Genomic DNA, 54,464 nt, shown 5'->3' with positions numbered 1-54,464 from the left:
TGTTTGGCAGGAACACGGTGAGCAATCCAAGAAACGGCAAATACGAGCAGATCTGGAAGACGAAATCGATGCCCTTCATATCGGCGACGATACCGAGCACGGCCGCCGCGATGCCGCCCATGCCGAAGGCGAAGCCGAAGAAGATGCCGGCGATCATGCCGACGCGGCCCGGCACGAGTTCCTGCGCAAAGACGACGATGTTCGAGAAGGCAGAGGACAGGATCAGGCCGATCAGCACCGTCAGCACCATCGTCCATTCCAGATTGGCGTAGGGCAAGGCGAGCGTGAAGGGCAGCACGCCGACGATGGAGAACCAGATCATCGCCTTCTGCCCGTAGCGGTCGCCGAACGGGCCGCCGAGCAGGATGCCCAACGCCGAGGCTCCGAGGAACAGGAACAGCATGACTTGGCTCATCTGCACCGAAACGCCGAACTTATGCATGGAATAGAAGGTGTAGTAGCTGGCGAGGCTGGCGATGTAGGCATTCTTGCTCAGCACCAGCAGGGTCAGCACGATCAATGCGTTCATCACCTTGCGGCGCGGGAAGGGCGAAACGAAGCTCGCCGCCTTGCGGGTGCCCTGTGCGGCACGCAGCCGGCTGTACCAGCCGCCGACCTGCCACAAAACGATGATGCCGATCAGCGAGCCGACGGCGAACCAGGAAATGCTGGTCTGGCCGAACGGCACGACGATGAAGGCTGCCAGCAGCGGCCCCATGGACTGTCCGAAATTGCCGCCAACCTGGAACAGCGACTGCGCCAGGCCGAAGCGGCCGCCGGAGGCGAAGCGGGCGATGCGCGAGGATTCCGGATGGAAGATCGCCGAGCCGATGCCGATCAGCGAGGCGCCGATCAGGAGCAGCGAATAGTGCCCGGCATAGGCGAGCACAATCAGGCCGATCAGCGATGACGCCATGCCGTAGGGCAGCGAATAGGGCATCGGCCGTTTGTCGGTGATCATGCCGATCACAGGCTGCAGCAGCGACGCGGTCACCTGGAAGGTGAAGGTCAACAAGCCGATCTGCCAGAAATCGAGGCCATAATTCTCTTTCAGGAGCGGGTAAATGGCCGACAGCAGCGACTGCATGATGTCGTTGATGCAGTGGCAGAAGCTCACCGCCAGGATCACGGTGAAGGCCGTCGCCTGGGCTGAAGCGTGACTGGTGGTCGCCGGTGGGGCGACGCTGGCGGCTGTCGTATCGGTCAAGGTAGGCTCCGTGGTCTTTTTGGCGGGCAGGCCCGCAGGCAGTTGACGGACGCACCTGCGGCCGCCTTGTCGGACGCTCCTGTGGAGCGCTTGGGACCGGTGCCTTATAAGCTGCTTGCGGGATGACTTCTTTCGTGGTTTGGTCCAATAGTTTCGCAAGTGGGCCATATCGGATGCCGCACGGCAAAGAAGTCTTTCACGCTGGCAACGCCAATCTCGGCCAGTTGCACGAGAGCCGCTGGGAGTGGCTTGAGCAAGTGGCCGGGCCGGCGGTGGCATTGCCGACCGAATATCCCGATGGCTACCGTGTGCCGCAGCACCGCCACAGCCGCAGCCAGCTCTTGCATGCGCTTGTCGGCGTGGTGCTGGTGACGACGCGCTACGGACGCTGGATGGTGCCGCCCGACCACGCGATGTGGATTCCAGCCGGCACCGAGCATTCCGTCGAGATGCTGGGCGATGTCTCGATGCGTTCGGTCTATGTCATGCCACAGGCGATCCCCGGGCTGCCCGAAGGCTTGCGCGTCGTCGGCGTCACCGACCTGATGCACAGCCTGATCGTGGAATCGGAAAAGCTGCCGCAAGGCGGCGTTCTGGAAGGACGTGGTGGGCTGATCATGAACCTTTTGCTGCACGAAATCCCGACCTTGCCGGAACGGCCGCTCGGCCTGCCATTCCCGTCCGATCCAAGGCTGTCGGCGCTGTGCCGGCGCTTCGTCGCGGCACCGTCGCCGCATGCGACGATCGATGAATGGGCGGATGCCGCCGGCATGAGCCGCCGCTCCTTCACCCGCGCCTTCCAGCGCCAGACTGGCTTGTCGCTGTCGACATGGCGCCAGCAGGCCTGCCTGTTCGCTGCGCTGCCCAGGCTGGCGGACGGCGAGCCGATCACCAGGGTGGCGCTCGATCTCGGCTATGACAGCGTGCCGGCCTTCATCACCATGTTCAAGCGCATGCTAGGAACCTCGCCGCGCGGCTATATGCGCGGCGCACGCGAGAGCGTCGAAGTCGCTCGTCGCCTGATCGGGCCGGTTCGGTTGGAAAGCCCTGCGCCTTAGGGAGCGGGTGCCGATCCTAAATTAGTCGAACAGGCTCGACACCGATTCCTCGGTCGCGGTGCGCGAAATGGCTTCGCCCATGAGGTCGGCGATCGAGATGACGCGGATGTTGGGCGCGTCGAGCACGCCCTGGGTGGGCTGGATGGAATCGGTGATCACCAGTTCCTGCAGCTTCGAGCCGCTGATGCGGGCAACCGCACCGCCCGACAGCACACCGTGGGTGATATAGGCGGTGACACTGGTGGCGCCGTTGGCCAGCAGTGCATCGGCGGCGTTGCACAGCGTGCCGCCGGAATCGACGATGTCGTCGATCAGCAGGCAATCCTTGCCGGCGACCGCGCCGATGATGTTCATGACTTCCGATTCACCGGGCCGTTCGCGGCGCTTGTCGACGATGGCCAGTTGCGCATCGAAGCGCTTGGCCAGCGCACGGGCGCGAACCACGCCGCCAATGTCGGGCGAGACCACCACGACGTTGCCGAGTTGCTTGTATTTGGCCTTCACGTCGCGGGCCATCACCGGCACGGAAAACAGATTGTCGGTCGGAATATCGAAGAAGCCTTGGATCTGGCCGGCATGCAGGTCAAGCGTCAGAACGCGGTCGACACCGGCGCGGGTGATCATGTTGGCGACCAGCTTGGCCGAGATCGGCGTGCGGCCGGAGGCGCGGCGGTCCTGCCTGGCGTAGCCGAAATAGGGGATGACCGCCGTGATGCGCTTGGCCGAGGAACGCATGAAGGCATCGATCATGATGAGCAATTCCATCAAATGATCGTTGGTCGGGAACGAGGTCGATTGCAGGATGAAGACATCCTCGCCGCGCACGTTTTCCTGGATTTCGACGAAGATTTCCTGGTCGGCGAAGCGCCTGACCGTGGCTTTGCCCAGCGGGACGTTGAGGTACCGGGCGACCGCTTCGGCCAGCACCCTGTTGGAATTGCCCGCGAAGAGTTTCATGCACGGTTCCTGGTGGAGGATGATGAGACCTGACGGACTCGCTTGCGCCCTTTAACCGGGCTTTTAGCGGCCCGCGCCGGTATTGCAAGCGCCGAGATCGGGAATCCGCCGGCTAAACTCAAGAAAGCTCCGCGCCATCGCCGGGCTGCAACAGGGAGCAGCGGACTTGCGCTGCTCCTTCTTCTCGTTGGGCATTGGATTTTCCCAAAACCGTCTCCACTTTTTGGGTCCGATGCCTCTAGCCCGCCTTGCCGCCGAGCCAGGCCGCGAATTGGTCGATGGTCTGGTCGGCGATCGTCTGCATGGTGACCGGCGAGACCCCCTTCCAGCTGTCGCCGCCCGCGCTGGCGCCGGAATTGACCGACGGGGCCTTCTGCTGACCATTGATGCGGTGCAGCCGGTTGCCGGCGGGGTCATAGACATCCCAGACATAGATGACGGTGGTGTCGGCGCCTTCCGACATCGTCGAGAAATAGCCCTTCAGCACATGTGTCACGGTCTGGTCGGCGCTGCCGGCGAGCGTGATACCGCGCTGCCTGGCGCGGGTCTGCAACTCCGCCGTCAGAGGTGTCGCGGCTTCCACCGAAGCGCCGACGATCGGCGCGATCTGCAGGCGGGTCTTCGACAGGATGGCAGCGCTTTGGGCTGATGTGACCGGTGCGGCGGTGGTTGCGGGAGCGCCCGCCGTGCTGGTGGCGGGCAGCGTCTGGGTCGACGTCGCCGGCGGAGTGATCGCCGACGGTTCGAGCACGTCCTTTGCGTTGGTGCAGGCGGCAAGAGCCAATGCCACAAGCAATGACACGGTCGTCACATGCGATCGTCTCATTTGCCTTCTAACTCCTTGGCGAAGAACGCCTCCCATTGTGGATTCACTGTACGATCAAGTCGAGATCATGGCGGGACAGCGGCTTGGGCTGGGATTCGGTGGTCAGGTAGGTGCGGCCAAGCGTCATCGCCGTCTCGGTATCGGAGTCCATGATGATCATATGGGCGAACAGCGTCATACTGGGCGCGATCGGTTCGGGATTGCCCTGGTAGAACATCGGCATGTCCATCCAGGACGGAGTGAAGCGGGCGCCGACCGAATAGCCGCAGGCGTTCAGCCGGTGCTTGGTCAGGCCGTGCGCCTCCATGGTGCGGGCATGCGCATCGAAGACGTCGCCGAAGCTGTTGCCCGGCGTCATCGCCTTTTCGACAGCCAGGAGTGCCGCGCGGGCGGCGTCGAACAGTTCCTGATGGCGCTTCGACACCTTGCCGGTCAGCACCGTGCGCATCATCGGTGCGTGGTAGTGGTTGAAGACGCCGGCCCATTCGAGCGTCAGCTGGTCATTTTTGGTGAGCTTGCGGCGGCCGGCCTTGTAGCGGCACAGCAGCGCATCGACGCCGGAGCCGATGATGAATTCGTTGGCCGGATAGTCGCCGCCGCCGGCAAAGATCGCACCCTGCATGGCGGCCAGGATCAGGGCTTCGTCGCCACCTTGCTTGATCCGCGGCAGCGCCGCGTCGAGCGCATCATCGGAAAGTTTGGCGGCCTTCTCGGCCTTGGCGATTTCGGCCGGGCTCTTGAACAGGCGCAGGCGGCCGACAATGCCGGACGCATCGGCGATCTGGCCGAAGGTCTGCAACTGTTCGTCGAGCCGTCGGCCATTGAACGCGGTCAGGCCATGGGTGTCGTATTCGACACCGATGCGGGCTCCGAGCAGGTCGAGTTCGTTGAGCAGATTGCGCAGGTCTACCGCCGGATTGGCGCCATTACGGTCCGTCCACAAGACGATGTTGTCGATAATCGAGGTCTGACGCGCCTGGCGCAGGTCGGCCGAGCGGGTCAGCAGCACCATCGAACCGTCGGCCTTCACCACCAGGCACTGGAAGAAGCAGAAGCCGAACGTGTCGTAGCCGGTCAGCCAGTACATGCTTTCCTGCGCGAACAGCAGGATGGCATCAAGCTTTTTTTCGGCCATCTCGATGATCAGCCGGTCGCGCCGCGCGTCAAATTCAGATCGTTCAAAATGCAGCGCCATTATTCCCTCTCCAAGACGATTGCCGAAACCTGCCGGCCGTAATCGGGCTCCTTGCGATGCGTGGTGCGCCGGTAGGAGTAGAACAGGCCTTCCTCGGCGTAAGTGCAGCGGTCGAGGCCTTCAGCCGTCACGCCGGCCTCGGCCAGCCGGTCAACCGTGTAGCGGTTGAGGTCGAACATGGCATGGCCGGCATTGGCGGACGGCGCGAAATAGAGGATATTTTCGGCATCGGCTTCGACAAAGCGGGCGACGAATTCCGGGCCGACCTCGTAGTTATCAGGGCCGATGGAGGGGCCTAGCACGGCGATGATGTTTTGGCGCCGGGCGCCGAGGCTTTCCATCGCCAGGATGGTGTTTTCGAGCACGCCGGTGAACGCGCCTTTCCAGCCGGCATGCGCGGCGCCGATGATGCGCGCCTCAGCATCCGCGAACAGCACGGGACCGCAATCGGCGGTCGAGGCGCCGATGGCGATGCCCGGCCGGTCGGTGACGATGGCGTCTGCCTTGGGCCGCTCGCCGGCAAAGGGCTCCCTGGCGATGATGACGTCGGGCGAATGGATTTGCCAGGCGGTCAACAGATGGTTCGCCGGCACGCCCATCCAGGCGGCGACGCGGCCGCGGTTCTCTGCGACCAGCGCCTGGTCGTCATTCGATCCGGTGCCGATGTTGAGGCCCTGGTAGATGCCGCCGGAGACACCGCCGATGCGGGTGAAATAGCCGTGGCGGATGCCTTGTGCCTGCGCCTTGTCCAGCAGCGGCGACCGAACGGGATCCGGTTTGGTCTGATTCAGCATGCGGGCGTTGTTGTCCGTGTGGGCGGTTTCGTCAAGAAGAAGGTGCTTGGTCGAGAACAGGCGCTGCAAAGCGCGGACGAGAGATTGGGAGGGGCGGCGGTAAAAAGTCAATCCGCCCCGGCGAAGGGCCGAACCGCCACGCCGCGAGGCAGTACCGCAAGCACCTTGAACAGCTCGCCCATGGCTTGCGGCCCTGCGAGGCGCTCGACGTCGCCGGCGATCCTTTCGCGCGCCGCCTGGCCGGCATCGGCGCCAAGCCGGCCGGCGCGCTCGAGGATGCCCATGCCGAGCAGGAAGTCGCCCTGTGTCGTCAGATGGGCTTCGAGGCGATGTGCACGCACGATCGCGGCCAGGGCGGCGAAATCGACATGGGAGGTGAGGTCGGCCTCACCGGGATTGGCCAGCACATCTTCGTGATCGTGGCTGCGCAAGGCCTGCAGCGTGTCCCCGACACCCGGCTGGAGATGGCCATAGTCGAGAAACAGGCCAGCGCCGCCATGCCTGGATATGCGCTCGGCGATCGTTGCCATGAGCGCGGTGCGGGCAGGCGCCACTTCGGCGATCGAACCTTGCGGCGCTTGGGTGGCATCGGCGGGCAGCAGCGTCGGGTCGACCGAGCCGGCGCCGGCGAAGAAGCAAAGGTCGTTGGTCTCGTCGAGGCCGACCACGCGCTCGCGCCAGCCGGCGCCGGCGCGGAGGAACTGGCGGATGGGCACGGCGTCGAACAGTTCGTTGCCGACGATGAACAGCGGTTGCTGCGGCAAGGTCTCGATGGTTTCATGCCAGCCAACCGCGAAGGGTGTGGCGCCAAGCGTCTGCTTTTGCACCTCGGTCAGGCGCGGGCTGGTCTCGATCATGGCGAAGGTGGCGCCGCTGGCCAGATCAGGATCGAGCCGCGACAGCGTACGCAGCATGTCCTTCATCAGCGTGCCGCGGCCGGGGCCGATCTCGGCGATGGTGGCCGGCAGCGGCCGGCCGCTCGCCTGCCACGCCTGGTACATCCACACGGCGACCAATTCGCCGAACATTTGGCTGATCTCCGGCGCGGTGATGAAGTCACCGGCCGCACCAAAAGGCTCGCGCGTCGTGTAGTAGCCGTCCGCCGGGTCGAACAGGCACATCGCCATGTATTCGTTGATCGGTATCGGCCCCAGGGCCTCGATCAGGTCGACGATGCGGGTCTTCAGCCGTGTCATGCCGGCTACGGCTGCGTCACCGGCTTGGCGGTCAGCATCGCCCAGATGCCGGCCAGCACCATCGGCGTCGACAGGATCATGCCCATGGTCAGCCAGTTGGTGCCGAGGAGATAGCCGAGCTGCTGGTCGGGCTCGCGGAAGAACTCGACAAAAATGCGCGACAGGCCGTAGCCGCAGATGAAGGCGCCGCCGACGAAGCGCGGCGTCTTCAGCTTGAGGCGCGAATGGGTGAGAATGCGCAGCACGAGGAACAGCACCACGCCTTCGAGAAGCGCCTCGTAGAGCTGGCTCGGGTGACGGGCAAACGGCCCGCCATTGGGGAATTCGAAAGCCCAGGGCACGTCGGTTGGGCGCCCCCACAGCTCGGAGTTGATGAAGTTGGCGACGCGCACCAGGCCAAGGCCGACCGGCACGCCGGCCGCCACGACGTCAAACAGCGACCAGGTGCGGATGCCGCGCTTGATGGAAAACAGCGTCATGGCGAGGATGACGCCAAGCAGGCCGCCATGGAACGACATACCGCCTTGCCAGACCGCCAAGATATCGAGCGGGTGGGCGATGTAGCGTGGCAGATCATAGAACAGCACATAGCCGGTGCGGCCGCCGAGCACGACGCCGATGGCCGCCCAGACGATGAAGTCGTCGAGATCCTCCGGCTTCATCGGCAGGACGCCGTTCGGCCACAGCCTGGCATTGGCGGCGAGCCGCTTGGCGTACCACCAGGCAAACAGGATGCCGACGATATAGCCGACGCCATACCAGTGCACCGCCAGCGGCCCGATCTGGATGAGGATCGGGTTGATGTTGGGGAAGGGCAAGGAGGCCAGCGGCAGCAGGAAATATTCGTTCAACGGGGAACTCTCATTGCGAAACGCGTTTGCGCGCGGACCATGCGGCAGGGTTTTGGCAGGGTCAAGGCAAGGTGGGCGCCCTCGACTTGATGCCGCAGCGCGGCGCAACATGCTTGCATTCGACGCGCAGCGCCACTACGTCAATTTGTGCAAGCGCGAGGATTTGCCATGTCGACCGGACCGAACCGCATTCTCGATGAATTCGCCAAGCTGATGACCGACGCCGCCGGCGCCGCCCAGGGCGTGCGCCGGGAGGTGGAGACGGCCTTCAAGGGGCAGGCCGAACGCATTCTCAACACCATGGACGTGGTGCAGCGCGAAGAGTTCGAAGCCGCGCGCGAGATGGCCGCCAAGGCGCGGGAAGAAAACACTCGCCTTGCCGCCCGCATCGAGGCGCTCGAGGCGAAGCTTGCCGAACTAGCCGGCGACGCCACACCAGCGACGGCGGCCAAGCCGCGCACAAAAAAATAATCGTTAAACTTTTCCACATAGCCCGATCCTGAAAAGCGCTTTGCCGTGAATCGCTTAACGGCATTGCATGAATCTTTGTGACAGCGGCTTTCCACATGCGAATGACGCAGTGCGAAAAATTGGGCTGTTCACGCGACTCCCGATCAATAGACTGAATTTGTTGCATGATTCGGAGCAGGGTCATGCGACCGGGCGGTGGGGTCCGGTCTGGGGTCTTTGCGTCGAGAAGGTAGTCTTTTGCGCGAAGAAAGTCCTGGCCGTCCGAGTTCTAGACAAGATTGTTCGTTGTGTGTGCCCTCCCGCGGAGCGTGTGGCGGCGCTCGTACAGAACGACAGGAAGCATTCCATGGAACTTCTCGAACTCGAATTCTCCCGCGAAATCCATCCGGTGGATGTTATCGAGCAGGTGGCCCACAACAACGACTGGTCCTTTGAGCGGGCCGGCGACGACGAGATTTCGATCTCGGTTGCCGGAAGCTGGACCGACTATCACGTCTCCTTCTCGTGGATGGAGGATTTCGAGGCGCTGCACCTGGCCTGCGCCTTCGACATCAAGGTGCCGGAGACCCGCGCGCTGGAAGTGATGCGGCTCTTGTCGCTGATCAACGAGCAGATGCTGTTTGGCCATTTCGACCTCTGGGAGCAGGAGGGCGCGATCATGTTCCGCCAGTCGCTGCTGCTGGCCGGCGGGGTCGAGCCGTCGAGCCAGCAGGTCGAAGTGTTGCTGTCGTCGGCGCTGGAAGCCTGCGAATGCTATTTCCAGGCGTTCCAGTTCGTTGTCTGGTCGGGAACCTCGGCCAAGGACGCCCTGGCCGGCGTGCTGTTCGAGACCTACGGCAACGCCTGAGTCCCCGCAAGGCAGACAAGAACCAAGATGAGTTCGAACAGCGAGCGCAAGCCCGAGATCAGTTTTGCCGATTTCGATCGTGTCGACATCCGCGCCGGCACGATCGTCGAGGCCGAGCCGTTTCCCGAGGCGCGCAAGCCCGCATTCAAGCTGAAGATCGATTTCGGCGCCGGCATCGGCATCAAGAAATCGTCGGCGCAGATCACCAAATATTATACACCGGAGACGCTGATCGGCCGGCAGGTGTTCGCGGTGGTCAATTTCCCGCCGCGCCAGATCGGTCCATTCATGTCGGAAGTGCTGACGCTCGGCTTTCCCGACGAAGAGGGCGCGGTGGTGCTCGGCGCGATCGAGCGCAAGGTGCCGGATGGCGGCAGGTTGTTTTAGGCCGCCAGCTTGCGCGTCGTTCCCAGCGCTTCCTCGACCGTGTCGAGGAACATCTCTGCACAAGCCTTCCAGCTGTAGCGCATGGCGCGTTCGCGTGCTTCGGCACGGTCTACATTGAGCGCGGCAAGCGAGGCCTCGCGCAGATCGTTGGAGACCGCGCCGCCAAAGCCGTCGCCGACAATGTCGATCGGCCCGGTCACCGGATAGGCGGCAACCGGCGTGCCGCTGGCCAATGCCTCGATGATGACGTTGCCGAACGTGTCGGTGCGGCTCGGGAAGACGAAGACATCGGCCGAGGCATAGATCTCGGCCAGTTCGTCGTTGGGGCGATGGCCGAGGAAATGCGCTTGCGGATATTTTGCCTTCAGCCTGGCAAGCTCGGGGCCTTCGCCGACGATCACCTTGCTGCCCGGCAGGTCGAGGTCGAGGAAGGCGGAGAGGTTCTTTTCGATGGCGACGCGGCCGACGCAGAGGAAGACCGGGCCCGGGAAGCCGAGATCCTTCTTCTTGTCGGGCCGGAAATGATCGGTATCGACGCCGCGCGTCCACGGCCGCAGCTTGGTGAAGCCGCGCGCCGAGAGGTCGTCTGCGAGCGACTGGGTGGCGACCAGCGTGCCTTGGCCGGAATTGTGGAAATCGCGCAGCCAGCGATAGGCCCAGCTTTCCGGCACCGGCAGCCGTGCGCTGAGATATTCGGGGAAGCGCGTGTGATAGCTGGTGGTGAACGGCCGGCCGGCATTGCGGCAATAGCGCCGCGCCATGATGCCGAGCGGCCCTTCGGTGACGATGTGGATGTGGTCGGCCTTGCCTGCGTCGATCAGGCGCGCGACATGGCCGGGCGTGGTCAGCGCCAGCCTGATGTCGGGATAGGTCGGCAAGGGCAGGGTGCGAAAGATGTTCGGCGTCAGGAAATCCACGGCGACATCGAAAGATTTCAGCGTCTCGGTGAGTCGCTCCAGCGTGTGGACAACGCCGTTAACCTGCGGCCGCCAGGCATCGGTGACCATCAATATGCGCATGGCGGCCCTTTGCAGGAAAGGTCGACGGTTGCCTTGAGACGATGCCGGAACGGCGACCAGACCGCTGCTCTCGCTTCGCTCCAGCGCACCCGGACGGGCACGGGGTCGAAGTGAGGCGGCAAGGTCGAATCAATTGAGGTCGCGCGCTTCATGCGCGTTCTTGATCATGGTTTCATGACGGGCGGATGAAGCCTGTTTCCACTTTCGGTATCGTGCCGGTTATGCGGGAACCTTGATGATAGCGCGCAGTCCGCCGAGCGGGCTGTCTTCAAGGGTGATGTCGCCGCCATGGGAACGGGCGATGTCGCGGGCGATCGACAGGCCGAGCCCGGTGCCGCTGGCATCGAGGTTGCGGGCTTCGTCGAGCCGCACGAAGGGTTTGAAGACGTCTTCGCGCCGGTCGGCGGGAATGCCCGGACCATCGTCGTCGATGGTGACCAGCAGCGAGCCGCGGCCATGGGTGGCGTTGACTTCCACCGTCTTGGCATAGCGGAAGGCGTTGCCGATGACGTTGGACATCAATCGGGCAAAGGCGTTCGGCCGCACATGCACATCGGGGTCTCCGGCAAGCGTCGTCGACAGCTTGCGCTTGCGCAGCCTGGCTTCCTCGCCGAGCTTTTCGAAATAGGCCTCGAGATCGAACCGTCCGGCGTCTTCCGAAGCCTCGCCACGGGCAAAGGCGAGATAGCCTTCGAGCATCGACTGCATGTCGTCGATGTCCTGGTCGAGCGCGGCCTTGGTCTCGGCCTTGCCGCCGGAAAGCGCCAACTGCAGCTTGAAGCGGGTGAGGATGGTTCGCAGGTCATGACTGACGCCGGTCAGCATGGCGGTGCGCTGCTCGATCTGGCGCTCGATGCGTTCGCGCATCTGCATGAAGGCAAAGCCGGCGCGGCGAACCTCCTCGGCGCCGCGCGGCCGGAAGTCACGCGGCATCGGCCGGCCCTTGCCGAAACTTTCGGCGGCTTCGGCAAGCATCAGGATCGGCCGGATCTGGTTGCGCAGGAAGGGAATGGCGATCATCAGGAGCACCAGCGAGGTGCCGACCATCCAGATCAGGAAGATGTGGGTGTTGGAGGCATAGGCCTGGCTGCGGCGCACGAAGACGCGCAGCACCTTGCCCTCGAGCTGCACGCGCACCTCGACGATGTTGGAGTTGCCGACCGTGTCGATCCAGAACGGGCGGTTAATCTGGCGGGTGATCTCCGACGAGAGAACATCATCCAAAATCGAGAAAAACGGTTTTGGGCCAGGCGCGGGCAGCGGGTCGGGCGGCAAGAGGTCGACCTTCAACTGCATGCGGTCCTGGGCGATGCGTATGATGTTGGTGTAGTCGGCATCGCGCGGATAGGTTTCGATCAGGTCGATGATGGCGGCGATGTCGCGCACGGTGGCCTGCGACAGGCGCTGCGTCACGGTTGCCCAATGACGTTCCATGAAGACGAAGGCGACGACCGATTGCAGCAGGATCATCGGCGCGATGACGATGATCAGCGAGCGGGCATAGAGCCGCTTGGGCATATACAGCGAGACGAGGCGCCAGAAGCGGTTCCAGGCGCGCGGCACCGCCTTCAGCGTCCGCGCGGCGCGTACGCTCAAGCCGCCATTGCCCGGCTGTTCCAGTTCCGTGGTTGCCATTCGCTCATTTCGCTTGCCCGCAGCCGCTCAGCAGGCCGCAGGCGGCATTCTATTCCACGCTGAGCCGATACCCAATACCGCGCACGGTCTGCAGCCAGACCGGGTTGGACGGATCGCGCTCGATCTTGCGGCGCAGCCGGTTGATCTGGACGTCGATGGTGCGCTCGCCGACCTCCGAATCGTCACCGACAAGCTCGTGGCGGGGTATCGTCTCGCCGGCCCTTGCCGCGAAGATCGCCAGGATCTCCTGCTCGCGGTCGGTCAGCTTCAGCGCCTCGCCGCCACGCTTCAACTCGCGCCGGGCGATCTGGAAGGTGTAGGGGCCGAAGACCAACTGCTCGACCTTGGGCGTGGTCGCCGGGCCACCACGGCGAAGGATGTTGTTGATGCGCAGGATCAGCTCGCGCGGATCGAACGGCTTCGGCAGGTAGTCGTCGGCGCCGGCCTCAAGCCCTGAGATGCGGCTGTCGGTCTCCGACAAGGCCGTCAGCATCAGGATCGGTACGTTCTTTTCGGCTCGCAGCGACTTGGTCAGGTCGACGCCCGTTTCACCCGGCATCATGACGTCCAGCACCAGAAGGTCGAAGTCGAGGCCGGCAAGCTTGCGCCTGGCTTCGCCGGCATTGCCGGCGACGGTGACGCGAAAGCCGTTTTCGGTCAGATACTGCTTGAGAAGATTGCGGATGCGGGTGTCGTCGTCGACGACAAGCAGATGCGGCGCGTCGTCGTCCGGCGCGGCCGCGTGATCGACCCGTTCAGTGCTCTCCATGGCTTTTCCCTGACATTTTTGCGGACCCAACGTCGATCTGCGCCCTCAGTTCCGGATTGACCATCGCTTCGAGGAACCGTTCCACCAAGGTCCGTTCGGTTACTCCGGAATCCCCCAATGCAGCATGGATGCGGCGCGACTGTGGCCGCGCCAGCGCCAGCGCCAGCGCACGGCCCTTGGCGGTCGGATAAAGTTCGCGCTGTCGGCGGTCGCGCGGACCTTGCAACTGCACGACATGGTCGGTGTCGATCAACTGCTTGAGCACACGGGCCAGGCTCTGCTTGGTGATCTTCAGCACGTCGAGCAGTTCGGCGACCGTCAGGCCCGGCCTGCGGTTGACGAAATGCAGCACCCGGTGGTGGGCCCGGCCGAAGCCGTAATCGGCCAGGATCTGGTCCGGATCGGAGGTGAAGTCGCGATAGGCAAAGAAGAGCAGCTCAATGATGGCGAAGTCGATGCCGTCCTCGACCGACATCGCGGTCCTGATCGGTTTTCCGGCGGCTGGGCTTCGATCCGTCATTATTTCTCCGTGGGAAAGAGAGATTATGTCAGTACTATTGACGTAATTTCCCTGCAATGGTAATTTTTGACAAGCTTTTGGGCGGATTGCGAACGAAAAGGCAAGGGAAGCCGGTTTTTCCGGAACTTCCTGAGTTTGCCAGAGCGCAATTATCCGCCTACGCTCCACCACAAAAGCCGCTTTGGGCGGCCGACACGAAACACACAACGATAAAACTATCCGGGCTGCCGCCCGTGGGAGGTTAACATGGCATCCGTTCCCTTCGATCAACTCGATGGCTTCATCTGGATGAACGGCGAATTCGTCCAATGGGGTGACGCCAAGATCCATGTGCTGACGCACGGGCTGCATTACGCCAGCGCTGTTTTCGAGGGAGAGCGCGCCTATGGCGGCGAGATATTCAAGCTCAACGAACACACCGAGCGCCTGCATGAATCGGCACGCCTGCTCGGTTTCAAGATCCCCTATTCGGTAGCCGAACTCAACGACGCCTCTTCCACGCTTCTCAAGAAGCAGGGTTTCCAGGACGCCTATGTCCGGCCGATCGCCTGGCGCGGCAGTGAGCAGATGGGCGTCTCGGCGCAGAACAACCGCATCAACTGTGCCATCGCAATTTGGCAATGGCCGAGCTATTTCGATCCTGCGCAGAAGCTGAAAGGCATCCGTCTCGATGTGGCGGAATGGCGCCGGCCCGACCCGCGCACGGCGCCTTCCAAATCGAAGGCCGCCGGGCTCTATATGATCTGCACCATGTCCAAGCATGCCGCCGAGGCCAAGGGCTATGCCGACGCCATGATGCTCGATTGGCGTGGCCAGGTCGCCGAAGCGACCGGAGCCAACATCTTCTTCGTCAAGGAGGGCAAGATCCACACACCCAAGCCCGACTGCTTCCTCGACGGGATCACCCGCCGCACGGTCATTGGGCTGGCCAAGGATCGCGGCCTGGAGGTGATCGAACGCGCCATCCTGCCGGAAGAGCTGGAAAGCTTCGAGCAGTGCTTCCTGACCGGGACGGCAGCGGAAGTGACTCCGGTTTCGGAGATCGGACCTTACCGATTCGAGGTCGGCGAAATAGCCAAGAATCTTATGAATGACTATTCTGCGGCCGTTCAGCCCAAGCACGCGATCGCCGCAGAATAACGAAAGTCACAGCTTTTTTAGGAAGTAGGGGCGGTTTTCGGGCCGCCCCTTTTATTTCAGCGTTTCTGCATTTGACTTTCGTCCAATTCGGCGTCTCATGATGGTGTCGGCCCGGGAGGCTGACAGCTATGGAGGGACTAATCATATGGACATGAACACGCTTCTTCCGATCATCATACAGGTGATTACTGGCGTCATCGGTGGTCAGGCGGTCGGTGCGGCGCTCAAGACGGCGGCGATGGGTCAGCTTCCCAAAATCCTGGGCGGCGCCATTGGCGGCGTCGGCGGTGCGGCGATCCTCGGCAGCCTGCTGGGTGGCGGTGCGGTCGATCCGGCGGCTGCGGCAGCAGCAACGAGCGGTCTCGGCAGCGCGCTGAACCTGCAGAACATCGTCGGCGGCGCCGGCGGCGGCGCGATCCTGACCGCCATTCTCGGCGCGGTCATGGGCGCCATGAAGAAGTAGGCGGGCCGTTTCGGTCTTTTCAAATGGGCGGCTTCGGCCGCCCATTTCCGTTTTCGGAGCTACCGATGTTCGCCTTTCGAGGGTGGACGCCCTTTATCCGCGCCTCTACATCACCCGTGAACATCGAAAGGACGATCATGGGTCAGCTCAATGCCGGCATCGTGCCGGTCACACCGTTCCAGCAGAATTGCACCATCCTGTTCGACATGGATGACAAGCATGGCGTCGTCGTCGATCCTGGCGGCGATATCGACAAGGTGCTGGCGGTGCTGAAGGACAATGCGATCTCAGCCGGGGCGATCTGGATAACGCATGGCCACATCGACCATGCCGGCGGCGCAATGGAGTTGAAGGAGGCGCTCGGCGTCGAGATCATCGGTCCGCATGAGGCCGACAAGTCGCTGCTCGACAATCTGGAAAACCAGGGCAAGCGCTACGGCATCGCCGGAGCGCGCAACTGCGTGCCCGACCGGTTCCTGTCCGAAGGCGAGACCGTGTCGTTCGGCGGCCATGTGTTCGAGGTGCTGCACTGCCCCGGCCATGCACCAGGTCACGTCGTCTACTACAACCGCGCGGCCAAGTTCGCCCATGTCGGCGACGTGCTGTTCCGCGGCTCGGTCGGCCGCACCGACCTGCCGGGTGGCGACCATGCTGCACTGATCGCTTCGATCAAGGACAAGCTCCTGCCGCTCGGCGACGACATCGGCTTCATCTGCGGCCACGGTCCCGGCGGACGTTTTGGCGAGGAGAGGCGGACCAATCCGTTTCTCGTTTAGGGCAATTCACTATTTCACGGAAAGGGCGGGGCCGCTCTAACCCTTTGTTCTGACTCAATTCCCAAGGGAAAACGCTTCGCGCTTTTCCCGGGAAACCGTTTCACACTTTTCCTGGAATTGCTGTAGGGCGTGCCGATATTCGCCTGCCCCAATCCTGTGATGCTCCAAACAGAAAAGCGCTGGCCTTGCGGTCAGCGCTTTTCTGTTGGGGCAGGGAGGCCCTGGTTTAGTTCGCCGTGCAGAAATGCTGTTCGCCGTCATTGCCGGTGAACGTGCCGGTGCGGGAATTGAAGGTGCGGTAGCGGTCCGAGCAGTATTCGTACCAATCACGCGTCCACGGCTCGGCATAACGATCAGCGTAGACCACCCGCGGCTCCGCATAGTAGCGGCGGACCGGGGCCGGGCGCACCACCACGTCACGATCGTAGTAACCGTCATCGTAGTAGCGGTCAGCGTCGGGCGGCGGGCGGTCATTGGCCAATGCGCCGCCGATCAGCGCACCGGCCGCGAGGCCGAGCACGCCGGCGGCAATGGCATCGCCGTTGCCATGATGGCCATGATGACGGCGCCAATCACGTGCGTTGGCGGCGGGCAAGGCCGAAAGCGTGGTGGCGACCACGGCAGCGGCCAGGACGGCGGTCTTGAAAATTCGGTTCATCTCGGTCTCCTTCGTGCCGGCCCGTGTAGTTTCGGGGATGCGGTCCGGCTTTACCAAAGACTAATATGCAACCGTGGCTGAACGGGGGCTGAACGGATTTCGACGAATTTATTCAAAACAGGCGTCAAAGGTCACACGCCCTCCAGGGAGCGAAAACCATCGCCGGTCCAGGCCGGCTCAGCCGACCGACAGGTTGACGGCCTTGGGTCCCTTGCCGCGCTTGTCCGGCTCGGTGTCGAACGACACTTTCTGGCCATCCTCCAGGCCGGGAAGGCCGGACGCCTGCACGGCTGAAATATGGACGAAAACATCCTTCGCGCCATCATCGGGCGTGATGAAGCCGAAGCCCTTGGCATGGTTGAAGAATTTGACGGTGCCGGTCTGCGGCATGGGAAGCTCCTTTGTCCCATAAACTCCAGTCTCGGGCCGGCAAATGCCCGAGTGGAAATTTGTCCTTTATTTTAGCGTCATCGGCAAGAGAAAGTTTTGCGGGCGTCTAAAGCACGTTGCGGCACGCTTTGGGTCTTTGTTTTTATGCAAGTCGTTGCCCAGAACCTGGCGGCTTGGGCGACATCACCGGCCCGCGCCTTCGATAAGGAAAAGGCGCGACGAAGATCGCCGCGCCTTTCAAAAATTCAGATCCCTCTCCAGGCCAGGTGCAGGCATGGAGCCTCCGTCGCACGTCCGAGTGACATGCGGCGCGCCGATGGCTCAGGCTGCGCGGAGGTTGACGGCCTTGGGGCCCTTGCCCATGCGGTCCGGCTCGACGTCGAAGGTGACCTTCTGGCCGTCGACGAGCGTGCGCAAGCCGGAGGCTTCGATCGCGGAGATATGGACGAACACATCCTTGGCGCCACCATCGGGCGTGATGAAACCGAAGCCTTTGGTCGCGTTGAAGAATTTAACGGTGCCGGTCTGGGCCATTGGGGAAACTCCTTCACCCGTTCAGTCTTTGGTGGTCCCGCCCGCCGCCTGGCGCAAAGGGCAGTTCCCGGTGGTTGCTTCGGCAGTCATGCATTGGCGCATGGTCAAACCCCCCGCCGAAAACGGGGCCGTCAGAGATTCACAGTATCGGGGAAAGGTCGTCCAAAACGTTCCGCTCTCCGGGTCGCAAATGCCCGAACACGGAATTTATCGCACGGAAACGTGATGGTTGCAAGATACCGCCGCGGGCCGCCGTACTGGCGCATCCCGACGCATCAATCGACTGACCTGAGCATCGATGGGCTCGGCATAGGCTTGCTTGCCGGCCGGGTCATCGGCCAGAGCCGGGCCACGAATGGGCCAGACATCGCGGCGCGCTGACCTCCCTTGCGGTCCAGGCGCCGTTGTCGGTTGCCGAGCTCAAACGGGGGTTGCATTTGGCAAGGGAATGGCGAGGATCGGTAACCGGGGACCGATCGTGGGAGATCATCATGAAATTTCTGGCGGCAATCTTTTCGCGGCAGGGTTTTGTCATCTTGTTGCTGTCGGCAATTCTTGCCGCCTGCACCGTTGTCGTCGATGAGGGACCAGGGCCACGCCCGCGTCCGCCACGGCCCGAGCCGCAATATTGCAGCAAGCAGTACGAGCCGGTCTGTGCCCGGCGCGGCGGCGACCGCCAGACCTTCGCCAATTCCTGTCTTGCCGACCGGGCTGGCTACCGCATCGTGCGCGACGGTCCGTGCCGCGATAGCGGCGGTGGCGGGGGCGGTGGCGGTGGCGGTGGCGGTGGCGGTGAAGAGCAGACGTTCTGCACCCGCGAATATGCTCCGGTCTGCGGCCGCCGGCATGGCGAGATGCGCACCTTCCCCAATTCCTGCGAAGCCCGCGCCGCGGACTATCGCGTCGTTGGCGACGGGCCGTGCTGAGAACGCTGCGCCTTGTTGAGGACGACAGGCGTCAAGCCGTCGGCTCCACCTGGCGACAGTAGGCGATGAACTCGGACGCAGGCATGGGTCTGGCGAAAAGCCAGCCCTGGCCGTAGTCGACGTCGCGCTCGGCGAGATAGTCGGCCTGCGCCTGCGTTTCCACGCCCTCGGCAACGATCTTCAGCTTCAGTGTCTTGGCCATGTCGATGATATGCGGGGTGACGGAACTGGTGGCGGAATTCGTGCTGATCGTATCGATGAACGATTTGTCGATCTTGAGCGCATCGAGCGGCAGCCCCTCGAGATAGGACAGGCTGGAATAACCGGTGCCGAAGTCGTCGATTGCCACTGCGTGCCCCAGTTCGCGGGCACGAATGAGCGTCGAACGCGCCGAGTTGATATCGACGAAGCCGCGTTCGGTCGCCTCAAGCCAGATTTGCTGCGGCTGGATCCCGGTGTGCTGCAATGCTTTCTCGATAATAGGCAGGACCCGCGCGGTGCCGACATCGGTTGCGCTGAGATTGATGGCGATGTGAAGCGAGCGATCGGCGACCAGGAGCCTGTTCAGGTCGAACACAACCATCGCAATGACCTGATCGGTGATCGCCGTGATCAGGCCGCTCTCTTCCGCCAGCGGAATGAAAAGATCGGGCCGGACCAGGGAGCCATTCGGCCGCTTCCAGCGCACCAGCGCTTCCGCGCCGATGCAATTGCCGGTCCTGAGTTCGACGATCGGCTGATAGTGGACGATGAATTCGTGCTTGCGCACGGCGATCTGCAATTCTCCCAAGGGCGAAAGCCGCCTTCGTGACAGCCACACAACCACGCCGATGATGAAGGCAGCCATGAAGGCGCCGAGCGGGAGCAGCATGAATTGCTGCTTGCGAACGCTGCCCAGGATCTGGCTTGTCGGTTCGGTGGCGACAGCAATCCAGTCCGTCCCGCGCGCCGTGGCAAACAAGAGATCGTCATCGATGCCTTCGCCGGGACCGGCGATGATCTTCTCGATACGAGCAGGATTCGGGCCGTTCAATGCGCCAAGCAGGATGCCCGTTTGCGTCGTCAAGGCGAGCTGGACACCAGGATCGACGATGACGTCGACAAAGCGTACCGGATCGACAAGGACGTTGTGATCCCTGTATCGCAGCGCCATCAGAAAATGGTCATCGCTCATCACCGGCTGCATGCGGGCGGTGACGGCAATGCTGTCCCTGGTGGTGAAGTCAGGGGTGGATTGCGCAACGCGCCCTTCGGTTGGTCCCCAGGAAGAGCATTTGAGCAGGCCGTTTTCGAAATAGCCCATTTCTTCGATCGGGCGCGTGTTGATGGTGAGTTGCCGCATACGGGCTATATGGTCCGCCGAACAGCGGATGCCGGTGAACTGGTCGATCTGCCGCAAGGCGGCGGTCGCATCGTTGAGCGAGATGTCGGCCCTGGCGATGGCGCGGCTGGCGAACAGCTGCAGCCGCCCATGTTCCTTTTGGACGGCCTGAATCCAAGCGAGATGAAACATAGCTGCGATTGGCAAGATGGCGCCCAGCATGGCCAACACCACCGCCGTCACGATGATGCGCGACCTGTCCATGCGCCTCCTGCTTTCGGGTATGAGCGGCGATCGTGGGTGGTCGCCCGCAACGTCTCGGCCACCAATCGCGGCAGCGGTCCGGTTCAGGCGGATATTAGGGCCTCGATCTTACGTGAACTTTAATGGAGTCGTGGGGCAGCACCGCTGCTCTAAACCGGATAGGCGCCGTCGGCCGGGCCGGCATAGAGCTCGCTGCCACTGTCGTCGCAGATGCGCAGGCGATCGGGGATTTGCGGCATCGCCAGCGTGTGGAACAGCGCGGTGGCGTCCTGCAGCGCGGCGCGCAGGTTCGGCGCCTCCAGCGATACCTTGTCGAGAGTGGCTTCGTCGGCGTCGCGCAACCGGTAGAACTCGATGACGAAATTCAAGCGCGCCTCCGTGGTAGAGCATTGCGCAGGCCTGTCCAGTCAATTCGCCACCTCACAGAGGACGACGGAAAGGGCGCACGAGGCGCGCCCTCCAGTTTGTCAGCCTTTCGACTTCGGCTTCAAGCTGCTCTCCGCCTGCTTGACCGACGAACCGAACGGGGAGGCGGGCTTTGCCACGACCTTGTCCTTCTTCGGCTTGCGTGTCTCGCGGTTGCTACGCTGTTGACCTTTGGACATGTCGTGCTCCTGCTTCAGTGTTGGCTTGGCGGTGGGGTCTCAGACGAGCGGGTTGCTGGCAACAACGGGGTTGTCGGCAACAACCGGATCTGCCGGTTCGAGATTGTCTTCGGTGGTGACCCGCTCATAGGTCTCCTGCTCGCTGCGGATGCGGTATTGCGGCGAACCATCCTTGACCGGCAGCCTGCTCTTGATCTGGAACAGTTCGGCGGTCTTCTGGACGAGGCCGGTGCGGCTCTTCATGCGCACGGTCTGACCGATTGCAAACTGGTGCGCGGGCGTGTCGGTGCGCGGGCGCGCATTCTGCTGGAAACGGATCATGCTGCATTCTCCCTGTCGCGCTTCAGCGCTGTTTCGAGTTCGAGGTAATCGATGGCGACAAGCTGGCTGGTGGGCGGGCTTTTCGCTGCCCTTGCCGGCAGATGGATGAAAGTGGCGACGCGGCGCCAGGCAAGCCGCGACATGCCCTCGATCAGCTCTTCGTCGTGGTCGATGTCGTAGTCGCCGGCAGGCAGCTGCCCTTCCAGTCCGCCGAGCACGAAAGGTGCGGTGAAGTGCGCGATGGAGTGGGTGGTGCGGTCCGGCATTGTCTTACCTATGCAAAGCAGCGGTCCTGAAAACAAAAAAGCGGGGACGAGCCCCGCTTTCCTATTTCCGGCAGTCGCTGGAAATAAGCCTCTTTCGAGAGCTGCCAGTACATCCGTGGTCAGCGTTCATCGAATTCGGCCGGATCAGATCAATTGCAAATTGGCGGCCGACTCGCGGCCCTTGGTGTCACGCTCCAACTCGAACTGCAGCTTCTGGCCTTCGGCGAGGCCGGGGAAGCCGGCGCGCTCCAGTGCGCTGACATGGACAAAGACGTCCTTGCCGCCATCGGTCGGCTGAATGAAGCCGGTCTGACCATTGTAGAACTTCACGGTTCCGGTGTTCATGTCGGTCTTTCGAAGAAAGAGAATGGTCGCGCGGAGCGAATATGCCGCGCGCCCGGTATCGATGATTTGGAATGAGATTGGCGGGCCGAGAACCTCTGACGCCGCGAGATGCCAATTCTGGCCCAAAGCGATCCTGCACAGATAGGTCTTTGTTGTAATTTAATCAAGGCGTTTTAAAATAAAAATGGGCTTCATTCAAAAAATTGCGCGCTGTAACTATCAGAAAAATGATGATACAAATTCGTACAATTCAAAAACTGTTTGAAGCTTAGCGGGAATAATTCTCCCGGTATTTTCATTTTTCTTGTGAGTTGAAGAAGGAGACCTCGAGATGTCCGTAAAGACGCCAACAGGCACCCCCGCAACGATCACGCCGGTCGCAAAGCCGGTAATGGCAAAGCCGATGGTTGTCCTGTCGCCGCGGCTGACTGTCAGAAGTGACGAGGCGGCAAAGCGAAGGATCGCCGACACCGATGGAACGGTTCGGCGTGCCAGGCAGGTTGCCGAGACCAATCGCCTGATTTGATCTTTCCGCACCGACGAAAGGACGAGACAGCAAGCGAAGCCTTGAACCTGGCGCGCCAATGGCCTAGATCGCCACAGGCGGATAAAACACGGCAGGTTTCCCATCAACAGAGATCAAAGACGAGCGGCGGGTGCGGGAGCCAGGTCTGGCGCAGGCGGACAGCCGCCGCTGGGCCTCGACCAGTATGTGCAGCAGGCGTTGCAACTGCATCAGGCGGGGCGCCGGCAAGAGGCTGAGACGATCTACCGGCAGGTGCTGGCGCGTCAGCCCAAGCATGCGGCCGCGGCGCATTTCCTGGGACTGCTGCTGCACCAGACCGGGCGCAGCGAAGAAGGGCTGGATCTCATCGAACGGTCGGTGAGCCTGCAGCCGACGAATCCCGATTTCCTCAACAATTTCGGTACGGTGATGCGCGACCTCGGCCGCCCTGCTGCGGCCATCGATTTCTTCCGCGGTGCGGTGGATCTGCGGCCGGACCAGCTCGCGGCGCGCGACAATCTCGGCTCATCGCTGAAGCAGGTCGGCCAGTTCGAAGAGGCCGAAGAGATTTATCGCGGCACGGTTGCACGCAACCCATTTCACGTGCGCGCCCGCATCGGGCTTGCCGAAACCCTGCAGGAAGCCGGGCGGCTGGATGAGGCGCTCGCCGTCTTCCGCGAAGCGCTGGCGATACGTCCCAAGGATGCCGACCTGCTGCACGGGCTCGGCGTCGGGCTGATGGAAAAGGGCAAGCTCGACGAGGCGGCCGACCTGTTCCGGCAGGCGTTGGCGATCAACCCCGCCATGGCCACAGCCTGGCTGATGCTGACGCAGGTCAAGCGCCAGAAGGAGCGCGACAGCGAGCTTGGGGGCATGGAAGCCCAGCATGCCAAAGCGCCGCAGGACAGCCTGGCACGCATGCAGCTGTCCTTCGGACTCGGCAAGGCGAATGACGATCTCAGGGATTATGGCCGGGCCTTCGACTATTTCGCCGAAGGCAATGCGATCCGCCGCAAAGGCATCAACTACGACCAGGCCAGGACGCGGGCCGAATTCGAGGCGATGAAGGCCACCTTCGATGCCGGCTTCTTCGAGAAGCACAGGCCCAGCTCAATCAGCGACGATACGCCGATCTTCATCGTCGGCATGCCGCGTTCGGGCACGACGCTGGTCGAGCAGATCATTGCCAGCCATCCGCAGGTCTATGGCGCAGGCGAGCTCAGCATCTTGAAGAAGGCGGTCGGCAAGCAGTTCCCGGCGACCATGCCGGGTGGCTTCCCATGGGGCGTATCGGATATGGGCGATGCGGATTTTGCCGAGGCAGGGCAAGCCTATCTCGACATGCTGCATGCCCGCTATCCGAACATGCGTCACGTCACCGACAAAATGCCAGGCAACTTCCTGCTTGTCGGCTTCATCCACATGATGATGCCGAAGGCCAGGATCATCCACTGCGCGCGCGATGCAGCGGCCACCTGCCTGTCGATCTACAAAGTGCATTTCCGCGGCGACAGCCATCGCTATGGCTACGATCTCGGCGAGCTCGCCGACTTCCACAATCTCTACACCGACATCATGAAACATTGGCACACGGTGCTGCCGGGCGTCGTGCATGATGTACGCTACGAGGATTTTGTCGCCGACCAGGAAGGACAGACGCGGGCATTGATCGCTCATCTCGGCCTGCCCTGGGACGACGCGGCTCTATCGTTCCACGAGACCGACCGACCGGTTCGCACGGCTTCAGCCGCACAGGTGCGCCAGCCGATGTATCAAGGGTCGGTCGATCTGTGGAAGCGCTATGGAGACCGGCTGAAGCCGCTGCTCGACAAGCTGGATTAGCGCAACGCTATCTAGCTGATCGTGGCCTTAGCGATGGCCTAAGCACCCGCGTCGTCATCCTAGGGTCTTCGCGACGGAGCTTCGCTCCTGCTTCGCCTAGGATGACGAAGCTGAGAGGCTTCTTCTAATCTGCTACCGGCTGCTCAAAGCTCAATGAATGGCTTGAAGCCACCGAAGATCATGCGCTTGCCGTCGAACGGCATGTCCGCCCAATCGGCCTTCAAGCGGGGATCTGCCATCACCTTGGCCATGACGGCATCGCGGCTCTCCCGCGACTCATAGACGGCCCAGGCGAAGACGACGATCTCGTCGTCCTTGGCCTGCACGGCACGCGGGAAGGACGTGACCTCGCCATAGGGCACGTCGTCGCCGATGCATTCGACATAGGCGAGCGCGCCATGTTCCCTCCAGATAGGCCCTGCGAGGTTGGCCAGCTTCTTGTAGTCATCGAGTTTTGCCTTGGATACGGCAAGTACGAAACCATCGACATAGGACATTTTGGATCTCCTCCTGGAAGTTCACAGGGCCTCACCGGCGCCGGCCGGTGAGGGGCTCGGGCCATCGGCGGCAGATCAGGCTTTCTTCACCGGCGCGTTCATCGCCCATTCGACCCCGAACGGGTCGCGCATATTGCCCCACTGATCGCCCCAGAACATGACTTGGAGCGGCACGGCGACTTCGCAGCCGGCATCGACGGCGCGCTTCCACCAGGCTTCGATGTCGTCGCTGCCGAGGTGAAGCTGCATGGTGTAACCCTGCGGCTTGATGGCGGGCATTCCGTTTTCCGGATAGAAATCGGAGAGCATGAGGGTCGAGCCATTGATGTGGAGGTGAATGTGCATGGTGCGGCCTTTTTCGTCCGCCGGGTAGGCAAAGACCTGCTCCGCGCCGAAGGCCTTCTTGTAGAATTCGGCAGCCTTTAAGGCGCCATCCAGCTGCAGATAAGGGGTCAATCCGCCGAGCACTTTGGCCGCGGGCTGAACGGGGGTCTGATCAGTCATTTGTTGTTCCTCTTTGCGTTTGGCCTTGCGAGCCATAGGACGGATCGGACGGCGGCGATCCTACATGGCGGCGAAATTTTTTTGGCGGTCGGCCCTTGATAATCCCGGACAGCCGCGGGCTCGAGCGAGAGGCGTGAAACGAACTTGCGTCGGCGGCGCCCAATCAGAGCGCAATTCTCTCGGCTCGCAGGCTAGAACAGATGGATCACGCGAACGCCTCTTCAACCCCGGGACGACAATGATCCTCTACTATCAGACCCACTCACCCTTCGCGCGCAAGGCGCTTGTCTTCGCCCATGAGGTTGGCATTGCCGATCGGCTGGAGGTCATCCATCATGAGACCAGTCCCACCTTGCGCAACGCCGATGTCTACGCCGAAAATCCGCTTGGCAAGGTGCCGGTGCTGTTGCGGCCAAATGCGTCGCCGATCTTCGATTCCGATGTCATCTGCGCCTATCTCGACACACTGCATGACGGCCGCAAGCTGCTGCCGCAGGACGGCGAGGCGCGCTGGCAGGCGTTGCGGCTTCAGTCGGTCGCCCAGGGCCTCGCGCAGACAGGCATCGCTTTGCGCTGGGAGACAGAAAGGAGACCCGAAAAGCTGCGCTATGGTGCTCTCGCCGACGGATACCGGGAAAAGATCGAGGCGAGCTACGACTGGATCGAAAGCGCGCTGGACGACGAGGCACCGCTCCATGTCGGCCACATCGCCTTGGCCACCACGCTGTCCTGGATGGCGTTCCGCCACCTGCCGCCTTTTCGCTCGCGGGCGCGGCTGACGCACTGGTTCGAGGCTTTCGAAAAACGCGTATCGATGCAGGCGACACCGCTTTCAGGTGATACGCATGACTGACTGGCGCCTCGCGAGGTCAGGGGCGGCGGCCGTTCTGCGCGTCGAAGACGTCCGGAAAGCCGATATCCTTGCGCAGCGAGGCCGGCAGCGAAAGCAGGATGCGCTCGCTGCGGTGACGAGCGCGCGCTGCCGCATACCGGGTTGCGACGCGACCGATGGATGAAAGAACCGACATGATAATTCTCCCTGGGTTGGCGCCGGCATCATCGTGTCGGCATCCCAAGGACGCGATGGGCTGAGGCTATCCGACAGACCGTCGAGATTTTTTATCGCGGCGTCTGATGGTCTGTCCGAATGCTGCCGTGCGGACCTACGCAACCCTGAGCGTAGGGATCGCTGAAACATCAACTTCACGCTCTGCGTGCCAGGCATCGAAAGCCGCCTGCATTCGAAGCCAGATCGCGGCTCCGTCGCCGAACAACTTGCCAAGACGAGCGGCCACAGCCGGCGAAACCGGCTTCTTTTCGCGGATGATGTCATAGAGCTGCTGCCGGGAGATCCCGAGCAGATTTGCAATTTCCACCTTGGTCTTTCCAGTTGCCGGGATAATGTCCTCAAGCAGCGCTCCCGGGTGGGAGGGACAACGCTCAATAGGACGCGTCGGCTCGTGCACGGTCATAAGTCGAACTTCTCCAGTCTGGCCGCCTCAGTGATATTGCTCGAAATCGACGCGGGCAGCGTCCTTGCCGTCGAACTCGAATGTGATGCACCACGGACCGTTGACGTGGACCATGTAGCGGATTGGATCGAAGCCTTTCAGCGGGTGGAAATCGAAGCCGGGAAGGTTCATTTCCTCCGGCTTCTCCGAAGCTTCCAGGCGGTCAAGCCGGACAAGAATGCGCTTGTGCATCTTGGCGTCGATCTTGCCGGTCTTTCCAGTTTGAAAGAGGTCCGACAGCGCCTTGTTCTTGAAGGACTTGATCATCGATATATGTAAACAGATTGCTTACAAAAAACAAGGTCTGTAAGCAAATAATTTACATGCCAGTCGACCTCCGTTGGCCTCATCCTGCCGTTTCGGCCACTGAGCGGAAGAACTCCTCGGGGTCCTCGACTTCGGTCAGCTTTCGTTTGTCGATCAGCCAAAAGCGGTTGCCGATGGCGCGGATGAAGGAGCGGTCGTGCGAGGCGAGCACGCAGCTTGCCTGATGTGCCAGCAGTTCCGCTTCCAGCGCTTCCTGGCCGTCGATGTCGAGATGGTTGGTCGGCTCGTCGAGCAGATAGAAGTTGGGATCGGCGAGCCTCAGCGCCAGCATCATCAGCCGTGCCTTCTGGCCGCCGGACAGCACGCCGATCTTTTTCTCCTGCATCTCGATGACAACGCCGGCGCCGGCCAGCAACGACCGTGCGCGCTGCTCGCCGACATCGTAACGGCGTGAGACCAGCGCCAGCGGCGTGTCGTCGCCGCTGATGCCGGATAGCGCCTGATCGCTGTAGCCGAGCACGGTCGACGGCGTCACCTTCACATTCCGCACCGTGTCCGGTTCGACAATGGCATTGCGGATCAAGGTGACGAAGCGCGACTTGCCGACGCCATTGCGGCCGAGCAGCACGATGCGGTCGCCTTGGCAGATATGGCGCTTGCCGGTTCGAAACAGCAGCGTGCCGTCGGGTGTTTCGACAGCCGCGTCGTCGAGCGTGATCAGCACTTTGGCATGGGTGCCGCGATTGGCCAGTTTGATGGCGCCGGCCGACTTCTCGCGATGCGCCGGGTTCGCCGCTTCCTCCAGTTTTTCGGCCCGCTGGCTGAGTTGCTTGGTCTTGACCGTCAGCAGGTCGCTGCCTGAATTGATGCCGATATTGTTGAGCTTGGCCGCCTGCCGGCGCAATTGCTGCGCCACCTTCATGTCGCGCTGGAACTTGCGCTCGGTCGAGGCGTCGACCTCGTCGAGCGCCCGCCTTGCGCGGGAATAGGGCAAGGCAAACACGGGCGACTGTTCCGGTCGCAGGAACAGCGTCCGGTTGGTGGCGGCGTCGAGAAAGGCGCGGTCGTGGCTGGCAATGACGACCGGCACCTCACGCGGCAATGCGTTGAGCCAGGTTTCCAACTGGCTGATGCGAGCAAGGTCGAGATGGTTGGTCGGCTCGTCGAGCAGCAGCACGTCCGGATCTGTCACCCAGGCGCGGGCGATCAGCGCCAGTCTCTGCCAACCGCCGCTCAGCGCCTGCATTGGCCGCTCGCGCATCGGCTCCGGCACGTCGAGTGAATCGAGAACCACGTCGACGCGCCACAACTCGCTTTCAGCCTGCTCGGGCGGCAAGGCGTCGGCCACGACCTGATGGAAGCTGCGGCTGAGAAGGGCCGGGGCAATGGATTGCTCGACATGACCGACGCGCAGGCCGCGCGTGCGGGTGATGTCACCGGAGGTCGGCTCCATCTCGCCGGTCAGGCATTTCAGCAAGGTCGACTTGCCGCGGCCATTGGCGGCGACAATGCCGAGCCGGTCGCCGGAGCCGATGGTGAGGTCGAGATTGGCAAACAGCGGCGCACTCATGGTGACGCCGAGGGATTTGAGGCTGATCAGGGCCATTTTGATTTCTCTGGTCTTGCCGGAGACATCTCCGGTCCACTTTGACGGTGCGCGTGCTGGCCATCAGGCTCGGCGTTGCAACACCACGAAGGGCAGACCAAAAAATCGAAGCGGGAAAAACCCGGACCGTCCCTGGTCAGCCCTGCAAGCAAGCTCGCAGGGCAGAAATCGGGCCACGCTGACGATGGTGACGATGAAACGTAAACACGTGAGCCCTCCTTTCGAGACGTTCGAGTGTGCGGAGCGATTACACCAAAGGCGAGGCTGGTGGCAAGGGGGCGGCCCAGGAGGGAGCGATGCGGTGAAGCTGCCAATCTCCCCCCCTCGTGGGGGAGATGTCCGGCAGGACAGAGGGGGGCGCTGTCCCGCCGGCATTTCGAATAATTTGAACCTACTTCCCCGGCCGTCCCGTCTTCCCCGGCCGGCGTTTGTCGCGGCGTGCGTCGCCTGGATCCTCGTATGAGCCGATGCCGGCGCGCTGGCGAACGATTGGCTTAGCGGAATCGTCGCGTTCCTTCGCGCGCCCCTCTGCCCTGCCGGGCATCTCCCCCACTTGGGGGGAGATTGGCTGCGGCTTGGCTGGCACTTTTCCTTCGACTGGCTTTTCCGTCCGCCGTACAGTCATTTCATCGAGCGAGTTCTTCTTGAACAGTGGCTTGGTGACGTCGCCGGGAATGCCGAAGTCGGAGCCGTGCGCCTCTTCGGCCGACTGTTTCTTGAACAGCGAGCGTGACACCGCGCCGGCCGGCGTCGGCATGTCGGTGCCCGGACCCATGTCGTCGATCGAGGGTTTTGAAAACAGCGGTTTTTTCACTGGTACGGCGCCATCGGCGCCCATCTCGTCGAGATCAGGCTTGCGGAAGAGGTTGGGCCGCGCAGCCTTGGCCGCCTCTTCGGCAGCACGGGCTTCGTCGAACTTGCGGAAACGCTCCTGTTCTTCTGCTGTCCGATGTTTGGCCACGCCCTTGTTGTGCTTGCCCTTTTCGCGACCTGAGGCGGGGCTTTCCATATCGGCGTATTTGGCCAACGGATCTTCGGAGATGGACAATTCCATCTCGCGCAGCCGCTTGATCTCGTCGCGGATGCGGGCTGCCTTCTCGAAGTCGAGATTGGCGGCGGCATCGCGCATCTGTTTCTCCATCGCGTCGAGATGGGCCTTCAGATTGTTGCCCATCATGGCGCCGGCGCTGTCGGTGAACTGCGAGATGTCGGCGCGGACGTGGTCCTTCTCGTAGACCGAATCCAGAATATCGGAGATGCGCGATTTGACCGATTCCGGGGTGATGCCGTTGGCCTCGTTCCACTCCACCTGCTTTTCGCGGCGGCGGTTGGTTTCGGCCATCGCCCGCTCCATCGAGCCGGTCACCTGGTCGGCATAGAGGATGACCTTGCCGTCGACGTTTCTGGCGGCGCGGCCGATGGTCTGGATCAGCGAGGTTTCCGAGCGCAGGAAACCTTCCTTGTCGGCGTCGAGAATGGCGACGAAGCCGCATTCGGGAATGTCGAGGCCTTCGCGCAGCAGGTTGATGCCGACCAGCACGTCGAAGGCGCCGAGGCGCAGATCGCGCAGGATCTCGATGCGCTCCAGCGTGTCGATGTCGGAGTGCATGTAGCGCACGCGGATGCCTTGTTCATGCAGATATTCAGTCAAATCCTCGGCCATGCGCTTGGTCAGCACCGTCACCAGCGTGCGGTAGCCGGCCTTGGTGGTGTCACGGATTTCGCCGACGACATCGTCGACCTGGGTCTTGGCCGGGCGGACCTCGACCGGCGGATCGATCAGGCCGGTCGGGCGGATGACCTGCTCGGCGAAGACGCCGCCGGCCTGCTCCATTTCCCAGCCGCCGGGGGTCGCCGAGACGGCGACCGAAAGCGGACGCATGGCATCCCATTCTTCGAAGCGCAGCGGCCGGTTGTCCATGCAGGACGGCAGACGGAAGCCGTATTCGGCCAGTGTCGCCTTGCGGCGAAAGTCGCCGCGATACATGCCGCCGATCTGCGGCACGGTGACATGGCTTTCATCGATGAAGACCAGCGCGTTGTCGGGAATGTACTCGAACAGCGTCGGCGGCGGATCACCCGGCTGGCGGCCGGTGAGATAGCGCGAATAGTTCTCGATGCCGGCGCAGGAGCCGGTGGCTTCCAGCATCTCGAGGTCGAAGCGGCAGCGCTGTTCCAGCCGCTGCGCCTCAAGCAGGCGGCCGGCCCGCTCGAGTTCGACCAGCCGGTGCTTGAGCTCTTCCTTGATCGACTTGATCGCCTGGTTCAGCGTCGGGCGCGGCGTCACATAGTGCGAATTGGCGTAGATCTTGACGCTTTTCAGCTCGCCGGTCTTCTGGCCGGTGAGCGGGTCGAACTCGGTGATCTGCTCGATCTCGTCGCCGAACATCGAGATGCGCCAGGCGCGGTCTTCCAGGTGGGCCGGGAAGATCTCGATCGTGTCGCCGCGCACGCGGAACGAGCCGCGAACGAAATTGATGTCCTGGCGCTTGTACTGCTGGGCGACGAGATCGGCGAGCAGCGCGCGCTGGTCGAGCCGGTCGCCGATCTGCATCTGGAAGGTCATCGCCGTATAGGTTTCGACCGAGCCGATACCGTAGATGCAGGACACCGAGGCGACGATGATGACGTCGTCGCGCTCGAGCAGCGAACGCGTCGCCGAATGGCGCATGCGGTCGATCTGCTCGTTGATCGAAGATTCCTTCTCGATGAAGGTGTCGGTGCGCGGGACGTAGGCTTCCGGCTGGTAATAGTCGTAGTAGGAGACGAAATACTCGACGGCGTTTTCCGGGAAGAATTTCTTGAACTCGGAATAGAGCTGCGCCGCCAGCGTCTTGTTCGGCGCCAGGATCAAGGCAGGGCGCTGCGTCTCCTCGATCACCTTGGCCATGGTGAAGGTTTTTCCGGAGCCGGTGACGCCGAGCAGCACCTGGGTCCGGTCGTTGTTGTCGACGCCTTCGACCAGATCCTTGATCGCGGTCGGCTGATCGCCGGCCGGCTCGAAGTCCGACACCATCTTGATGGCAATGCCGCCTTCGGACTTTTCCGGGCGGGCAGGGCGGTGCGGCGTCCACAGCACACCGTCCTTGTGCAGCGGATTGCCGGATTCGATCAGCGCCGACAGTGCCGCCACCGTCGCGGTGACGCTGCCCGAAGCCATCGTCTCGGCGTCTTCCAGCGAAATGTCGAGACCCGCGACCGGGTTGAGGCCCGCTGCCGTGCGCTCCCTCGCCGTCGCCGCCCCACCCATCGAGGTGCCGCGCGAACTGCGTCCCGGCGAGCTTGAACGCTCGGGTATCTTCTTCGACGGCTTCGGCGATTTGCCGCCGTCGCCCTTGCCGGCAAGACGCCCTTCCTTCTCGGCCTCCTGCTCGATCTGCTCGGCCCAATCCGCGATCGAACCGGTCAGCGGCGTGCCAGAGAGCTCCGGCTGCGGCATCTCGGCAAAGCCGCCTCTGTGCAGCGGCTCCGAAGCGTCGAGGAAATCGGTCAGCGGACTGCGCCGCTTCGGCGCGGCGCGGTCGTCATTCGCCGTCGGCGGCGTTTTTTTGTCGGGAGATTTGGCCATGTCCCGAATATGGGATTTCCTGGCCAAAATGGAAAGAGCGCGGTGGGGAGAGGCGTGCCGGACAGCGCTGCTCCTGACAGCAGGCTGTCAGGAGCAGGCGGGAAGGTACGCCCGAAAGCCTCTTGTCGCTACACGCCCCTGGCGGCTGATGCGACCTGCGTAGCCGACCCGTTCAGGCGCGGCACCACGACGAGGCGTTTGATCTTGCCCTTCTTGAAGGCGGCGAGGAAACGCGCATAATCCTTGAAGGCGACGCAGCCGCTCGACTGGGCGTAGCGGCCCCGAAGCAGATACGTATGGGCCAGAAACCCGTCGCGATTGTATTTGTTGCGGCCATCGACCGGCGTCAGGCGCAAGGCCTCCACACCATGAAAGCGCGACTCGCGCAGCGACAGATTGTAGGTGTTGGGCGGTGTCGGTCCGCGGTTCTTCTGGTCGGCATAGCGCGGCTGGTCCGTCATCGCGCCGATGCCAGAATGCGCCTCGAGCCTTGAGCCGTCAGGCATGTAGACGGTGGCGGCGCTGATATCGTAGACGGCGACGCCATTGCCGGCGCCGCTTCTGGATCCCGGCGAGTTGAACAGATTTCTGAACGCCTTGCCAAGGCCGCCCGAAGGCGTGTCCGGCTTGGCGTAGGCCAGCACATCGCCGCCATCGGCCGGCCGGCCTTGCCGCGCCGGTTTTGCCGGCTGGGCCTGCTGGACCGTCTCACGCGCCGGCTTCGATTGCTGGGCGGGCTTGGGCTGCTGAACAGATTTGGGCTGCTGGACGGGCTTAGGCTGCTGCTGGACGATTTTGGGCTGCGGCGGGTCGAATTGCGGGCGGCGGGTCGGCAACGGCACGTCGTCGGTCAGCGCGTCCGGCAGCGAGGCGGCATCGCCGGGTTGGTCCTGCCGGGTTTCGACGGGTGACACCGCGACATCGGCTGACGATTCCTCGATCGGCAGCGGTGAGGCAAACGCCTCGGCGTCGACCGGCAGCGACTGCACGAGGGCAAGCGCCAACTGCGAATTGTCTGGCGTATCGGATTGGGCAAAGGCCATCGGCTGCGGTGCGGTCTGCACGACCACCGAGCCGGTATCCAGCCGGGCGAAACGTTCGGCTGCCGGAACTGGCATGTTATCGGACAGGCTGGCCGTCACCTGGACGGACGGCACTAGCGACGCCTCGGCAATTCGCGGTGCGACGGTGGAGATCACCGGGCGCGTGTTGGCAGTGGCGGCAGGTTTTCCGGCGTCGGCAAAGGCAGCGGCCAGCTTCATCGGCGAAAGCGACGCTTCCATGCGTTCGAAGCGCTCCTGCGCCTTCGACTTCACGGCGGCGGGCGTCGGCTTTGCCTGCGCCACAAGGCGTTCGGATTTTTCCGCCTGCGAGCTTACCCTGGCCAGCTTGAAACAGCTGGCGCCGCACTGCACCGAATGATCATGCAGGGCCTGAGTGCCGCCATTGGCATTGGCCAGCACGAAGGGGGCTTTCAAGAAGTGCTGTTTCAGCGGATCGGTAAGTGCGAGCGATCCCGGCATGGACAGCGTCTGGGGCAGGCCAACCGAAGTCGCCGACAGCGAGGCGCCGACGGAACTGAGGCCGGCCATGGTGCCGATCAACCAAAGGCCGATGGCGGTGCTGACGCAAGGCAGCGCGACCCAGCGGGCCACCCGACCAGCGTTGAAGGAAGAGGAACGCGGAGCATCGACGAACTCGCCGCCCTCACGCTGTCCCCGGTTTTTTTTGTGTGTATTCAACAACGCCATGCAACCAATCTCGCTTCAACCGGTTTCCCCGTACGTGGCCTTGAGAGCCGCGACGACCATTCTGTGAGTGATCCCAGGTGGTCCCCGACGCGTTTGCCGCGTCTGTAGTTGGTTGCCGATTGCTTCAAAATATGGACAAAGTTGGTTAATCAATTCCTCTCAAAACCAACGACGAGATGTGGATTTGGGCCAAATTTGGCTTCGTCCACGGCCAGGAAAGTGGTGTTGTCGCCCTTCCGACCTGGTTTTGCTGCCTGTTTTTGGCGGCCGAGTCAAGCAAAACAGCCGCTGCTAATTTTTGCGAAGCGCCTTCGCGCGGCATCTGCAGTGAGGTGACTGCCAGCAGACATCGCCTGGGAAAGGCGCCTGCTTCCAGTAAAAATGTTGCCGGTCTTGCCAAGATTTCCCCTGCGGAAGGGCCTGAAGCAGCCCGTCCTCAGTTGAACCAGAGCGCAAAGGTCAAAAACCCGCCGCCGCCGAACTGGCGCTGGATCTGGTCGAAATCGTCGCTGGTCACGAGTTCGCCGCTTTCGAGGTAGGGCGCGATGGCCGGGCCGGTGATCGACAGCACCAGATCGAAGTTTTTCGGGTCATCGAAGAAGCGCTTCATGTTGATTCCTAGGCCTGTGCCGGCGGTGACGCGGAAATGCGGCAGCAGCTTGCGGCCTTCCAGGAGATCCTCGGCCATGGTCAGGGCGGCGAGCCAGGCCTGAACCTGCTCCTCGCCGACTTCGAGGCCGGTGAGTGGGTTCTCGCCCTTCTGCTGCGGGCCAGGCAGCCATTCGCGGTCATTGTCGGTCTCGGCGCGGATCGCCTTCCAGTCCTCGCGCGACAGCCGGATCATTTCCAGCAAATGGCGGCGCGCTGCTTGACGGCGCTCCGGCTCGATCACCGGCCAGTTGATGAGATGCACCATCGAGATGAAATCGGCGATGCGCCATTCCGAGGAGAAGATGCTCGAGCCCATGTCGCCGGCCGGCGGCACCAGAATATCCTGCAACGGCAGCTTGGCGCGCGGGAACAGCATGTGGAACGAGCCGTCGAAGGTGCTCCTGAAATCATGCGCAAGCCAGAAATCGGCCTGCGCCATCAGGAACTCGGCATAGCCCTGCAGCCAGTATCCATCGGCGCGGTCGAAACGGAAGGTGAGCGTGGGAACGGCGTCGTCCGATGTAATGCCGCCGCGTGACAACCCGGCAATGATCGCCGCCATGCTCTCGTCCGGCGCGATGGTGCCGTCCTCGTTGAGGTCGATGCCCGCACGGGTGAGATCGATCACCATGCCGATATCGGCATCGGGCGGCACCGACGCAAACGTTGCCGCGGATTTCTCCAGCCGGTCGCGGAAGCCGACCAGGATGGCGCGGAACTGCTCGTAAGTCAGCGGCTCGGGATTGGGATTATCGGGCACCGGCAACCGCATCAGCGGCAGCATGAAGGATTGCGGGCTTTCGAAACCATGACGGTGCAGGCCGGTAGCCAGGATCTCCAGTGCGGTGAAGAACTCGCCCGCCCCGGCCGCATAGGCGGATGCCGGGTCTTTTGGCGCGGCGGTCTCCAGCATAGACAGGGCAGCGTCGCGCGCGGCCACGCTCTTCGCCTCGAACAGTCGGGTGGCCGCTTCGGGCATTGCCGCCGACGCGGAAGACAGCGGCAGGAGCAAAATGAAAGCGGATGTCAGCAGGCCTGCCAGTCGTGTCATCTTTTCCCCCCAATATTTGTCGCGCCGCGCAAATATACACCATTTGCAACGCTGCGCTTCAACCCGCCGCGAGGACGGTTTACACAGGGCAAACAATTGGGCATCGCGTGTCGAACTATCCGCTTTCCTACAAGCTGTCCTGGCTGCCGCGTTTCCTCAAGCCATCGCTGGCCGGCGACGCGCAAGACTTTTCGCCCATGGCGGAAACGCTGATCGATTCAGCGCCAAGGCAGACAATGCGGCTGGCGTTCGTCGGCGACATCTCGGCGGTGGCCAATCGCGGTGCGCCGGACTGCGATCCGGCGATCAAGGCACTGCTTGGCGGCGCCGATCTGGTGATCGGCAATTGCGAAAGCCCTGTGGTGGATAGACCAAGCGCGGCGCTGGGCACAAGGCTCGGCACGCATCATGCGATGAGCGAGTTGTTTCTGGCCGAGGCGCTGGCGGCGGTTGGTATTGCGCGAGAAAGGCTCGTGCTGTCGCTGGCCAACAACCATGTGCTCGATCAGGGCGTCGCCGGTTTCGACGAGACGGTCGCGGCGTTGCTGCGGCTCGGCATCCGCACGATCGGCCTGGCCGCCGACGGTCCGGTTGTGCCGGTGCAGGTTGGATCGCTCAATGTAGGCTTTGCCGCCTTCACGCTGTGGCGCAACGCCGATGAAAAACTGTTTGCGGGGCGCGTTTCGATGGACAGCGATTCGGCGGGCTGGCCGCGCGCTGGCTTGGATCTTCTCTGCGCCGTGCCGCATTGGGACTGGGAGTTCCGGCATTTTCCGCGTGCCGAGACGCGAGTTCTGGCCAGGCGGCTGGCCGGGCAGGGCGTCGGACTGATCGCCGGCCATCACGCCCATGTCGTGCAGCCGGTGGAAAGGATCCACAAGACGGTGGTCGCTTATGGGCTCGGCGATTTCCTCGGCACCGCCTTCGCCCGCCAGCCATGGCCCGGTCGCATCGGTTCTATCCTCATTGTCGAAGTCAGTGCCGATGCCGGTACGCGCGGGACGATCGCGTCTTACCGTCTGCATCCCTTCATGCGCCTGCGCGCCGGCGACCGTGAGCGGCTGGTGGTGGTGGAGGCATTGGAGGGCCGAGTGCGTGACAAGGTCGAGGGGCGACTGAAAGCGGTCTTTCCTTCTCCACCAACCGATCAAGGCGTATTCGCTTAAACGTCTGGCGGCCCCTGCAAAACCAACTATCATGCTCCCGCAGAGGCGGGATTACGGGGGGTAGCGGTGGAAACAGCGGATTTCATGCCGAGCGAAACGGTCATCGCCGGCATCCGGAAAGACATAGAGGCCTATGAAGCGGCGAGGGCCTCGGCGGTCCGGCAAGTGCGCTGGCGGGTGCCGGTGTTCGTCGGCCTGGCGCTGATGGCCGTGGTGCTGGTTGCCTGGCTGTTCAACAAGATTGCCGACCCCAACGAGCAATGGGTCTCGACGCCACATGTATTTCTCTATGTGATCGGCTTCGCGGCTTCGATCCTGCTCTATTTCCAAGCCAGGAAACCGGCGATGCGGCTGCAGCAATCGTTCCGCGAGACGCTGCTGCCGATCATCTTCGGCTTCATCGCCGACATGCGCTACCAGCATGGCGTGACGCCGAATTCATTCGACCGGTTGCCGCGCACGGCGGTTGGTCCGTTCAACCGGCAGGCGTTCGACGACATCGTCGCGGGCCGCTACGAAGGGTTTCCGTTCGAACTCTACGAGGCGCATCTGCGGGAAGGGTCGGGCAAGGGCTCGTCGACCGCCTTCCAGGGCGTCATCGTCGCCTTCGAGACCATCGCGCCGTTCCCCGGCATATTGGTGGCGACGCGGCGGACCAATGCCGTCATCAGCTTCTTTCGCGGCATGTTCGCCAGCAAGCTGCAGGAGCTGTCCAGTGGCGACGTGGCGCTTGATGCCGCCTACGAGTTCCGCACCGACAATCTCGGAGCGGCACAGCCACTGGTGAGCGGCCGGCTGGCGCAGGCACTGAAATGGCTTGGCGAAACCTGGCCGGACGACCCAGCCCGTGTCGCGCTCAATGGCAGCGATGGGTTCCTGCTGCTGCCGCAGACGAAGAACTTCTTCGAACTGCCGGATATTTCGGTGCCGCTCGATTACAGCACGCATGTCGCGCCGATGATATCAGACATGGGCGCGATGCTGGCGACGGCGGCACTTGTGCGCAAGATCGGCGCGAAGGACGAGGCGGGCTGAGCCGTCAGCCGTCGAAGCCGTATTTGTCACGCCTATAGTCCGCCTCTGACCCATGAAACAAAATTTGTGTCGATGGTCGGTGAGCAGGCTGTTTCGTGATGCCGCTCGAGGTTGATTGCAGCGGCCGCGTGGCGATCCAAAGCCGCCTTCACAATCGGCTAAGCGACTCTTTTCGCGGATAGAAGTGGGCATTGGAGGAGTCGAAGCGGTCTGAAATGATGTCGGCAACAAGCAATATGTCGGAATTAAGCCTATGATATTGTTTGCGAAAATTCACCCAACGTGATTTGCGGAGGGAGCGCTTTCCGCTCCAGTTTCAAGCCGTCCGGTTCTGTCGTTTCCCAAGGCGGCGGTCCGGAAAAGTGAAACAGCACGGAGTGCTTACCAATGAAGAAGACCCTCGCAACCACCGCCGCTCTGCTCGCCTTCCTCGGCACCGCCTATGCCGCGACCGTTCAGGGCACCATCCAGGCCGTCGACCCGACGACCAAGTCGATCACCCTCGACGACGGCAAGATCTACCAGCTGTCGCCGGAGGCGACGATCGGGAAACTGAAGGTCGGCGCCAAGGTGGCTGTGACTGTCGATGACAAGACCGGCATCGTGACGTCGATCAAGAAGGCCTCGTAAGGCGAGAACATCGTGCGTCGGCAGACCTGCTGCCGGATTTTACAAGCCCTGTTCCACTCATGGCCGGTCCCTCCGGGGATCGGCCATTTTCATCCGTCGGCTCTCGATGCCGGGCGACCTGGATAAGGTCTTCCGGCTGGACCCCAGGGCCGGCCGGCGGAATGCTGTCCGGCGGCATCGCTATGGTTTTTGCCAAAAAGCCGCGCTATCCCTTGGCCAACGGGGGATATCATGGCCGACGAACAAAAAGGGTTTCGCCTGTCGCGGCGATTGCTGCTGGGTGCGGCTGTCGTCGGCGGCGCGGTGCTGTGGGGCGGCAACACGGTGGCGCGGCTGGCGCGCGCGCCTTCGGGGCCGAAGAACGCAGGACGGATAGCCGATATAGACGGCTTCGCGCTGCCTCTGAAGCCGCTGGACAATGCGCCGGCCTTCGACGCGTCGCTGCCCTGGTCGGCAAAAGGCGGCGACATCAACGATGCCAGCGGCCTGTCGATGACGCCGGTCTACGGCGTCGTCGAGATCAGCGAGGACGAGCACATCGGCAATGCGCTGGCCTTCGCGCGTGCCAATGGCCTGAAAGTCTCACTGGCCGCCATCCGCCATTCGATGGGCGGGCATGCCTTCGACGACAACGCTCTGGTGCTCGACCTCAGAAAGTTCAACAAGGTGACCGTGGATGCTGCGGCGAAGACCATGACCTTGCAGCCGGGCGCGTGCTGGCACGACATCCAGAACCTTCTGCATCCGCACTTTGCGGTGAAGGCCATGCAATCAACCGACATCTTCTCGGTCGGCGGCTCGCTGTCGGTCAATGCGCACGGCATGGACCACCAGGCAGGTTCGGTGGCGGGCTCGATCCGCTCGATGCGAGTGATGCTGGCCGACGGCTCGGTGACGACCTGCTCGCCCACCGAGAACACCGAGCTATTCCGCCACGTCGTCGGCGGCTACGGCCTGTTTGGCGTGGTGCTGGAGGCGACGCTCGATATCGTCGACAACGCCGTCTACCGCACCTCGCGCGAAATCATCAGATCGGACGATTTTCCGAAATTCTTCGCCGAGGTGCTGGAGCCGAACAAGGATATCGGCCTGTTCTACGGCCATCTGTCGACGGCGCCCGGCAATTTCCTCGAGGACATGATCGTCTACCGTTACGACAAGGTGGCCGAGCAGCCGCCGGCGGATCAGCCTGAGATCGGCGAGCCGGGATCGGTCGGGTTGAAGCGGGTGATCATCAACCTGGCGAAATGGGGCAGCCTGTTCCAGGAGTTGAAGTGGTTCACCGAAAAGACGCTGGAGCCGAAATTCGAAAGCTGCACGGTGGCGCGCACCTCAGCCATGGCCGAGGGCGAGGCCTGTCTCGTCACCCGCAACAACCCGATGCACGATTCGGTGCCCTATCTCTTCAACGATCAGATGGAAGAGACCGACATCCTGCACGAATATTTTATTCCACGTGCCGCCTATGTCGAATTCATCGCGGAAGCGCGCGAGATCCTGCGCGACCAGACGCTGCCGGTGCTCAATGCTTCGGTGCGCATCGTCCACAAGGAGGATGTGGCGCTGACCTACGCGCCGGAGCCGGCCTATTCGCTGGTGCTCTACATCAACCAGCCGACCGATGCCGACGGCAATGCCAGGATGCGGGCGCTGACCCGGGCGCTGATCGACGTGACGATCAAGCATGGCGGCCGGTTCTTCCTGCCCTACCAGCTGCATTACACGGCCAGGGAGCTGCTGGCCTCCTATCCCGAACTGCCGGCCTTCCTGGCGGCGAAGCGGCAGTATGACCCGACGGAACTGTTTTCCTCGACCTTCTACCGTGCCATCAAGGCGCTGAGCGGGGTGGCATAAAAAGCAGGAGAACAACCCATGCGCAAGGTATCAGCTGCGGCACTCATCCTCATCGCGCTGTGCGCTGGCCCTGCCGGAGCCGAGGATCTCAAGGCCTTCAAGCTGACCATCGACGGTGTGACGGTCGATATCGACCCCGGCGAAAGCGCTGATGTGACGCTGCCCGACGGCAAGCACAGCAAGGTGACGCTCGAGCGCAACGACTTCGCCACCTTCTCCGGCAGCGATTTCTCCTTTGTCCATCCGAGCAACATTTCGGTGACCAAGACCGATCTCGGCGAGAACATCACGCAATATCTGATGGCGTCGGCGCTGGGCACGATCGTCGTCGTGCAGGAATATGGCAAGATGAACCCGGTGTCGCTCAACCAGCTGATGCTGCAGGAAATGACCAAGGAATCGGTGCAGGCCGGTGCCACGCTGACGCAGGAGCCGACGACGCGCAAACTCGCCGACGGCAAGGAATTGACCGGTATCCGGGCCGAGGTGAAGACACGCACCGACACCGCCGATTTCGAGATCGTCGGCTTCGGCCTGGCCGATCGGGGGCTGCTGTTCATCACCCGCATTGCCGGCGAGGATGCAGCGGCCGAAAAGCCGCTCATCGACAAGTTCTGGCAGAGCCTGAAAGTCAAGTTGCAGCGGGACTAGGGTCGTGTCTCGGTTTGGATTTCGGTTGGGGCCACACTTTTGCGTAACGGCGGCGCAAGTTATTCTGACGATCCGGATGTGGAGATCCTGCAGCATGGCGAAGCTCATTTTCAGAATGAACCAGTCCCTCGACGGTTACGTCGACCACCAGAAAATGCCGTCGGGCCCGACAATCTTTCGTCACTGGATGGAGCAAGTGCGCAATTTGAGCGGCAGTGTTTACGGTCGCGGCATGTACGAGGTCATGCGCTATTGGGACGAAGACAGTCCTGAGTGGAACGCGGAGGCGCACGAATTCGCGGCGGCGTGGCGGAGCCAACCGAAGTGGGTTGTGTCGCGCTCGCTGAAGTCGGTCGGCCCCAATGCCACACTTGTCGCGGATGACGTCGAGGCAGTGATACGTGGGCTTAAGGCTGAACTCATGGGGGAGATTTCAGTTTCCGGACCAGACCTGGCACGAAGCTTGACCGACCTTGGTCTTATCGATGAATATCAACTCTACCTCCACCCGTTCGTGCTCGGTCAGGGCAAGCCATTTTTCGCCGGCCCCCGGCCACCGCTTCGCTTCGTGGCCAGCGATCTGATAGGCGACGACGTGATCAGGTTGACCTATGTGCCTGCCTGATCACGCGGTCGTCAAACGCCGGCGGGCCTAAAGCCCTTTCGGCATCAATCCGGCCAGCCAGTTCACGGAGCGTTTCGCGGCGTCGGCGGTTGCCGAGGCGGCGCGGCCGAGATCGGTCTTGACCACGGCGTAGCCGTTCTTGGTGCGATAGAGCACACCGGTTCCGCCATCGACCACCTGTTCATAGGCGACGGGCTGGGCGGCATCGGCTTCCATGGCCGTCGTCGGCGAACCCACCGAGACGCTCGGCCGGTGGCTCAATTCAGGCGGCAATGGGCTTTCGGTTCTGACGACCCGGCTGGCGGGCTTCAGTTCTGGGCGCGATGCGGTCGCGGCCAGTTGCGAGGAGGACGACGAACCCTTCGTGCGGCAGATGCCGGAGACGAGCGGATAATTGAAATTGCGCTCGTGCAGCATCTGGCTCTTCATCGCCGCTTCGCACTCGGCGACGGTCGACCATTTGGCCGGCGTCTCGCCGATATATTCGCAAAGCTTGGCGTCGCAGTCGCAGCCGACAATGGTCATGGCGACAAGGGCGGTCTTGATCACGGTCTTGTCCCTTCGAGATGCCCCCGGCAGCCCATTCATTTCTTCCCATTCCTTCGCGCGCGAACAAGGCGGGATTTGGCCGCGATTGTGGAATGGGCGTGGCGGAGCGCAGGAAATGCATGATCCTGGCCGGGCGTGGCCGAAAGGCCTCAGTAGTCGTAGACGTGTTCAAGCCTGGCGCCGGCCTTGATCAGCGCCGGCAGCACGAGATGCAGCTTGCGCACGGCGACGATCATGCCGGTGCGGCGCGTGGATTGATCGGCCGGCAGCGGATAGCTGAACAGGATGCGCATGCCTTCGGGGACGGCGATCGTATCGGTGGACAGCACCGTGACCATGATCTCGTCATTGCCGCCGATCTCGACGAAGGAGACGCCCTTGTCGATCAGGCGCGGGGTCATTTCGGTGAACACCTGATAGCGCCTGGTGACGAAGATAGTGCCGTCAGCGCCCATGTCGCGTTCGAGCAAGGTGTCGGGCTCGTTGCGGGTGGCTTCGCCGACGGGTCCCTTGGCCCAGACATGGATGTCGAGCAAAGCGGGGTCCATCGTGGCAGCGAGGGCCTTGGTGATCAGGTCGGCATAGCCCTGCTTGATGGTGTCGGCGAGGCCGAACGCCAGCTTGCGTTCGCTGGTCCGGATCGAGCTGTCGCCCGGCGCCGGCTGCACGGCAAACAGGCCGGCGCGCTTCTCGGCATAGGGGAACTGATACCAGGGCACCTGGTCGAGAAACCCTGCATAGTCCGCCGCCACCTTGGCCTGATAGATGTCGGCGGCGGTGCGCTTGGCCGTCGTCGCCTCGGTGATGCGGCCGACCGTGTTCTCATAGGCCCACTGCAATATATGCTCGATCGAGTGGCTGGTGCCGATGATGACCAGCATCTGGTGGTTGGCGTAATTGAATTTGTAGGCAGAGCCGGCGCGGATGACCATGGCGTAGTCCTGCCAGAAGCGGCCGACATAGGACCAGTAGGGGAAGCCGCTCGGCTGGTCCTTGTCGACGAAGCCGGCATATTCGCGCGCGGCGTAGACGATCGCCCATTCCGGATAGGTGAGGAAGGTCGATTCCTCCGGCCGCTGGTAGCCTGGGATCTCGGCGCGAACCTTGTCGGCCAGCGCCTTGGGCGGCGCGCCATCGGCAATTCCGGGCAGCGGCGTCTTGTCGAGCGACGACGTCGTCAGAAAGCCGTAGCTCAGCCCGGCGATCGGGATGAGGATGACGATGACGATCACCCAGAGGATCGTCTTGATGATGCGCTTCAGCCAGCGGAACAGGAACATGGCCAGTCAGGCCGTGGCGAAGTGTTCGTGTATGCGCCTGGCCAGCCGGAAGCCGACATAGACGGCGAAGCCACCAATGACGAGGTGCGGCAGGTTGGCGAAGAAGCGGGCCGGGAATTCGATATCGTTGAGGGAGCGGAAGCCGTTGATGAAGATACCGGCATCGAGGCAGCCGGAACCGGTGATCAGCCCGAGCACGCCGTCGAACAGGTAGACCGAACCGAACAGCTTGAAATAGAACACCGCCTGGCGGTGCGAGATGAAGGCGGCGGCCAGAGCCCAGACGCCGGAGAAGGCGTGCAGCAGGTCGTCATACCATTGCAGCGAGAACAGGCCGAACAGATTGCCGTCGGCGTCGTTGAACGCCGGTATGTAGCCGATGGCGACGACGCCGAAGAACAGGAAGGCATAGGCGACGGCAAGCTTCTGGATGAGCGTCATGAAGTGTCCCCCTCGAAGAGTCCGCCTGAAAACAGACTCTGACGGTGGGATACTAACTGATTTTGGCGCGCGGTGAAGCGGCGCCCGCGAGATCGCCGGCGAAGGATATCGAGGGGCAAAAAGGCAGTCGGCGCCGGGATTTCTCCCAGCGCCTCCCTGTCAGATCAGGACACGGTCGCGGCAGCAACTTCCGTAAAGTCGTCGCGCCTTGCCGGCCTTGATTTTGACGGTCCTGCCAGTCCGCCGCCCGAGAGCAGCGTCCGTTCGGGACCACGCCGGTTTCCACCCTTGCGGGCTTTGCCCTGCGCACCATCGAAGGTTTTTGCCGTCCTTCATGGCAGCATCGGTCCGCCGTAGGCGTTGGCACGCTTTCCGCGGCCCCGTAGGTCTCGGCTCCGTCCCTCGAAACAGGCAAGCCTGCTCTCGCTTCGGGCCGTACGGGCCTCAGGAAATCCGCCTTTCACTTCGCCTTTCGGCTTGATGATCGGTAGCCGCCTGAGATGGGTTTAACGTACGCCGGGTAAGGGTCCTGGGGAATGGCCGGAGGCCTGTGGATAACGGGATTATCGGGGATCAAGCTGGGACAGCGAAATTTTCCTGTCCGCCACGATGGGCGTCATCGGCGGACATTCGGCCTTGCCCTGCCGCCCGGTGCGGTCTTCAATGCCGGCAAAGGATTCGAGGCGCCGAGCGCCTCGAATCCTTGCGGGAGGGTTACTTGAAAGTTGGAGTGGTTCTCAACCCGATTGCCGGTGGGGGCCGGCTGAAACGGCATTGGCCTGATGTCGCCGTGTCGCTGAGAAAGTATTTCGGCGAATTCGAACTGCGCGAGACGCAAGCGGAAGGTGACGCCGAAAGGCTGGCAATCGATCTCGCGATGATTGGCTTCGACCTGGTGATCGCGGCCGGCGGCGACGGCACCGCCAGCGAAGTGGCCGACGGGCTGCTGCAAGCGTCCAGGGAAAGCGGCCGGACCACCGAGCTTGGGCTCTTGCCATGCGGCACCGGCATCGATTTCGCGCGTGGGCTAGGTCTGCCGAAAAAGGTCGATGCCGTGCTGAAGCGGATCGCCGAAGCCAAGCCCCGCAAGGTCGATGCCGGACGCATCTGCTACGTCGACGATCACGGCGCGCTGGCCAGCCGGCATTTCATCAACATCGCCAGCCTGGGGCTTTCCGGCGCCACTGACCGCGCCGTCAATGCCGACAAGCGCAAGGGCAGGATGTCGGCCAGGGCGCTGTTCCTGTGGCGCACCGTGGTCGAGTTCATCCGCTACCGCTTCCAGGAGGTCAGCATAACGGTCGACGACGGCGTCCCCGTCGAAGCGCGCATGGCGCTGGTGGCGGTGGCAAACGGAAAGTTCTTCGGCGGCGGCATGATGATCGCGCCGGATGCGGAACTGACCGACGGGCAGTTCGACATCGTCATCCTGCGCGCGGCCGGCAAGCTGAAGCTGATCTGGGACATCCGGCTGCTCTATGGCGGCCGGCATCGCAATCATCCTGCGATCACCATCCTGCGCGGCAGGAAAGTGGTGGTCGAACCGCTCGGCGATGCGTCAGAGAATGGCGCGCTGGTCGACATAGACGGCGAGTCGCCGGGACGCATACCCGCGACCTTCGAGATCCTGCCCGGTGCATTGACGCTCAGATACTGAATCAAGCCGTTGACAGATTGATTCAGATGGATCCGCCGATCCAGCCAACGCCCTGAAATCGTTTGATATCCAGCCGGCGTCAGAGTTCGAGCTTGGCCGGGAAACCAGGTGCGCGCAGGTCGGTGCCGACGGCATCTTCCAACAGTTTGACGATCTGGGTCGACCAGGCGCCGCCGCCATAGGCGGCCTTGCCTTGCTGAAAAATGGCGTTGACGCGCGATGCCAGCTCAAGCGGCACGCCGGACTGCTCGCCGATGGCGAGCGCGAAGCCGAGGTCCTTCAGCGCCAGGTCCATGGTGAAGCCGATGTCGTAGGAGCCGTTGAGGATGAGCTGGCTTTCGGTCTCGTGGACGAAGCTGTTGCCGGAGGAGGCTGATATGGCGTGGTAGGATTGGGCGAGGTCGAGCCCGCCTCGTTTGGCCAGCATCAGCGCTTCGCCGGCGGCAACGAGATGGATGAAGGCGAGCATGTTGGTGATCACCTTGATCACCGCCGCCGAGCCGACCGGGCCCATCAGAAACGATTTTGCGCACATCGCCTCGATGGCGGGGCGATGACGTTCATAGAGTGCGGCGTCGCCACCGACCAGCGCGGTGATCTTCCCAGCCGCCGCCAGGTGCACGCCACCGGTGACCGGGCATTCCAGCGTCTCGACGCCCCTGGCCGAGGCGAGGGCGGCGAGGCGGGTAATTTCGTCGCGGCCGTTGGTCGACATCTCGATCCAGGTGCCGCCTGCGGGCAGGCCCTCCAGCAGACCATCGGCGCCCGCCAGCACGGCTTCGCTCACCTTCGGAGAGGGCAGGCAGGAGATTGCGTTGCCGGCCCGTGCGGCGGCCTCGGCGGGGCTGCTTGCCGCTGTGGCCCCGAGCGCCACCAGGCGCTCGACTGCGGCGGGATCACGGTCGAAGACCGTGACGGCAAAGCCGTTGCGGATCAGGCTGGCGGCAAGGTTGCCGCCGAGATGGCCGAGACCGATGAAGGCGTAGCTTTCGTTCACGGCATCAGCGGCGTCTGCATCATCTGCAGATGCAGGTCCTTGCCCGTGTAAGGGTGTGCTTCGCAGACCGCCTCGTTGAGCTCGACGCCGAGGCCGGGCTCCTTCGAGGGGATGATTTTGCCGTCCTGCCACTCGATCTTTTTCTTCAGCAGCGTGGCGTGGAAACCGTCCCACTGCTTCAGCGATTCGAGGATGAGGAAGTTGGGCAGCGTCACCGCCAGTTGGATGTTGGCCGCACCGACGATCGGTCCGCAATAGCAATGCGGTGCGATCTGGATGTGGTAGGCCTCGGCCATCGCCGCGATCTTCTTGGTTTCGAGAATGCCGCCGGAGCGGCCGAGGTCCGGCTGCAGGATGGTCGCGGCGCGGTTCTCGATGACGCGGGCGAACTCGAACTTGGTCGTCAGCCGCTCGCCGGTGGCGATCGGGATCGAGGTCGCGCGGGCCACTTGGGCCATGACCTCAGGCATATCAGGCGGCACCGGCTCCTCGAACCACAAGGGATCGTAAGGCTCGATGGCGCGCGCCATGCGCAGCGCGCCGGACGCTGTGAACTGGCCGTGCGTGCCGAAAAGGATGTCGGCGCGGGTGCCGACCGCCTCGCGAATCGCCTTGATCATGCGGGTGGACAGGTCGATATCGACGAGGCGCGGCTGATGGCCGTCGAAGGCGGTGTAGGGGCCGGCGGGGTCGAGCTTGACGGCATTGAAACCCTGCTCGACATATTCGAGCGCACAGGCAGCGGCGAGATCTGGATCGTTGTAGACGTTCTTGCCGTGCGCATCCTCGGAATGGACGCTGCCGCTGTGCGGATAGAGATAGGTGTAGGAACGCAGCGTTTCGTGCACCTGGCCGCCGAGCAGTTTATAGACCGGCTTGTCGGCTTCCTTGCCGATAATGTCCCAGCAGGCCATTTCCAGCGCCGAGAAGCAGCCCATACCGGAAACGTCGGGGCGCTGGGTGAAGCCGGAGGAATAGGCGCGGCGGAAAAAGTTCTCGATGTCATGCGGATCGCGGCCGACGAGATAGCGCTCGGCCATGTCCTCGACCATCCGGGCGGTAACATGGGCCGAGAAGGTGGCGTTGTAGGCCTCGCCATAGCCGACGACGCCGCCGTCGGTGGTCAGCTTGACGAAGATGAAATACTTGCCGCCGATGCCGGGCGGCGGATTGCCGACAACCCAGGTCTTGACGTCGGTGATCTTCATTCTTGGTCCTCCAGAACCAGTTCGGCGCCTTTCCAACCGGTCATGATCGAGGCGGCGTTGGTGTTGCCGGTGATGTTGTCGGGAAAGATCGAGGCATCGATGACGCGCAAACCTTCCAGACCATGCACCTTGAGGCGCGGGTCGACGACGGCGCGCGCGGGATCCGGCCCCATGCGGCAGGTCGAGACCGGATGATAGACGGTGCCCGAGCGCTTCCGGAAATCCTGGACCAGATCGGCATCGGAGGTGATGGAGGGACCGGGCAAAACCTCTTCCTCGATGATCTCGGCCATGGCAGGCATCGAGGCGATCTTGCGCACGAATTTCACCGCCGCCAGCATCTCCTCGACATCGGCATTGGTGGAGTAGGCATTGGCCGTTATCCTGGGGTAGTCGCGCGGATTGGCCGAGCGGATCATGATCTCGCCACGGCTCGACGGGCGGCAATTGGACAGGCCGATGGAAAAGCCCGGCCATGGGTCCGGCGTCAGGATCGGGCGCTCGCCGCTCTTGGGAATGACGGTCGAGAAGGCCTGGAAATAGAGCTGCATGTTGGGCCGCGTCGCCGCAGGGTCGGTGCGGAAGAAGCCGCCGGCATTGTTCATCGACAGCGACAGCGGGCCGGAGCGGGTGAGGATGTATTGCATGCCGACCAGCAGCTTGCCCCACCAGGGACGCAGCGTCTGGTTGAGCGTCGGCAGCTTGCCCTTGAAGGTGTAGTTGATGCCGACATGGTCCTGCAGATGCGCGCCGACATTTTCGTTGGCGTGGACGATCGGGATGTCCAGACCTTTGAGCAGGGCGGATGGGCCGACGCCGGACAGCTGCAGCAATTGCGGCGAGTTGACCGAACCGCCCGACAGGATGATTTCGCGGCCGGCACGCGCCGTCTTCATCTCGCCGTTCTGCAGATATTCGACGCCGACGGCACGCTTGCCCTCGAACAGGATTTTTGTCGCCAGCGCCTTCATCTCGACGCGGACATTCCCGCGCTTCATCGCCGGGCGCAGGAAAGCGCGCGCCGCCGACATGCGGCGGCCATCGCGGGTCGAGATCTGGTAGATGCCGACGCCTTCCTGGGCGGCGCCGTTGAAATCCGGATTGAGCGGCAGCCCGGCCTGCTGGCCGGCGGCGAGATAGCGCCTGGTCAGCGGGTGGACGGCGTTAGAACAGTCTGTGACATGCAGCGGGCCGCCCGTGCCGCGCCATGTGTCGGCACCGGCCTGGTTGTCCTCGAGCGCCTTGAAGGTGGGAAGCAGATCGTCATAGCCCCAGCCGGGATTGCCGGCGGCTGCCCAGGCATCGAAATCCTCGCGCGCGCCCCTGATCCAGACCATGGCGTTGATCGAGCTCGAACCGCCGAGCAGCTTGCCGCGCGGCCAGTGATCGGAATTGCCGGCGAGGCCCGGGTCCGGCTCGGCCTTGTAGTTCCAGTTGACGTCGGGATCGAAGAAGGTCTTGCCGTAGCCGAGCGGCATCTGGACGTAGAAGCGGCGGTCGGTGCCGCCGGCCTCCAGCACCAGCACCGAGAAGCGTCCCGAGGCCGAGAGTTTTTCGGCCAGGACCGAGCCGGCCGAGCCGGAGCCGACGATGATGAAATCATAGGTCTGCATGATGATGCGGGCGGCTCCGGAAAATTGGCTGCAGCCTAGACGCGGCGGCGCTCCCAAGTCGCCGCGCCTTCCGGCATCAGTTGTGAAAAAAGCGACCGCCGAACTGGCCGGGTTTACGGGGATACCCGACAATCGCGCTTGATATGCACCGGGGCGACAGCTTATGCGATGGGATCGGCCACTCTGCGGAAGGCAGGAAATCATATGCGGACCCTTCCTGACGCGTTCATTCCCGAACTGCCGGGCCACTACAGCGGCAAGGTCCGCGAGAACTATGACCTTGCGGACGGCCGGCGCATCATCATCGCCACCGACCGCCTCAGTGCCTTCGACACCATCCTGACCTCGATCCCCTGCAAGGGCGAGATCCTGACCCAGACGGCGCGGTACTGGTTCGAGGAAACCGCCGACATCTGCCCGAACCATGTTCTCGAATACCCCGACCCGAACGTCGTCGTCGGCACAAGGCTCGACATCCTGCCGGTCGAGATCGTCGTGCGCGGTTATCTGGCGGGTACCACCAGCACCTCGATCCTGACGCGCTACAAGCGCGGTGACCGTGACATGTACGGTATCCGCCTGCCGGATGGCCTGCGCGACAATGAAAGACTGGCGGAGCCGATCATCACGCCGACCAGCAAGGCCGCGCATGGCGGCCATGACGAACCGCTGTCCAAAGCCGAGATTCTCGAGCAGGGTCTTCTCACGCAGGCGCAGTGGGATACCGTATCGGACTACGCCTTGCGGCTGTTCGCCCGCGGCCAGCAGCGCGCCACTGAGCGCGGCCTGATCCTGGCCGACACGAAATACGAATTCGGCACCGACAAGGACGGGACCATCATTCTTGCCGACGAAATCCACACGCCTGACAGCAGCCGGTACTGGATCGCATCGAGTTACGAACAGGCGCTCGCCAGCGGCAGCCGGCCGGAGAGTTTTGACAAGGATTTCATCCGCTCATGGGTCTCGGCGCGCTGCGATCCGTACAACGACCCGATCCCCAAAATACCCGACGAGATCGTCGAACAGGCTTCCGGGGTCTACGCGCAGGCCTATGAGGCGATCACGGGCAAGGAATTCGTGCCCGATGTTTCCGGGAATACGGTGCTGGACCGCATCAGAGCTAACCTTGCAGGCTATTTTTGAGGGGTGCCCCTCTCAGCTAACGCCTGGTCTTAAGCCGCGCAGTCGACCCCCACTCCGTCGAGCTTCGCTCGCCACCTCTCCCCCGATCGACGGGGTAGAGGAAGGGCGCGAGCTTGGGGTGGCGCTGCGAAGCAGCGACGGAGTGGGGGAAGCCCCCTCCAAAACCCGAAGCCGCTGGAAATCAGGCACAACCGCGCGAATGCCAGGGTTAGCCTATGGCCATGGAGGCCAGGAAACAGCAGCTGCGGCGCGTTGACCTGGTCCTGCAGCGGCGATACGGATCGATGATCATCACCTCACAAGGATTTCTCGCATGGTGCACTACGCTGAAGGACGGCCGCTTGGCGATCTGACGCTGCGCACCCTGGCCATGCCTTCGGACGCCAATGCGGCCGGCGACATTTTCGGCGGCTGGGTGATGGCGCAGATGGACCTGGCCTGCGGTATCCGTGCGGCCGAGCGCGCCAAGGGCCGCGTGGTGACGGCGGCGGTGAAAGAGATGTCGTTCGCCAAGCCGATGAAGATCGGCGACACGCTGTGCATCTACACCCATGTCGAGCGCGTCGGCCGCACCTCGATGACGCTCAAGGTCGAGGCCTGGGCGCAGCGTTACCTCTCCGACCTGATGGAGAAGGTCACCCATGCCGATTTCGTCATGGTGGCGCTGGATGGCGAAGGCAAGCCGAAAGCGGTTCCCGCCGAAGGCTGACGAAAGCCGAAAAATCAGAACCGCACTTGCATCGTGGCGCGGACGCCCTGATCGGCCGCCTTCTTCCCGAACTGGCCGGAGTAGCTGATCCCCAGCGTGGTTCTGTCGGCGATCCGGAAATCGAGCCCGACCCCGACGATGGCTGTATCCCTAGCGATCGGCACGCCGGCAATGGTGAAGAGGTCGCCACCGGCGAAGGCCATGTCCGCGGTCGGCGTGGTGTCGCCGAAGGCATGACGCCAGCCTAGCGTACCCTGCGCGGTTGCCTGCACCCCGCCGAGGTCGAAGCCGGCCGAGGCACGCAAGCCGAGCGTGGTGAAGGTGGTCGCGGTGGTCGAGGCCGCGGAGGTGAGTGCGGCGGCGCCACCCTGTTCCGTGAAGCCGTCGGTGTGCAGGTTGACATAGGCGAGACTGGCGAAGGGCTCGAAGGCAGCCATGCGCGTCTCGAGGCGATAGCCGGCCTCGCCGAAGACCTGCGCGGTGCCGGCATTGTATTTCGCCGTCAGCGCATCGGCGAAGCCTGGAACGACGACGTTGCGGCTGGTGTCGATCCGGTTCCAGCTGTAGGCGACGCCGCCGCGCAGGCCCAGGCCGTCCCACTGTCCACCGCCATAAAGGCCGATGTGATAGGTGTCGCTGGAGCCGGAAGAGGCACGATCGTCGACGTCGAAACTGGCGTGGCTGTAGCCGGTCAGCAGGCCGACCCGCCAGGCTTCGCCGATCGCGGTGTCGCCGCCGGCGAGGAAGCCGCCAGTGGAGCGGTCGAGGCCGGCGGCATTGCCGTCGCCGCTCGCCGTGCCCCAGGAGCCGAAAGCCTGCCCCCACACGACGAAACGGCTGGTGTCGGCCTCGACCAGCTCCGGGCCGCCCTCGCCATAAGCCATCACTGGCATGGCGGGAGCGGCGACGTCGCCCATGGCCGCCCGGACTCGGGCGGTTGCGGCATCGGCGACGAAGCGGCTGTCCTCGATCAGCATCCCCTTGGCCGAGGCATGAACCTCGCCCGACGCGGCATCGAGCGCCAGGCGCGCGGCATCCTCGTCGGTCATCAGCAGCATGGCCCATGCAAGCGCATTGCCTTGGCCGAGCCGATCGAGGGCTCCGGCGGTCGCGATCTGGTTGCGGGTGATGGCGACATTGGCGACCGCGACGTCGTTGCGCGCCAAGGTGAGGCTGATGTCGTTGCCGTCGCCGCCCTGGTAGTTGATGAGATGGTCGAGGAAGAGAAGGTCGTTGAGGTTGCCGACGGAGGCGAAGGTGCCGGCGACATCGGCCGCGCCATTGTTCTGGATGATCGTGTACGGCCCGTTGAGCAGGTTCCAGCTCTCGGCCGTCGCCGGCGTCAGGACGAGGTTGAGCGTCGCGCCTGATATGTCGACCGTGCCGCCAACGATCAATTTGTCGGCGCCGGACGGGGTCGCCTCGACCTCCAGGACGCCATGGTTGACATAGTTGCCGCCGACCGTCTGGACGCCGATGGAATTGCCGACGCCATGCGTGCCGAGGATGGTGACATTGCCGCCTATGGTGCCGATGCCGCCAAGGCGCGCGTCGGAATCGACCGTGACGTCGCCGGCGAGGCTGGCGTCGCCATGGCTGGCGTCGCCCACCACCAGCGTTCCCATGTCGACGGTGGTCAGGCCCGCATAGCTGTTCTGTCCGTTGAGCGTCAGCTTGCCCGTGCCGGTCTTTGTCAGGGAGCCGTTTCCGGAAATGGTGCCGCCGATGACGTCGTCATGGCCGAGCGAGCCGAGCGAAAGCTGTGGCGCCAGCTGTGAATCGTCGATTTGTATGGCCCCGTCGCCCGACAGCGAGCCGACATCGAGCACGGAGTCATGGTCCCGGAAGCGCACCAGCACGCTGCCGCCGGCGCCGTTGAGGATGGTTGCGCCCGCCGCCTGCGATGCCTGCTGGAAGTCGACCGTGCCGCCGGCCTCGTTGATCAGCGTTGCCGTTCCACCGTCCGAATGCCCAGAAAAAGTGGTCGAGCCGCCATTCCGGTTGGTTATCGTGGCGTCCCCGGCGGAGGAAAATTCATTGCTCGAATAATCGTCGTCGAAGGTCGTCCTGCTGAAATAATAGGGTATGCCCAGGCCGTCATTGACGATCGTCGCCTGGTCCGCGCTTGCCCCCGTGAAGGCGATGAAGCCGCCGCCCTGGTTGGTGATGCTGGCCGTGCCGGCATCGGTTCCGGTGCCGAAATTGAGCCCGCCATAGCCGTCCTTCGCCAGGACGATGGTGGCCGCGCCGGCGGTCGCATTGCCCTGGAAGTTGAGGTCGCCCCGGCCGACGGTGATCGAGAGATCCTGGGCGCTGACCGGATTGGCGGCGTCGTTGCCCGAGAAATAGAGCCTGGCCCACCCCCCGCTTCCGTTGGAGTTTATTGTGACCGGCCCGTCGCCGAGCGCACCAGTCGCCGCCGCGACAAGGCTGCCGCCGCGCACCGCCGTGCCGCCCGAATAGCTGTTGGCGCCGGTCAGCGTCAGCGTGCCGGAACTGGTCTTGGCGAGTTGTCCGTCACCCGAAACCGCGCCGTCGAGGATGAGGTTCTTGCCGGCGCCGACATCGAACGTGCCGCCATTGGCGCCGAGGATTATCTGGCGTTCCAGCGTGAAGCTGACGGGATTGCCCGTCACCTGCAGCGCGCCGCCGTTCAAGGTCAGGGCGCCCGAGACATCGCCCAGCGCCCAGTCGCCGCCGATCCTCAATGTGCCGCCATTGACAAAGGTGCCGCCCGAATAGGTGTTGGCGCCGGTGAGGACGACCGTGCCGGTGCCGGATTTGACCAGGGAGCCGGTCCCGCCGAGGAGCGCCGACACGGTGCCGTTGCTCAAGGCGAAGCTGCCGGCGGTGCTCAGAGTGCCGTTGCGCAATTCCCCGCCCGTCAGCGTGAAGCCGGTGGCGGTCTGCGTCGTGGCGCCGAGATCGAGGATGCCTTGCGTGACGGACCAGGCCATGACCGTGCCCGGTGTGCCGGAAATAGTCCAGGTGCCGGTGCCGGACTTTTCCAGGATGCCGAAGCCCTGATACTGGGCGGAAGAGCCCGCCGCGCCCAATTGTGAAAGATCGAAGGAACCGCCGACCGAACCGCCGAGGCCGAATGTGTCGGCCGCGCTGAAGGCCTCCACAGTGCCGCTGACCACCGAGCCGGCGTGCAGTTCCAGCGTATTGACGCCACCGGTGAACTGGATCGCATGAGCCTGGGGACCGTTGCCGTCGATCGAGAATCCACCGGCGATGGTGCCGCTGTTGGTCACGGTGAGGCCTGCCCCGGCAATGCCGATCCCGCCAGATCCGGCGCGGTAGCGTGGATCGCCATAGCCGCTGGCGCCCCCCGTGCCGCCCTGCACGGTGCCGCTGTTGTCGATCGTGCCGCCACCCGGCATGACGATGCCGCCGCCGCCACCAC

General features: G+C 63.1%; 58 protein-coding genes (1 of these 58 running past the window's edge). 20 read left to right on the top strand and 38 right to left on the bottom strand.

Features of this window, described 5'->3' with window-relative positions:
- Positions 1 to 1,207, bottom strand: partial view of an MFS transporter gene (locus AC0L3E_RS05125; RefSeq protein WP_128361821.1) — the 5' portion only. Its footprint begins 35 nt before the window's first position; the window shows 1,207 of its 1,242 coding nt (coding positions 1-1,207); its start codon is at positions 1,205 to 1,207; the stop codon falls past the left edge of the window.
- A 173-nt stretch (positions 1,208 to 1,380) separates the two neighbouring features.
- Between AC0L3E_RS05125 and AC0L3E_RS05120 the strand changes: the two genes are divergently transcribed.
- Positions 1,381 to 2,265, top strand: a complete 885-nt coding sequence (locus AC0L3E_RS05120) for an AraC family transcriptional regulator (protein WP_473604394.1) — start codon at positions 1,381 to 1,383, stop codon at positions 2,263 to 2,265.
- Positions 2,266 to 2,286: 21 nt separating this feature from the next.
- Here the strand turns inward: AC0L3E_RS05120 and AC0L3E_RS05115 are convergent, their stop codons facing one another.
- The 7 genes from AC0L3E_RS05115 to lgt form a co-directional block, all read right to left on the bottom strand.
- Entirely contained in the window at positions 2,287 to 3,222 is a 936-nt protein-coding gene (locus AC0L3E_RS05115) for a ribose-phosphate pyrophosphokinase (RefSeq protein WP_013530002.1), read from the bottom strand.
- A 63-nt stretch (positions 3,223 to 3,285) separates the two neighbouring features.
- Entirely contained in the window at positions 3,286 to 3,417 is a 132-nt protein-coding gene (locus AC0L3E_RS05110; RefSeq protein ID WP_256747485.1) for a hypothetical protein, read from the bottom strand.
- Positions 3,418 to 3,460: 43 nt separating this feature from the next.
- Entirely contained in the window at positions 3,461 to 4,048 is a 588-nt protein-coding gene (locus tag AC0L3E_RS05105) for a hypothetical protein (RefSeq protein ID WP_473604393.1), read from the bottom strand.
- A gap of 43 nt (positions 4,049 to 4,091) precedes the next feature.
- The gene (locus AC0L3E_RS05100; RefSeq protein ID WP_473604392.1) at positions 4,092 to 5,243 is read right to left on the bottom strand and encodes a M24 family metallopeptidase; all 1,152 of its coding nucleotides are present in this window, start codon (positions 5,241 to 5,243) and stop codon (positions 4,092 to 4,094) included.
- Entirely contained in the window at positions 5,243 to 6,037 is a 795-nt protein-coding gene (gene pgeF / locus AC0L3E_RS05095) for a peptidoglycan editing factor PgeF (RefSeq protein ID WP_127270538.1), read from the bottom strand. Before pgeF ends, AC0L3E_RS05100 begins: the two co-directional genes overlap by 1 nt.
- Positions 6,038 to 6,144: 107 nt before the next feature.
- Positions 6,145 to 7,233 carry a class I SAM-dependent methyltransferase gene (locus AC0L3E_RS05090; RefSeq protein WP_128308958.1) on the bottom strand — a complete coding sequence of 363 codons (1,089 nt, stop codon included), beginning with the start codon at positions 7,231 to 7,233 and terminating at the stop codon, positions 6,145 to 6,147.
- Positions 7,234 to 7,238: 5 nt separating this feature from the next.
- Positions 7,239 to 8,084, bottom strand: coding sequence for a prolipoprotein diacylglyceryl transferase (lgt, locus tag AC0L3E_RS05085; RefSeq protein WP_473604391.1), 846 nt, complete (start codon positions 8,082 to 8,084; stop codon positions 7,239 to 7,241).
- Between the two features lie 168 nt (positions 8,085 to 8,252).
- Here lgt and AC0L3E_RS05080 point away from each other — a divergent pair, with 168 nt between their 5' ends.
- From AC0L3E_RS05080 to AC0L3E_RS05070, 3 genes are all read left to right on the top strand, one after another.
- Positions 8,253 to 8,555, top strand: coding sequence for an accessory factor UbiK family protein (locus AC0L3E_RS05080; protein ID WP_013530008.1), 303 nt, complete (start codon positions 8,253 to 8,255; stop codon positions 8,553 to 8,555).
- Between the two features lie 346 nt (positions 8,556 to 8,901).
- Positions 8,902 to 9,402 carry a type III secretion system chaperone family protein gene (locus AC0L3E_RS05075; protein WP_013893499.1) on the top strand — a complete coding sequence of 167 codons (501 nt, stop codon included), beginning with the start codon at positions 8,902 to 8,904 and terminating at the stop codon, positions 9,400 to 9,402.
- A 27-nt stretch (positions 9,403 to 9,429) separates the two neighbouring features.
- Positions 9,430 to 9,789, top strand: a complete 360-nt coding sequence (locus AC0L3E_RS05070) for a tRNA-binding protein (RefSeq protein WP_127261686.1) — start codon at positions 9,430 to 9,432, stop codon at positions 9,787 to 9,789.
- Here AC0L3E_RS05070 and AC0L3E_RS05065 read toward each other — a convergent pair.
- The 4 genes from AC0L3E_RS05065 to AC0L3E_RS05050 all read right to left on the bottom strand — a co-directional run bounded on the left by AC0L3E_RS05065 (position 9,786) and on the right by AC0L3E_RS05050 (position 13,732).
- Positions 9,786 to 10,808 (bottom strand): glycosyltransferase family 4 protein, encoded by a 1,023-nt coding sequence (locus AC0L3E_RS05065; RefSeq protein WP_127326801.1) that lies wholly within the window; start codon positions 10,806 to 10,808, stop codon positions 9,786 to 9,788. The genes AC0L3E_RS05070 and AC0L3E_RS05065 overlap by 4 nt on opposite strands.
- Positions 10,809 to 11,027: 219 nt before the next feature.
- Positions 11,028 to 12,443, bottom strand: a complete 1,416-nt coding sequence (locus AC0L3E_RS05060; protein WP_127268417.1) for an ATP-binding protein — start codon at positions 12,441 to 12,443, stop codon at positions 11,028 to 11,030.
- 49 nt (positions 12,444 to 12,492) lie between these two features.
- Positions 12,493 to 13,212: a response regulator gene (locus tag AC0L3E_RS05055; protein WP_013530014.1), complete on the bottom strand. Its 720-nt coding sequence runs from the start codon at positions 13,210 to 13,212 to the stop codon at positions 12,493 to 12,495.
- Entirely contained in the window at positions 13,199 to 13,732 is a 534-nt protein-coding gene (locus tag AC0L3E_RS05050; protein ID WP_027039379.1) for a MarR family winged helix-turn-helix transcriptional regulator, read from the bottom strand. The genes AC0L3E_RS05055 and AC0L3E_RS05050 overlap by 14 nt, the downstream gene beginning before the upstream one ends.
- Before the next feature lie 246 nt (positions 13,733 to 13,978).
- Here AC0L3E_RS05050 and AC0L3E_RS05045 point away from each other — a divergent pair, with 246 nt between their 5' ends.
- From AC0L3E_RS05045 to AC0L3E_RS05035, 3 genes are all read left to right on the top strand, one after another.
- On the top strand, positions 13,979 to 14,872 hold the full coding sequence (locus AC0L3E_RS05045; protein ID WP_473604390.1) for a branched-chain amino acid aminotransferase: 894 nt from the start codon (positions 13,979 to 13,981) through the stop codon (positions 14,870 to 14,872).
- 145 nt (positions 14,873 to 15,017) lie between these two features.
- Positions 15,018 to 15,335, top strand: coding sequence for a hypothetical protein (locus AC0L3E_RS05040; RefSeq protein ID WP_023809804.1), 318 nt, complete (start codon positions 15,018 to 15,020; stop codon positions 15,333 to 15,335).
- 137 nt (positions 15,336 to 15,472) lie between these two features.
- Positions 15,473 to 16,111, top strand: a complete 639-nt coding sequence (locus AC0L3E_RS05035; protein ID WP_127268419.1) for an MBL fold metallo-hydrolase — start codon at positions 15,473 to 15,475, stop codon at positions 16,109 to 16,111.
- Between the two features lie 226 nt (positions 16,112 to 16,337).
- On the opposite strand, the gene AC0L3E_RS05030 is transcribed toward AC0L3E_RS05035, so the two are convergent.
- The 3 genes from AC0L3E_RS05030 to AC0L3E_RS05020 form a co-directional block, all read right to left on the bottom strand.
- Complete coding sequence (locus tag AC0L3E_RS05030; RefSeq protein ID WP_127268420.1) at positions 16,338 to 16,769, bottom strand: BA14K family protein; 432 nt, start codon at positions 16,767 to 16,769, stop codon at positions 16,338 to 16,340.
- Between the two features lie 177 nt (positions 16,770 to 16,946).
- On the bottom strand, positions 16,947 to 17,159 hold the full coding sequence (locus tag AC0L3E_RS05025) for a cold-shock protein (RefSeq protein WP_013530020.1): 213 nt from the start codon (positions 17,157 to 17,159) through the stop codon (positions 16,947 to 16,949).
- A gap of 321 nt (positions 17,160 to 17,480) precedes the next feature.
- Positions 17,481 to 17,693 carry a cold-shock protein gene (locus AC0L3E_RS05020; protein WP_006202520.1) on the bottom strand — a complete coding sequence of 71 codons (213 nt, stop codon included), beginning with the start codon at positions 17,691 to 17,693 and terminating at the stop codon, positions 17,481 to 17,483.
- Between the two features lie 225 nt (positions 17,694 to 17,918).
- Between AC0L3E_RS05020 and AC0L3E_RS05015 the strand changes: the two genes are divergently transcribed.
- Both AC0L3E_RS05015 and AC0L3E_RS05010 read left to right on the top strand, forming a co-directional pair.
- Entirely contained in the window at positions 17,919 to 18,074 is a 156-nt protein-coding gene (locus AC0L3E_RS05015; protein WP_164748816.1) for a hypothetical protein, read from the top strand.
- A gap of 110 nt (positions 18,075 to 18,184) precedes the next feature.
- Positions 18,185 to 18,619 carry a Kazal-type serine protease inhibitor domain-containing protein gene (locus tag AC0L3E_RS05010; protein WP_256747488.1) on the top strand — a complete coding sequence of 145 codons (435 nt, stop codon included), beginning with the start codon at positions 18,185 to 18,187 and terminating at the stop codon, positions 18,617 to 18,619.
- 31 nt (positions 18,620 to 18,650) lie between these two features.
- On the opposite strand, the gene AC0L3E_RS05005 is transcribed toward AC0L3E_RS05010, so the two are convergent.
- The 7 genes from AC0L3E_RS05005 to AC0L3E_RS04975 form a co-directional block, all read right to left on the bottom strand.
- A complete protein-coding gene (locus AC0L3E_RS05005; protein ID WP_473604389.1) occupies positions 18,651 to 20,204 on the bottom strand; it encodes an EAL domain-containing protein in 1,554 nt (517 codons plus the stop codon).
- 149 nt (positions 20,205 to 20,353) lie between these two features.
- Positions 20,354 to 20,572 carry a hypothetical protein gene (locus AC0L3E_RS05000; protein WP_127270522.1) on the bottom strand — a complete coding sequence of 73 codons (219 nt, stop codon included), beginning with the start codon at positions 20,570 to 20,572 and terminating at the stop codon, positions 20,354 to 20,356.
- Between the two features lie 99 nt (positions 20,573 to 20,671).
- Entirely contained in the window at positions 20,672 to 20,809 is a 138-nt protein-coding gene (locus tag AC0L3E_RS04995) for a hypothetical protein (RefSeq protein ID WP_164482279.1), read from the bottom strand.
- 39 nt (positions 20,810 to 20,848) lie between these two features.
- Positions 20,849 to 21,130 (bottom strand): hypothetical protein, encoded by a 282-nt coding sequence (locus AC0L3E_RS04990; RefSeq protein ID WP_127323161.1) that lies wholly within the window; start codon positions 21,128 to 21,130, stop codon positions 20,849 to 20,851.
- Positions 21,127 to 21,396 (bottom strand): hypothetical protein, encoded by a 270-nt coding sequence (locus tag AC0L3E_RS04985; RefSeq protein ID WP_127326807.1) that lies wholly within the window; start codon positions 21,394 to 21,396, stop codon positions 21,127 to 21,129. Before AC0L3E_RS04985 ends, AC0L3E_RS04990 begins: the two co-directional genes overlap by 4 nt.
- Positions 21,397 to 21,540: 144 nt before the next feature.
- Complete coding sequence (locus tag AC0L3E_RS04980; protein WP_127326808.1) at positions 21,541 to 21,741, bottom strand: cold-shock protein; 201 nt, start codon at positions 21,739 to 21,741, stop codon at positions 21,541 to 21,543.
- Between the two features lie 219 nt (positions 21,742 to 21,960).
- Positions 21,961 to 22,326: a hypothetical protein gene (locus AC0L3E_RS04975; protein WP_352585798.1), complete on the bottom strand. Its 366-nt coding sequence runs from the start codon at positions 22,324 to 22,326 to the stop codon at positions 21,961 to 21,963.
- Between the two features lie 139 nt (positions 22,327 to 22,465).
- Between AC0L3E_RS04975 and AC0L3E_RS04970 the strand changes: the two genes are divergently transcribed.
- Positions 22,466 to 24,088, top strand: a complete 1,623-nt coding sequence (locus tag AC0L3E_RS04970; protein ID WP_292631421.1) for a tetratricopeptide repeat-containing sulfotransferase family protein — start codon at positions 22,466 to 22,468, stop codon at positions 24,086 to 24,088.
- A gap of 143 nt (positions 24,089 to 24,231) precedes the next feature.
- On the opposite strand, the gene AC0L3E_RS04965 is transcribed toward AC0L3E_RS04970, so the two are convergent.
- Positions 24,232 to 24,585 carry a DUF1428 domain-containing protein gene (locus AC0L3E_RS04965; protein WP_023809794.1) on the bottom strand — a complete coding sequence of 118 codons (354 nt, stop codon included), beginning with the start codon at positions 24,583 to 24,585 and terminating at the stop codon, positions 24,232 to 24,234.
- Positions 24,586 to 24,660: 75 nt separating this feature from the next.
- Entirely contained in the window at positions 24,661 to 25,089 is a 429-nt protein-coding gene (locus tag AC0L3E_RS04960; RefSeq protein WP_127380604.1) for a VOC family protein, read from the bottom strand.
- Between the two features lie 238 nt (positions 25,090 to 25,327).
- Between AC0L3E_RS04960 and AC0L3E_RS04955 the strand changes: the two genes are divergently transcribed.
- Positions 25,328 to 25,942 carry a glutathione S-transferase family protein gene (locus AC0L3E_RS04955; protein WP_127268661.1) on the top strand — a complete coding sequence of 205 codons (615 nt, stop codon included), beginning with the start codon at positions 25,328 to 25,330 and terminating at the stop codon, positions 25,940 to 25,942.
- A 16-nt stretch (positions 25,943 to 25,958) separates the two neighbouring features.
- Here the strand turns inward: AC0L3E_RS04955 and AC0L3E_RS04950 are convergent, their stop codons facing one another.
- The 7 genes from AC0L3E_RS04950 to AC0L3E_RS04920 form a co-directional block, all read right to left on the bottom strand.
- Positions 25,959 to 26,117 (bottom strand): hypothetical protein, encoded by a 159-nt coding sequence (locus AC0L3E_RS04950; RefSeq protein ID WP_127268662.1) that lies wholly within the window; start codon positions 26,115 to 26,117, stop codon positions 25,959 to 25,961.
- Positions 26,118 to 26,252: 135 nt separating this feature from the next.
- Positions 26,253 to 26,561, bottom strand: coding sequence for a HigA family addiction module antitoxin (locus AC0L3E_RS04945; RefSeq protein WP_127268663.1), 309 nt, complete (start codon positions 26,559 to 26,561; stop codon positions 26,253 to 26,255).
- Positions 26,562 to 26,588: 27 nt separating this feature from the next.
- Positions 26,589 to 26,867, bottom strand: a complete 279-nt coding sequence (locus AC0L3E_RS04940) for a type II toxin-antitoxin system RelE/ParE family toxin (RefSeq protein WP_127321180.1) — start codon at positions 26,865 to 26,867, stop codon at positions 26,589 to 26,591.
- A 79-nt stretch (positions 26,868 to 26,946) separates the two neighbouring features.
- Complete coding sequence (locus AC0L3E_RS04935) at positions 26,947 to 28,473, bottom strand: ABC-F family ATP-binding cassette domain-containing protein (protein WP_473604386.1); 1,527 nt, start codon at positions 28,471 to 28,473, stop codon at positions 26,947 to 26,949.
- A gap of 391 nt (positions 28,474 to 28,864) precedes the next feature.
- Complete coding sequence (gene uvrB / locus AC0L3E_RS04930) at positions 28,865 to 32,041, bottom strand: excinuclease ABC subunit UvrB (RefSeq protein WP_473604385.1); 3,177 nt, start codon at positions 32,039 to 32,041, stop codon at positions 28,865 to 28,867.
- 128 nt (positions 32,042 to 32,169) lie between these two features.
- Positions 32,170 to 33,792: a DUF2778 domain-containing protein gene (locus tag AC0L3E_RS04925; RefSeq protein WP_473604383.1), complete on the bottom strand. Its 1,623-nt coding sequence runs from the start codon at positions 33,790 to 33,792 to the stop codon at positions 32,170 to 32,172.
- A 436-nt stretch (positions 33,793 to 34,228) separates the two neighbouring features.
- Positions 34,229 to 35,494, bottom strand: a complete 1,266-nt coding sequence (locus AC0L3E_RS04920) for a hypothetical protein (RefSeq protein WP_128289715.1) — start codon at positions 35,492 to 35,494, stop codon at positions 34,229 to 34,231.
- A 107-nt stretch (positions 35,495 to 35,601) separates the two neighbouring features.
- On the opposite strand from AC0L3E_RS04920, the gene AC0L3E_RS04915 reads away from it, so the two are divergent.
- The 6 genes from AC0L3E_RS04915 (at position 35,602) to AC0L3E_RS04890 (ending at position 41,455) form a co-directional block, all read left to right on the top strand.
- Positions 35,602 to 36,660, top strand: coding sequence for a CapA family protein (locus tag AC0L3E_RS04915; protein WP_473604382.1), 1,059 nt, complete (start codon positions 35,602 to 35,604; stop codon positions 36,658 to 36,660).
- 84 nt (positions 36,661 to 36,744) lie between these two features.
- Entirely contained in the window at positions 36,745 to 37,695 is a 951-nt protein-coding gene (locus AC0L3E_RS04910) for a hypothetical protein (RefSeq protein ID WP_245469502.1), read from the top strand.
- A 387-nt stretch (positions 37,696 to 38,082) separates the two neighbouring features.
- A complete protein-coding gene (locus tag AC0L3E_RS04905; protein WP_013530037.1) occupies positions 38,083 to 38,325 on the top strand; it encodes a DUF1344 domain-containing protein in 243 nt (80 codons plus the stop codon).
- A 231-nt stretch (positions 38,326 to 38,556) separates the two neighbouring features.
- Complete coding sequence (locus AC0L3E_RS04900; protein WP_128307802.1) at positions 38,557 to 40,179, top strand: FAD-binding oxidoreductase; 1,623 nt, start codon at positions 38,557 to 38,559, stop codon at positions 40,177 to 40,179.
- Between the two features lie 18 nt (positions 40,180 to 40,197).
- Positions 40,198 to 40,830, top strand: a complete 633-nt coding sequence (locus AC0L3E_RS04895; protein WP_128307801.1) for a hypothetical protein — start codon at positions 40,198 to 40,200, stop codon at positions 40,828 to 40,830.
- A 94-nt stretch (positions 40,831 to 40,924) separates the two neighbouring features.
- Complete coding sequence (locus tag AC0L3E_RS04890) at positions 40,925 to 41,455, top strand: dihydrofolate reductase family protein (RefSeq protein WP_027039355.1); 531 nt, start codon at positions 40,925 to 40,927, stop codon at positions 41,453 to 41,455.
- 27 nt (positions 41,456 to 41,482) lie between these two features.
- On the opposite strand, the gene AC0L3E_RS04885 is transcribed toward AC0L3E_RS04890, so the two are convergent.
- The 3 genes from AC0L3E_RS04885 to AC0L3E_RS04875 form a co-directional block, all read right to left on the bottom strand.
- Positions 41,483 to 42,004, bottom strand: coding sequence for a hypothetical protein (locus tag AC0L3E_RS04885; RefSeq protein WP_128307800.1), 522 nt, complete (start codon positions 42,002 to 42,004; stop codon positions 41,483 to 41,485).
- A 149-nt stretch (positions 42,005 to 42,153) separates the two neighbouring features.
- Complete coding sequence (locus AC0L3E_RS04880; RefSeq protein ID WP_473604381.1) at positions 42,154 to 43,284, bottom strand: hypothetical protein; 1,131 nt, start codon at positions 43,282 to 43,284, stop codon at positions 42,154 to 42,156.
- 6 nt (positions 43,285 to 43,290) lie between these two features.
- Positions 43,291 to 43,725: a DUF4383 domain-containing protein gene (locus AC0L3E_RS04875; RefSeq protein WP_127268292.1), complete on the bottom strand. Its 435-nt coding sequence runs from the start codon at positions 43,723 to 43,725 to the stop codon at positions 43,291 to 43,293.
- Positions 43,726 to 44,443: 718 nt separating this feature from the next.
- On the opposite strand from AC0L3E_RS04875, the gene AC0L3E_RS04870 reads away from it, so the two are divergent.
- On the top strand, positions 44,444 to 45,382 hold the full coding sequence (locus tag AC0L3E_RS04870; protein ID WP_473604380.1) for a diacylglycerol/lipid kinase family protein: 939 nt from the start codon (positions 44,444 to 44,446) through the stop codon (positions 45,380 to 45,382).
- Positions 45,383 to 45,461: 79 nt separating this feature from the next.
- Here the strand turns inward: AC0L3E_RS04870 and AC0L3E_RS04865 are convergent, their stop codons facing one another.
- The 3 genes from AC0L3E_RS04865 to AC0L3E_RS04855 are packed head-to-tail and all read right to left on the bottom strand — an operon-like array spanning position 45,462 to position 49,200.
- Positions 45,462 to 46,379: an NAD(P)-dependent oxidoreductase gene (locus AC0L3E_RS04865; RefSeq protein ID WP_473604379.1), complete on the bottom strand. Its 918-nt coding sequence runs from the start codon at positions 46,377 to 46,379 to the stop codon at positions 45,462 to 45,464.
- Entirely contained in the window at positions 46,376 to 47,587 is a 1,212-nt protein-coding gene (locus AC0L3E_RS04860) for a mandelate racemase/muconate lactonizing enzyme family protein (RefSeq protein WP_292458805.1), read from the bottom strand. Before AC0L3E_RS04860 ends, AC0L3E_RS04865 begins: the two co-directional genes overlap by 4 nt.
- Positions 47,584 to 49,200 (bottom strand): GMC family oxidoreductase, encoded by a 1,617-nt coding sequence (locus AC0L3E_RS04855; RefSeq protein ID WP_473604378.1) that lies wholly within the window; start codon positions 49,198 to 49,200, stop codon positions 47,584 to 47,586. The genes AC0L3E_RS04860 and AC0L3E_RS04855 overlap by 4 nt, the downstream gene beginning before the upstream one ends.
- A gap of 204 nt (positions 49,201 to 49,404) precedes the next feature.
- On the opposite strand from AC0L3E_RS04855, the gene AC0L3E_RS04850 reads away from it, so the two are divergent.
- Both AC0L3E_RS04850 and AC0L3E_RS04845 read left to right on the top strand, forming a co-directional pair.
- Positions 49,405 to 50,346, top strand: coding sequence for a phosphoribosylaminoimidazolesuccinocarboxamide synthase (locus AC0L3E_RS04850; RefSeq protein ID WP_473604377.1), 942 nt, complete (start codon positions 49,405 to 49,407; stop codon positions 50,344 to 50,346).
- A gap of 313 nt (positions 50,347 to 50,659) precedes the next feature.
- Positions 50,660 to 51,055 (top strand): acyl-CoA thioesterase, encoded by a 396-nt coding sequence (locus AC0L3E_RS04845; RefSeq protein ID WP_013530049.1) that lies wholly within the window; start codon positions 50,660 to 50,662, stop codon positions 51,053 to 51,055.
- Positions 51,056 to 51,069: 14 nt separating this feature from the next.
- Here AC0L3E_RS04845 and AC0L3E_RS04840 read toward each other — a convergent pair.
- Positions 51,070 to 54,464: autotransporter domain-containing protein (locus tag AC0L3E_RS04840; RefSeq protein ID WP_473604376.1), on the bottom strand; the 3,395-nt coding region annotated here is incomplete at its 5' end.

It is taken from the genome of Mesorhizobium sp. WSM4822 (assembly GCF_055811155.1).
Note: the sequence above shows the minus strand (reverse complement) of the source record. Positions and strands in the feature narration are given on the sequence as shown.

What these genes read in the sequence shown, in the direction of transcription:
- AC0L3E_RS05070 (WP_127261686.1), top strand. Translation starts at nt 9,430, where the DNA reads ATGAGTTCGAACAGCGAGCGCAAGCCCGAGATCAGTTTTGCCGATTTC.
- AC0L3E_RS04895 (WP_128307801.1), top strand. Translation starts at nt 40,198, where the DNA reads ATGCGCAAGGTATCAGCTGCGGCACTCATCCTCATCGCGCTGTGCGCT.
- uvrB (WP_473604385.1), bottom strand. Translation starts at nt 32,041, where the DNA reads ATGGCCAAATCTCCCGACAAAAAAACGCCGCCGACGGCGAATGACGAC.
- AC0L3E_RS05105 (WP_473604393.1), bottom strand. Translation starts at nt 4,048, where the DNA reads ATGAGACGATCGCATGTGACGACCGTGTCATTGCTTGTGGCATTGGCT.
- AC0L3E_RS05035 (WP_127268419.1), top strand. Translation starts at nt 15,473, where the DNA reads ATGGGTCAGCTCAATGCCGGCATCGTGCCGGTCACACCGTTCCAGCAG.
- AC0L3E_RS04985 (WP_127326807.1), bottom strand. Translation starts at nt 21,396, where the DNA reads ATGCCGGACCGCACCACCCACTCCATCGCGCACTTCACCGCACCTTTC.
- AC0L3E_RS05115 (WP_013530002.1), bottom strand. Translation starts at nt 3,222, where the DNA reads ATGAAACTCTTCGCGGGCAATTCCAACAGGGTGCTGGCCGAAGCGGTC.
- AC0L3E_RS04935 (WP_473604386.1), bottom strand. Translation starts at nt 28,473, where the DNA reads ATGGCCCTGATCAGCCTCAAATCCCTCGGCGTCACCATGAGTGCGCCG.
- AC0L3E_RS04860 (WP_292458805.1), bottom strand. Translation starts at nt 47,587, where the DNA reads ATGAAGATCACCGACGTCAAGACCTGGGTTGTCGGCAATCCGCCGCCC.
- AC0L3E_RS05015 (WP_164748816.1), top strand. Translation starts at nt 17,919, where the DNA reads ATGGTTGCAAGATACCGCCGCGGGCCGCCGTACTGGCGCATCCCGACG.
- AC0L3E_RS04855 (WP_473604378.1), bottom strand. Translation starts at nt 49,200, where the DNA reads ATGCAGACCTATGATTTCATCATCGTCGGCTCCGGCTCGGCCGGCTCG.
- AC0L3E_RS04995 (WP_164482279.1), bottom strand. Translation starts at nt 20,809, where the DNA reads ATGTCCAAAGGTCAACAGCGTAGCAACCGCGAGACACGCAAGCCGAAG.
- AC0L3E_RS05020 (WP_006202520.1), bottom strand. Translation starts at nt 17,693, where the DNA reads ATGGCCCAGACCGGCACCGTTAAATTCTTCAACGCGACCAAAGGCTTC.
- AC0L3E_RS04900 (WP_128307802.1), top strand. Translation starts at nt 38,557, where the DNA reads ATGGCCGACGAACAAAAAGGGTTTCGCCTGTCGCGGCGATTGCTGCTG.
- AC0L3E_RS04905 (WP_013530037.1), top strand. Translation starts at nt 38,083, where the DNA reads ATGAAGAAGACCCTCGCAACCACCGCCGCTCTGCTCGCCTTCCTCGGC.
- AC0L3E_RS04940 (WP_127321180.1), bottom strand. Translation starts at nt 26,867, where the DNA reads ATGATCAAGTCCTTCAAGAACAAGGCGCTGTCGGACCTCTTTCAAACT.
- AC0L3E_RS05090 (WP_128308958.1), bottom strand. Translation starts at nt 7,233, where the DNA reads ATGACACGGCTGAAGACCCGCATCGTCGACCTGATCGAGGCCCTGGGG.
- AC0L3E_RS04910 (WP_245469502.1), top strand. Translation starts at nt 36,745, where the DNA reads ATGCCGAGCGAAACGGTCATCGCCGGCATCCGGAAAGACATAGAGGCC.
- AC0L3E_RS05025 (WP_013530020.1), bottom strand. Translation starts at nt 17,159, where the DNA reads ATGCCGCAGACCGGCACCGTCAAATTCTTCAACCATGCCAAGGGCTTC.
- AC0L3E_RS04890 (WP_027039355.1), top strand. Translation starts at nt 40,925, where the DNA reads ATGGCGAAGCTCATTTTCAGAATGAACCAGTCCCTCGACGGTTACGTC.
- AC0L3E_RS04960 (WP_127380604.1), bottom strand. Translation starts at nt 25,089, where the DNA reads ATGACTGATCAGACCCCCGTTCAGCCCGCGGCCAAAGTGCTCGGCGGA.
- AC0L3E_RS05065 (WP_127326801.1), bottom strand. Translation starts at nt 10,808, where the DNA reads ATGCGCATATTGATGGTCACCGATGCCTGGCGGCCGCAGGTTAACGGC.
- AC0L3E_RS04980 (WP_127326808.1), bottom strand. Translation starts at nt 21,741, where the DNA reads ATGAACACCGGAACCGTGAAGTTCTACAATGGTCAGACCGGCTTCATT.
- AC0L3E_RS04950 (WP_127268662.1), bottom strand. Translation starts at nt 26,117, where the DNA reads ATGTCGGTTCTTTCATCCATCGGTCGCGTCGCAACCCGGTATGCGGCA.
- AC0L3E_RS05110 (WP_256747485.1), bottom strand. Translation starts at nt 3,417, where the DNA reads ATGCCCAACGAGAAGAAGGAGCAGCGCAAGTCCGCTGCTCCCTGTTGC.
- AC0L3E_RS05080 (WP_013530008.1), top strand. Translation starts at nt 8,253, where the DNA reads ATGTCGACCGGACCGAACCGCATTCTCGATGAATTCGCCAAGCTGATG.
- AC0L3E_RS04875 (WP_127268292.1), bottom strand. Translation starts at nt 43,725, where the DNA reads ATGACGCTCATCCAGAAGCTTGCCGTCGCCTATGCCTTCCTGTTCTTC.
- AC0L3E_RS05005 (WP_473604389.1), bottom strand. Translation starts at nt 20,204, where the DNA reads ATGGACAGGTCGCGCATCATCGTGACGGCGGTGGTGTTGGCCATGCTG.
- AC0L3E_RS05010 (WP_256747488.1), top strand. Translation starts at nt 18,185, where the DNA reads ATGAAATTTCTGGCGGCAATCTTTTCGCGGCAGGGTTTTGTCATCTTG.
- AC0L3E_RS04845 (WP_013530049.1), top strand. Translation starts at nt 50,660, where the DNA reads ATGGTGCACTACGCTGAAGGACGGCCGCTTGGCGATCTGACGCTGCGC.
- AC0L3E_RS04955 (WP_127268661.1), top strand. Translation starts at nt 25,328, where the DNA reads ATGATCCTCTACTATCAGACCCACTCACCCTTCGCGCGCAAGGCGCTT.
- AC0L3E_RS04920 (WP_128289715.1), bottom strand. Translation starts at nt 35,494, where the DNA reads ATGACACGACTGGCAGGCCTGCTGACATCCGCTTTCATTTTGCTCCTG.
- AC0L3E_RS05060 (WP_127268417.1), bottom strand. Translation starts at nt 12,443, where the DNA reads ATGGCAACCACGGAACTGGAACAGCCGGGCAATGGCGGCTTGAGCGTA.
- AC0L3E_RS05100 (WP_473604392.1), bottom strand. Translation starts at nt 5,243, where the DNA reads ATGGCGCTGCATTTTGAACGATCTGAATTTGACGCGCGGCGCGACCGG.
- AC0L3E_RS04990 (WP_127323161.1), bottom strand. Translation starts at nt 21,130, where the DNA reads ATGATCCGTTTCCAGCAGAATGCGCGCCCGCGCACCGACACGCCCGCG.
- AC0L3E_RS04925 (WP_473604383.1), bottom strand. Translation starts at nt 33,792, where the DNA reads ATGGCGTTGTTGAATACACACAAAAAAAACCGGGGACAGCGTGAGGGC.
- AC0L3E_RS04945 (WP_127268663.1), bottom strand. Translation starts at nt 26,561, where the DNA reads ATGACCGTGCACGAGCCGACGCGTCCTATTGAGCGTTGTCCCTCCCAC.
- AC0L3E_RS05050 (WP_027039379.1), bottom strand. Translation starts at nt 13,732, where the DNA reads ATGACGGATCGAAGCCCAGCCGCCGGAAAACCGATCAGGACCGCGATG.
- AC0L3E_RS05055 (WP_013530014.1), bottom strand. Translation starts at nt 13,212, where the DNA reads ATGGAGAGCACTGAACGGGTCGATCACGCGGCCGCGCCGGACGACGAC.
- AC0L3E_RS05120 (WP_473604394.1), top strand. Translation starts at nt 1,381, where the DNA reads ATGCCGCACGGCAAAGAAGTCTTTCACGCTGGCAACGCCAATCTCGGC.
- AC0L3E_RS05045 (WP_473604390.1), top strand. Translation starts at nt 13,979, where the DNA reads ATGGCATCCGTTCCCTTCGATCAACTCGATGGCTTCATCTGGATGAAC.
- AC0L3E_RS05040 (WP_023809804.1), top strand. Translation starts at nt 15,018, where the DNA reads ATGGACATGAACACGCTTCTTCCGATCATCATACAGGTGATTACTGGC.
- AC0L3E_RS05075 (WP_013893499.1), top strand. Translation starts at nt 8,902, where the DNA reads ATGGAACTTCTCGAACTCGAATTCTCCCGCGAAATCCATCCGGTGGAT.
- AC0L3E_RS05030 (WP_127268420.1), bottom strand. Translation starts at nt 16,769, where the DNA reads ATGAACCGAATTTTCAAGACCGCCGTCCTGGCCGCTGCCGTGGTCGCC.
- AC0L3E_RS04850 (WP_473604377.1), top strand. Translation starts at nt 49,405, where the DNA reads ATGCGGACCCTTCCTGACGCGTTCATTCCCGAACTGCCGGGCCACTAC.
- AC0L3E_RS04880 (WP_473604381.1), bottom strand. Translation starts at nt 43,284, where the DNA reads ATGTTCCTGTTCCGCTGGCTGAAGCGCATCATCAAGACGATCCTCTGG.
- AC0L3E_RS04965 (WP_023809794.1), bottom strand. Translation starts at nt 24,585, where the DNA reads ATGTCCTATGTCGATGGTTTCGTACTTGCCGTATCCAAGGCAAAACTC.
- pgeF (WP_127270538.1), bottom strand. Translation starts at nt 6,037, where the DNA reads ATGCTGAATCAGACCAAACCGGATCCCGTTCGGTCGCCGCTGCTGGAC.